General features: G+C 72.8%; 39 protein-coding genes, 1 tRNA gene and 1 pseudogene (1 of these 41 cut by a window edge). 12 read left to right on the top strand and 29 right to left on the bottom strand.

Annotation, left to right across the window (positions count from 1 at the left end):
- Window positions 1-155: 155 nt before the first annotated feature.
- From ABD234_RS18000 to ABD234_RS17990, 3 genes are all read right to left on the bottom strand, one after another.
- Window positions 156-704, bottom strand: a complete 549-nt coding sequence (locus ABD234_RS18000) for an NYN domain-containing protein (RefSeq protein ID WP_038371757.1) — start codon at window positions 702-704, stop codon at window positions 156-158.
- Between the two features lie 102 nt (window positions 705-806).
- Window positions 807-1,931 carry a Gfo/Idh/MocA family protein gene (locus tag ABD234_RS17995; protein ID WP_038371756.1) on the bottom strand — a complete coding sequence of 375 codons (1,125 nt, stop codon included), beginning with the start codon at window positions 1,929-1,931 and terminating at the stop codon, window positions 807-809.
- The gene (locus ABD234_RS17990; protein WP_344359222.1) at window positions 1,928-2,752 is read right to left on the bottom strand and encodes a sugar phosphate isomerase/epimerase family protein; all 825 of its coding nucleotides are present in this window, start codon (window positions 2,750-2,752) and stop codon (window positions 1,928-1,930) included. The genes ABD234_RS17995 and ABD234_RS17990 overlap by 4 nt, the downstream gene beginning before the upstream one ends.
- A gap of 141 nt (window positions 2,753-2,893) precedes the next feature.
- Between ABD234_RS17990 and ABD234_RS17985 the strand changes: the two genes are divergently transcribed.
- Window positions 2,894-3,499 carry a TetR/AcrR family transcriptional regulator gene (locus ABD234_RS17985; RefSeq protein ID WP_038371754.1) on the top strand — a complete coding sequence of 202 codons (606 nt, stop codon included), beginning with the start codon at window positions 2,894-2,896 and terminating at the stop codon, window positions 3,497-3,499.
- A 46-nt stretch (window positions 3,500-3,545) separates the two neighbouring features.
- Here ABD234_RS17985 and ABD234_RS17980 read toward each other — a convergent pair whose 3' ends face one another.
- Entirely contained in the window at window positions 3,546-4,442 is an 897-nt protein-coding gene (locus tag ABD234_RS17980; RefSeq protein ID WP_344359218.1) for a GNAT family N-acetyltransferase, read from the bottom strand.
- Window positions 4,443-4,526: 84 nt separating this feature from the next.
- Between ABD234_RS17980 and ABD234_RS17975 the strand changes: the two genes are divergently transcribed.
- On the top strand, window positions 4,527-5,990 hold the full coding sequence (locus ABD234_RS17975; protein WP_344359215.1) for a protein adenylyltransferase SelO: 1,464 nt from the start codon (window positions 4,527-4,529) through the stop codon (window positions 5,988-5,990).
- Between the two features lie 7 nt (window positions 5,991-5,997).
- On the opposite strand, the gene ABD234_RS17970 is transcribed toward ABD234_RS17975, so the two are convergent.
- Window positions 5,998-7,065, bottom strand: a complete 1,068-nt coding sequence (locus ABD234_RS17970) for a lactonase family protein (RefSeq protein ID WP_344359212.1) — start codon at window positions 7,063-7,065, stop codon at window positions 5,998-6,000.
- 322 nt (window positions 7,066-7,387) lie between these two features.
- On the opposite strand from ABD234_RS17970, the gene ABD234_RS17965 reads away from it, so the two are divergent.
- The 3 genes from ABD234_RS17965 (at window position 7,388) to ABD234_RS17955 (ending at window position 10,793) form a co-directional block, all read left to right on the top strand.
- Window positions 7,388-9,418: an HNH endonuclease gene (locus tag ABD234_RS17965; RefSeq protein WP_344359209.1), complete on the top strand. Its 2,031-nt coding sequence runs from the start codon at window positions 7,388-7,390 to the stop codon at window positions 9,416-9,418.
- A 63-nt stretch (window positions 9,419-9,481) separates the two neighbouring features.
- The gene (locus ABD234_RS17960) at window positions 9,482-9,889 is read left to right on the top strand and encodes a DUF6157 family protein (RefSeq protein ID WP_344359206.1); all 408 of its coding nucleotides are present in this window, start codon (window positions 9,482-9,484) and stop codon (window positions 9,887-9,889) included.
- A gap of 46 nt (window positions 9,890-9,935) precedes the next feature.
- Window positions 9,936-10,793, top strand: a complete 858-nt coding sequence (locus ABD234_RS17955) for a helix-turn-helix domain-containing protein (RefSeq protein WP_344359203.1) — start codon at window positions 9,936-9,938, stop codon at window positions 10,791-10,793.
- Here the strand turns inward: ABD234_RS17955 and ABD234_RS17950 are convergent.
- A complete protein-coding gene (locus ABD234_RS17950) occupies window positions 10,694-11,905 on the bottom strand; it encodes an MFS transporter (protein ID WP_344359200.1) in 1,212 nt (403 codons plus the stop codon). The genes ABD234_RS17955 and ABD234_RS17950 overlap by 100 nt on opposite strands.
- Before the next feature lie 93 nt (window positions 11,906-11,998).
- Window positions 11,999-12,979 (bottom strand): hypothetical protein, encoded by a 981-nt coding sequence (locus tag ABD234_RS17945; RefSeq protein ID WP_344359197.1) that lies wholly within the window; start codon window positions 12,977-12,979, stop codon window positions 11,999-12,001.
- 147 nt (window positions 12,980-13,126) lie between these two features.
- On the opposite strand from ABD234_RS17945, the gene ABD234_RS17940 reads away from it, so the two are divergent.
- The gene (locus tag ABD234_RS17940) at window positions 13,127-13,915 is read left to right on the top strand and encodes a YceI family protein (protein WP_344359194.1); all 789 of its coding nucleotides are present in this window, start codon (window positions 13,127-13,129) and stop codon (window positions 13,913-13,915) included.
- Between the two features lie 21 nt (window positions 13,916-13,936).
- A complete protein-coding gene (locus ABD234_RS17935; protein WP_038371749.1) occupies window positions 13,937-14,416 on the top strand; it encodes an SRPBCC family protein in 480 nt (159 codons plus the stop codon).
- A gap of 94 nt (window positions 14,417-14,510) precedes the next feature.
- Here ABD234_RS17935 and ABD234_RS17930 read toward each other — a convergent pair.
- The 13 genes from ABD234_RS17930 to ABD234_RS17870 all read right to left on the bottom strand — a co-directional run bounded on the left by ABD234_RS17930 (window position 14,511) and on the right by ABD234_RS17870 (window position 31,777).
- Window positions 14,511-14,598: transfer RNA gene (locus ABD234_RS17930), tRNA-Ser, on the bottom strand.
- Window positions 14,599-14,661: 63 nt separating this feature from the next.
- Window positions 14,662-16,224, bottom strand: coding sequence for a GMC family oxidoreductase (locus ABD234_RS17925; RefSeq protein ID WP_344359191.1), 1,563 nt, complete (start codon window positions 16,222-16,224; stop codon window positions 14,662-14,664).
- A gap of 14 nt (window positions 16,225-16,238) precedes the next feature.
- Window positions 16,239-17,735, bottom strand: coding sequence for an aldehyde dehydrogenase family protein (locus ABD234_RS17920; RefSeq protein WP_344359189.1), 1,497 nt, complete (start codon window positions 17,733-17,735; stop codon window positions 16,239-16,241).
- A gap of 39 nt (window positions 17,736-17,774) precedes the next feature.
- On the bottom strand, window positions 17,775-19,862 hold the full coding sequence (betT, locus tag ABD234_RS17915; protein WP_344359186.1) for a choline BCCT transporter BetT: 2,088 nt from the start codon (window positions 19,860-19,862) through the stop codon (window positions 17,775-17,777).
- A gap of 137 nt (window positions 19,863-19,999) precedes the next feature.
- Window positions 20,000-21,613, bottom strand: a complete 1,614-nt coding sequence (locus ABD234_RS17910) for a cation:proton antiporter domain-containing protein (RefSeq protein WP_344359183.1) — start codon at window positions 21,611-21,613, stop codon at window positions 20,000-20,002.
- Window positions 21,614-21,758: 145 nt separating this feature from the next.
- Complete coding sequence (gene nagE / locus ABD234_RS17905; RefSeq protein WP_344359180.1) at window positions 21,759-23,699, bottom strand: N-acetylglucosamine-specific PTS transporter subunit IIBC; 1,941 nt, start codon at window positions 23,697-23,699, stop codon at window positions 21,759-21,761.
- A gap of 165 nt (window positions 23,700-23,864) precedes the next feature.
- Window positions 23,865-24,791, bottom strand: a complete 927-nt coding sequence (locus ABD234_RS17900) for a TolB family protein (RefSeq protein WP_344359176.1) — start codon at window positions 24,789-24,791, stop codon at window positions 23,865-23,867.
- A 120-nt stretch (window positions 24,792-24,911) separates the two neighbouring features.
- The gene (locus ABD234_RS17895) at window positions 24,912-25,805 is read right to left on the bottom strand and encodes an ABC transporter ATP-binding protein (protein ID WP_344359173.1); all 894 of its coding nucleotides are present in this window, start codon (window positions 25,803-25,805) and stop codon (window positions 24,912-24,914) included.
- A complete protein-coding gene (locus ABD234_RS17890) occupies window positions 25,802-26,761 on the bottom strand; it encodes an ABC transporter ATP-binding protein (RefSeq protein ID WP_084148361.1) in 960 nt (319 codons plus the stop codon). Before ABD234_RS17890 ends, ABD234_RS17895 begins: the two co-directional genes overlap by 4 nt.
- Window positions 26,758-27,765: an ABC transporter permease gene (locus tag ABD234_RS17885; RefSeq protein ID WP_051486674.1), complete on the bottom strand. Its 1,008-nt coding sequence runs from the start codon at window positions 27,763-27,765 to the stop codon at window positions 26,758-26,760. The genes ABD234_RS17890 and ABD234_RS17885 overlap by 4 nt, the downstream gene beginning before the upstream one ends.
- A gap of 1 nt (window position 27,766) precedes the next feature.
- The gene (locus ABD234_RS17880) at window positions 27,767-28,777 is read right to left on the bottom strand and encodes an ABC transporter permease (RefSeq protein ID WP_038371742.1); all 1,011 of its coding nucleotides are present in this window, start codon (window positions 28,775-28,777) and stop codon (window positions 27,767-27,769) included.
- 9 nt (window positions 28,778-28,786) lie between these two features.
- A complete protein-coding gene (locus ABD234_RS17875; protein ID WP_344359168.1) occupies window positions 28,787-30,604 on the bottom strand; it encodes an ABC transporter substrate-binding protein in 1,818 nt (605 codons plus the stop codon).
- A gap of 138 nt (window positions 30,605-30,742) precedes the next feature.
- Window positions 30,743-31,777 (bottom strand): LacI family DNA-binding transcriptional regulator, encoded by a 1,035-nt coding sequence (locus tag ABD234_RS17870; RefSeq protein ID WP_344359165.1) that lies wholly within the window; start codon window positions 31,775-31,777, stop codon window positions 30,743-30,745.
- A 189-nt stretch (window positions 31,778-31,966) separates the two neighbouring features.
- On the opposite strand from ABD234_RS17870, the gene ABD234_RS17865 reads away from it, so the two are divergent.
- Complete coding sequence (locus tag ABD234_RS17865; protein ID WP_344359162.1) at window positions 31,967-34,135, top strand: S9 family peptidase; 2,169 nt, start codon at window positions 31,967-31,969, stop codon at window positions 34,133-34,135.
- Window positions 34,136-34,593: 458 nt separating this feature from the next.
- On the opposite strand, the gene ABD234_RS17860 is transcribed toward ABD234_RS17865, so the two are convergent.
- The 9 genes from ABD234_RS17860 to ABD234_RS17820 form a co-directional block, all read right to left on the bottom strand.
- A complete protein-coding gene (locus ABD234_RS17860) occupies window positions 34,594-35,757 on the bottom strand; it encodes a hydroxymethylglutaryl-CoA synthase (protein ID WP_344359159.1) in 1,164 nt (387 codons plus the stop codon).
- A complete protein-coding gene (locus tag ABD234_RS17855; RefSeq protein WP_038371734.1) occupies window positions 35,754-36,848 on the bottom strand; it encodes a hydroxymethylglutaryl-CoA reductase in 1,095 nt (364 codons plus the stop codon). The genes ABD234_RS17860 and ABD234_RS17855 overlap by 4 nt, the downstream gene beginning before the upstream one ends.
- Complete coding sequence (gene fni, locus ABD234_RS17850; protein WP_344359155.1) at window positions 36,845-37,957, bottom strand: type 2 isopentenyl-diphosphate Delta-isomerase; 1,113 nt, start codon at window positions 37,955-37,957, stop codon at window positions 36,845-36,847. Before fni ends, ABD234_RS17855 begins: the two co-directional genes overlap by 4 nt.
- Window positions 37,947-39,086: a phosphomevalonate kinase gene (locus ABD234_RS17845; RefSeq protein ID WP_038371732.1), complete on the bottom strand. Its 1,140-nt coding sequence runs from the start codon at window positions 39,084-39,086 to the stop codon at window positions 37,947-37,949. Before ABD234_RS17845 ends, fni begins: the two co-directional genes overlap by 11 nt.
- Window positions 39,083-40,078 carry a diphosphomevalonate decarboxylase gene (gene mvaD / locus ABD234_RS17840; RefSeq protein ID WP_344359150.1) on the bottom strand — a complete coding sequence of 332 codons (996 nt, stop codon included), beginning with the start codon at window positions 40,076-40,078 and terminating at the stop codon, window positions 39,083-39,085. The genes ABD234_RS17845 and mvaD overlap by 4 nt, the downstream gene beginning before the upstream one ends.
- A complete protein-coding gene (gene mvk / locus ABD234_RS17835) occupies window positions 40,075-41,220 on the bottom strand; it encodes a mevalonate kinase (RefSeq protein WP_344359147.1) in 1,146 nt (381 codons plus the stop codon). The genes mvaD and mvk overlap by 4 nt, the downstream gene beginning before the upstream one ends.
- A gap of 354 nt (window positions 41,221-41,574) precedes the next feature.
- Window positions 41,575-42,417 (bottom strand): MetQ/NlpA family ABC transporter substrate-binding protein, encoded by an 843-nt coding sequence (locus tag ABD234_RS17830; protein ID WP_344359144.1) that lies wholly within the window; start codon window positions 42,415-42,417, stop codon window positions 41,575-41,577.
- 55 nt (window positions 42,418-42,472) lie between these two features.
- Complete coding sequence (locus tag ABD234_RS17825; RefSeq protein WP_038371727.1) at window positions 42,473-43,165, bottom strand: methionine ABC transporter permease; 693 nt, start codon at window positions 43,163-43,165, stop codon at window positions 42,473-42,475.
- Complete coding sequence (locus tag ABD234_RS17820; protein WP_344359139.1) at window positions 43,162-44,187, bottom strand: methionine ABC transporter ATP-binding protein; 1,026 nt, start codon at window positions 44,185-44,187, stop codon at window positions 43,162-43,164. The genes ABD234_RS17825 and ABD234_RS17820 overlap by 4 nt, the downstream gene beginning before the upstream one ends.
- A 297-nt stretch (window positions 44,188-44,484) precedes the next feature.
- Here ABD234_RS17820 and ABD234_RS17815 point away from each other — a divergent pair, with 297 nt between their 5' ends.
- The 4 genes and pseudogenes from ABD234_RS17815 to ABD234_RS17800 form a co-directional block, all read left to right on the top strand.
- Complete coding sequence (locus ABD234_RS17815) at window positions 44,485-45,393, top strand: Rossmann-fold NAD(P)-binding domain-containing protein (RefSeq protein WP_344359136.1); 909 nt, start codon at window positions 44,485-44,487, stop codon at window positions 45,391-45,393.
- Window positions 45,394-45,655: 262 nt separating this feature from the next.
- Entirely contained in the window at window positions 45,656-46,771 is a 1,116-nt protein-coding gene (arsB, locus tag ABD234_RS17810; RefSeq protein WP_269519545.1) for an ACR3 family arsenite efflux transporter, read from the top strand.
- Complete coding sequence (locus ABD234_RS17805) at window positions 46,768-47,793, top strand: metalloregulator ArsR/SmtB family transcription factor (RefSeq protein ID WP_038371723.1); 1,026 nt, start codon at window positions 46,768-46,770, stop codon at window positions 47,791-47,793. Before arsB ends, ABD234_RS17805 begins: the two co-directional genes overlap by 4 nt.
- A 10-nt stretch (window positions 47,794-47,803) precedes the next feature.
- Window positions 47,804-48,046 (top strand): annotated as a pseudogene (locus tag ABD234_RS17800) (arsenate reductase ArsC) (its annotated part continues 168 nt past the right edge of the window); the annotation flags it as partial.

Here is a 48,046-nt window from a genome sequence, read left to right as displayed (position 1 = left end):
ACGCTCGGGCCCCGGGTCCCCGCGCGGTCCGCGGCACGTTCCGCGGCGGCGAGGCGCCGGAGCGCGCGGTCAGTCTACGGGGCAGGGCCGATGCCCGGATGCACGGTCCGTCCGATTCGTCCGGTGCGCTCGCGCGGCGGCCCCGCCCCCTGTGATCAGAGGAACTCGAGCGGATCGAACTCGTCGATGGGGATGATCCGCACGCGCGGCAGGCGGCTGGTGAACGCATCCACGTCGTACTCGAGATCGAGGATCTCGACGCCGGGGACCTGCCGCAGCCCCGAGGAGACGAACTCGCTGAAGCCGATCACCGCGACGCGGCGGTCCTCGTCCTCGGCGAGGGCCTGCATCTGCGGGACGAAGTCGCCGTCGTGGCTGACGAGGGCGACGTCGGCGGCGCGATCGCGCAGCGCCTCGGCGGTGCGCTGGATGGCGATGTCGACGACCTTGCCCTCGCCCTGCAGCGGGATGGGGCGGTAGCCGATGGCGAGCAGCGCCTGCACGAAGGAGACGGGCAGGTCCGCGCCCACGGCGAGGAAGAACAGGCCCGTGACGGGCTGCTGCCAGGACTGCTCCATCTGCGTGAGCAGCTTGTTCCAGCGGGGCCTCTCCTCGGGGTGGGGCCGGCGCCCGAGGACGGAGCCGCCCAGGGTCGCGTCGATGTTCTCGCCGTCGACGAGGAGATAGGTGGCGCGTTCGCTCATGGGGCGACCCTACCGCCCGGCCCCACCCCGCGCCGGGGACGACCGATGCCCCGCCCCACGGCGGTCGTGGGACGGGGCATCGGCTCGGGGTCCGTCAGGACGTCACAGGGTGCTCGCCAGCGGGTCGAAGTCGACCGGGACGGCGGGGACCTCGGAGACCGAGGACTCGACGCTCACGAACTCGCCGGTGGCCGCGGACTGCTCGGCCGAGAGCATCACGTCCAGGACGTGGTAGCCCAGCTCGCCGCTGGCCACGTGCGGGCGGCCCTCGGCGATGGCACGGACCATGTCCAGCAGGCCCAGGCCGCGGCCGGTGACCACGCCCTCCTGCGGCACCTCGATCCACTCCTGCGCGGGCGGGGCCTCCTGCAGCGCCTCGAAGGGACGCACGTAGGCGATCCGGCCCTCGAACATGTTCGGGTCCGGGACCACGAGCGAGCCCTCGGTGCCGTGGATCTCCACGATGCCCTGGCGGGCCAGCGGGGAGTCGAAGCTGAGCAGCGAGGTGCCCGTCTGCCCGGCCTCGAAGGAGGTCAGCACGGAGATGGTCGAGGGGACCTCGACCGGGAAGGTCTGCCCGGCGTTGGGGCCCACCTTGATGGCGCGCTCCTCGCGGGCCTTCAGCCCCAGGGCCGCGACCTTGTCCACGGAGCCGAACAGGCTCACCAGCGTGGTCAGGTAGTACGGGCCCATGTCGAACAGCGGGCCCGCGCCCTTGGCGAAGAGGAACCCGGGGTTCGGGTGGAAGACCTCGGGGCCCTGGTACTGCATCGACGTCTGCGCGAACAGCGGACGGCCGATGGTGCCCTTGGCGATCTCCCGCTTGGCGGTCTGCACGCCGGGGCCGAGCACGGTGTCGGGGGCGCAGCCCACCCGCAGCCCGGCCTGCTCGGCCTGGGCCAGCAGCGCCGAGGTGGACTCGCGGTCCAGGCCCAGGGGCTTCTCGGTCCACACGTGCTTGCCCGCGGCGATCGCGGAGGCGGAGACCTCCGCGTGCACCGCCGGGATGGTCAGGTTCACGACGACCTGCACGCCCGGGTGGTCCAGGACGTCCTGCGCGGTGCCCGCGGCGGGGACGCCGTGCTTGGCGGCCTGGGCCTTCGCCCGCTCGACGTCGAGGTCGCCGAGGATCAGCACCTCCACGTCGGGGAACGAGTTCAGGTTCTCGAGGTAGGTGTCGGAGATGACCCCGACGCCGATGAAGCCGACTCCGACGGGTGCGCTCACGCGACGTACCCGCCGTCCACCAGGAAGGTGTACGAGTCCTTGATGTCCTCGAAGACGTCGCCGGGGGCGTTGTCGTACTCGATGACGGCGTACTTGATGCCGGTCGCGGCCTTGAGCGCGGCGTCGGTGGGCACCTCGCCCTCGCCGGCGTGGCGCTGGTCCAGGTCGGAGGAGTCGAACTTCGGCGCATCGGGCGCGAAGGGGTTCGAGGCGGGGGCGACGCCGTCCTTGACGTGGATCGCCACGAGGCGGTCGCCGATCTCCTGGACGAGGCCCACGACGTCCTGGCCGCCCACGAGGGCCCAGAACAGGTCCAGCTCGATCTCGACGGAGGGGTCGATGAGCGAGAGGAAGCGCTGGTAGGCGGTCTGCCCGTCGAAGTTCGCGAGGAACTCCTGCGCGTGGTTGTGGTAGCCGACGGCGAGGCCGAACTCCTTCGCCTTCTCGGAGGCGGCGTTCAGGCGCTCGGCGACGTCCTTGACGCCGTCCTCGGTCAGCCACCGCTCGGTGGGGACCATCGGGTCGATGACGGTCTTCATGCCGATCTCGGCGGCCGCCTCGAAGACGACCTCGGGGGCCGGGGTGGGGATGGAGCCGTCCGGGGTCCAGAGCTCGTCGGAGAGCAGCGGGGCGTGCCCGGTGGGCGAGGCGAGGCCGCTCGCGTCCAGGGCCGCGCGGATCTCCTTCGGTCGGCGGACGAAGTCGAAGGCCTCGACGTTCTTCAGGCCGATGGCGGCCAGCTTGTCGAGGGAGCCGCTCATGTCGGCGGAGAACTCCGCGGCCAGCGTGTACAGCTGGACGGAGGCGAGAGGGAGTGCCACGGAAGACCTGCTTTCGTACGTCGTCGTCTGGGTGAGGCCCACATCACGGATGATGCGCACGAGAGTACGCTAGCACGTAAAACCGCCATCTGGAGGTTTCCGATGTGGTGTGATGACCGCATGACTGCCAAGGAGCCCGCGATGCCCTCAGACGCCCCCTCGGCCATAGGTCGCCCCGGCTCGTACTCCAAGGGCGTGGCCCGGCGCCAGGAGATCCTGGACCGCGCCATCGAGGTCTTCCAGGAGCGAGGGGCGGACGGCACCTCGCTGCGCCGCATCGCCGGTGCGATCGGAGTCTCCCACGCCGCGCTGCTGCACTACTTCGATTCGCGCGAGCAGCTGCTGGTCGCCGTCTACGAGCACGCCGAGAAGCGGCGCGACGAGACGGTGGTCGACCAGCCCGAGCCCGAGCGCGGCATCGACATCATGATCGAGGCCGCCAACGCGAACATCGAGGTCCCGGGGCTCGTCCAGCTGTACTCCACGCTCGTGGCCGCCTCCCTCGAGGCCGATGCCGGGCCCTCCCGCGAGTACTTCACGGCCCGCTTCGAGCGGGTGCGCGAGGACCTCGAGCAGCGGCTGCGCCGCGAGCAGGCCGAGGGCCGCATGCGCGCCGACGTCGACGTCCGCCACGTCGCCGCCCTCATCGTCGCCGCCTCCGACGGCCTCCAGATCCAGTGGCTGCTGGAGCCCTCCGTCGAGCTGCAGGCCAGCCTGGAGACCTTCGGGCGGCTGCTCGCCCCCTGATCGGCCCGCCCCTGTCCGGCCCGCCCGATGCCGGCGGCGGCACCGCTCAGGCGCGAGAGAGATCGTGCGTGTCCGCGCCCCGCGCGAACCCGGCCGATCGATAGGTCGCGACGGCCGCCGCGTTGGCGGCCGGGGTCGCCACGACCGCGCCCGAGGCGCCCATCTCGCGCAGCGCCTCGAGGCCGGCCCGGGTGATCAGCCGGCCCAGGCCGCGGCCGCGGTGCTCCGCATGCACCCCCATCGGCTCCACCAGACCCGGCAGCCCCGGCCCGGCGGACCACACGGTGACCGTTGCGACGGGCGCCCCGTCCCGGTCCCGGGCGAGCAGGCAGCGGGCGCGGCGGGCCGCCGGAGCGGCCGCCATGGCCTGCCATCGGCGAGGGTCCGGGACGGTGCGCATCCCGAACGCCGAGGCCAGCACCTCCCCGACCGCGCGGGTGTCCTCCGGGCCCGCGACGACCGTGCGCACCCCGCTGCGCTCCTGCTCCGCGGCCGCCGCGCCGCCGGCGGCCGGGTGCTGCGCGAGATCGCAGTGCAGCAGCGCCCAGGCCTCGTCGGTGCGCCACCCCCGCTCCCGCAGCGCCTCGGGCAGCGCCTCGCTCCCGCGGACCGCCAGGGAGGCCGGGCCCTCCGGCAGCACGTCGCGCGCGGGATCGGTCGCATCGGCCGCGATGCTCCGGGCGAGCTCGCGGTCCGATCCCGCGCCGGGAGCCAGCGCCACCCGGGCGAGGCCCGGTCCGTCGAGCAGGCCGATGCCCAGCACCTCCTCGCCGCGGCTCCACACCCGCAGCGCGGCGGCCGTGGCCTCCGCCCCGAGCCGCTGATGCCAGCCCAGGTCCCCGGGATGCAGCTCGTGCGCGGACCCGTGCGCCCACCATCGGCGCAGCGTGTCGTCCAGCGCGGGCAGGTCGCGGGCCTCGGGGGTGATGCGGCGGATGTCCATGGCCCGATCCCACCAGAGGTCCGCCGGCGGCGCATCGGAATATCCCGCGCCGCCGACCCCGGGGCGGGCGCGTACCGTGGAGGGGTGAGCACCCCCTCCGCGTCGCCGACGAGGACCGCGCCGCCGCTGCGCCAGAGCTATGCGGCCGCGGTCCCCGAGCTCTCCGTGCCCTGGCGCGCCGAGGCCATGCCCGATCCGCGGATGGTGCTGCTGGACGAGGACCTCGCCCGCGAGCTGGGCCTGGACCCGGAGCACCTGCGCAGCCCGGAGGGCCTGGCCCTGCTCACCGGCGCCACCGACCTGCCGACCACGGCGCAGGCCTACGGGGGCCACCAGTTCGGCTCCCCGAACCCGCACCTCGGCGACGGCCGCGCCCTGCTGCTGGGCGACCTCGTCGACACCCGCGGGCAGCAGCGGGACCTGCACCTCAAGGGGTCGGGGCGCACGCCCTTCTCCCGCGCCGGGGACGGGCGCGCCCCGCTGCGGCCGATGCTGCGCGAGATGGTGATCGGCGAAACCCTGCACGCCCTCGGCATCCCGACCACCCGCGCCCTCGCCGTGCTCACCACCGGCGAGAGGATCCAGCGCCACGACCCCGCGCCCGAGCAGGGCGCCCTGCTCGTCCGGGTGGCCGCGAGCCATCTGCGGGTGGGCACCGTGCAGTACGCCGCCTGGACGCAGGAGCCCGACGTCCTGGCCTCGCTGGTCCGCTACGCGATCGCGCGCCACCACCCTGCTGCGGCCGATGCCGAGGTGCCGGCCCTCGCCCTGCTCGAGGCCGTCGCCGAGGCGCAGGCCTCGCTCCTGGCGCAGTGGATGTGCGCCGGCTTCGTGCACGGGGTGATGAACACCGACAACATGACGCTGTCCGGGGAGTCGATCGACTTCGGCCCCTGCGCCTTCCTCGACGTGCACGACCCGCGCGCCGTGTTCAGCTCCATCGACCGCGGCGGCCGCTACGCCTACGGCAACCAGCCCGGCATCGCCCTGTGGAACCTCTCGCGCCTGGCCGAGGCGCTGCTGCCGCTCATCGACCCCGTCCCCGATGCCGCCGTCGACGCGGCGACCGCGGTGCTCGAGGGCTTCGAGGGCGCCTACCGCACCGCCTGGTCCCACCGGATGCGCGCGAAGCTGGGCCTGCGCGAGGACGCTCCCGAGGAGCAGGTGCTCGACCTGGGCGCAGACCTGCTGGACCTCCTCGCCGCGCGCGGCGAGGACCGCACGGAGTTCTTCCGCGCGCTCGCGGAGGGCGGCGGCGCCGCGGATCCGGCGCTGTCCGCATGGGAGGCGCGCCGCCTCGCGCTGGCCGGCACATCGGCCGCAGAACGGGCCGCGTCCACCGCGCGCATGCTCGCCGCGAATCCCGTGGTCATCCCCCGCAACCACGCCCTGGACGCGGCGCTGGACGCGGCGGAGGGCGGGGACCTGGCACCCGTCGAGCGGATCCTGGAGGCCGTCCGCGACCCCTTCGTGCGACGGCCCGGGCTCGAGGACCTCGAGACCGCCCCGGTCGGGTCCCCGGACTTCATCACCTACTGCGGCACCTGAGCGGCCCTCAGCCCGCGGTCGTCTTCGCGGTGGCGACGATGCAGGCGGGGCTCGGAACGGGGACGGCGTCGACGAGCTGGAGCCCGCCGTCGGCGGTGACGCGGAACCGGGTCACCGCGTCGGAGCGGTTGTTGGCCACCAGGAGCCACGCGTCCCCCGGCTGCTCCTCCACCAGCAGGCAGAACCATGGCCAGGCGCCGCCGCTGGGCACGATCTCCCGCCGATGCGGCACGCCCTGCGCGTCCACGTCGAAGATCGCGATCGAGTCGTGCCCGCGGTTGGTGGCATACAGGCGCGCCCCGTCCGCCGAGGCGCTCAGGTGCGCCGCCCAGGTCTCCCCGACGAACTCCCCCGGCACCGTGGAGGTCCTCGCGATCCGCGTGAGCGCGCCGTCCTCACCGACCCGCACCGTCTCGAGGGTGCTGTCGAGCTCGCAGAGGATGTGCAGGACCCCGCCCCCGGGGACGATGTGCCGCGGCCCCGAGCCCGGCGCGGTCCTATGCACCACCTGCACCGGCCCGAAGCCGCCTGCCGGATCGAGCGGGGCCGAGAGGATCTCGTCGGTGCCGAGGTCCGCCATCAGCACCGCATCCCCCGCAGCGGTGACGATGCCGCAGTGGGGGTGGCTGCGCTCCTGCCTCGGGTGCGGGCCGCTGCCGGATCCGGCGTGCTGCGCCAGCAGGCGCGGCACGCGCGGGGCAGGGTCGACAGAGCCGGAGGGGCCGACAGGGCCGCTGTCGAAGAGCGACCAGCCCCCGGGAGGGGCGGTGACGACCAGGCGTCGTCCCTCCGGGGCGACGGCGAGATAGCAGCCGCCCTGCGCGCCCTCCGCGATCTGCGCGAGGACCTCCTCCTGCTGCGGGTCCCAGCGCAGCAGCGCCGAGTCCTCCTCGGTGTTGCGCAGCAGCAGGAGCGTGCCGTCGAGCGGGTCGCGCTCGGCCCAGAACACGGCGTCCGGGGAGCCCGGGACCGGCTGCGCGGCCAGGCGCTCCCCCGCCTCGAGGGTCCAGAGGCCGGCCTGCAGGTCCTCCTGCCCCTCCCGGTTGCTCCAGGTCGTCACCGCGTATCGCGCCATGGCCCCGTCCGTCCCTCCTGCGCCTGCCGGCCTCGTCTCGTCTGCGTCCGATGCTAGCCCCCGCGGCGGTCTCCCGATCATCGCAAGGGGAAGATCTGGGCAATTGTCAATACCAGTGCCGAAAATGTGGATGAACGGGCGGTGGGGAGGAGCAGCGAGAATGGGGATAACCAGGGCGTCGGAGACCGTTCGAGCAGGCCACAGGGGAATTGGAGGCGATGCATCGCCACGGAAGTCGACCTCCGTAGAAATCTTCCAGAAATCGTCCACATCGGTGGACTGCGTGGCGACACAGGCGTAGACTCGACGTAGTTTCGAACGTATGCACGAAGTCCGCACAGGCGCGGAGAGCGGTCTGCGGGAGGGGGTGGGAGCGGTGCTCCAGGAGATGCCGTCGGAGGACCACGGCGCGCCGGATCCGGCGTCCGCCGGCTCTTCGGCCGCCCGGCCGCCGGCCCGCCCCACGGACGGGGCCGATGCGGCGCCGGGCAGGCCGGAGGTGCGGATCTCCCCGACGACGATCCCGCACGGAGAGTCCTGGCGCATCGAGGATCCGCGGTACGCGCACCGGAGGATGCAGTACCGCCGGGCGATGGCGGACGGCACCCCGCTCCCCGTCGCGGCCGTGCCGGACGAGCCCCTGGAGAGCGTCGCAGGCTTCGTCGCCGCGGCGCCCGCGAGCACGAAGCGGATCCGGGCCCGGAACCCCCGTACGCGGGAGTCCCTGCCGTCCCGGCTGCCGGAGGGGTGGGAGATGAGCGAGGCCGCCCAGGCCATCTGGGATGCCGGCGCCGCCGAGGGCCCCGTGCTCGCAGCCCGCAACCGGGCCCTCGCCGTGCTGTGGCAGCCGGAGGACGACGCCGACTCCGACGGCGACTGCCACGCCCTGGTGGCCGCGCAGGCGCTGCGCGTGCCCCTGCGCCGCGCCCAGTACATGATCCGGGACGCCCACCATGCGGTCACGACGTTCTCGGCCTGCCATGAGCTCCTGGAGCAGGGCGCCTTCCCGGCCTCGTGGTTCACCAGGATGCTGCGCGACACCCGTGACCTCTCCACCGTCTTCCGCGAGGGCATCGATGCGCTGGTCTCGTCCTGGGACCTGCGGATCGGTGCGGAGCGCTTCGAGATCCGGCTGCGGGAGATCATCCGCTGGGCGGAGGACCTCGAGGCGAAGCAGGCCCAGCAGGACCAGGACGCCCCCTCCGAGGTCGAGCGCTCCGTGGGCGTCATGGACCTGGGGCGGGGCATGTCCTGCCTCCAGGTCACCGGCCCCACCCCGGAGATCGCCTCCCTCGCGCGGCGCCTGGACGTCTCCGCCCGCGCGGTCCAGGCGGCCCAGCGCGCCGCGCTGAAGAACGGCGACGGCATCCCGTGGGACGTGGACGGGCTGGTCGAGCAGTCGGGCCACGCGCTCCGGGTCGGTGTGCTGCGCTACCTCCTGCTGACCAAGGCGTCCCTGCAGACCGACGGGATCGACGTCCCCCAGGACCGGTTCCGGCTGAACGTCACGGTGCCCGTGATGACGCTGCTGGGACGGTCCGAGGCGCCGGGCACGCTGGAGGGGACCACCCCGCTGCCCGCGGATCTGGCCCGCGCCCTCGCCGGGGGCGAGGGGACCTGGTACCGCGTGCTCACGGATCCCTGCACGGGCGCGTTCCTCCCGCTCGCCGCGACGACGTACCGTCCCACCGCCGCGATGCTCGAGCACCTCCGTCACCTCAATCCCACCTGCGCCGTCCCCGGGTGCCGGCGGGCCATCTCGATGGGTGCCCAGGCCGACCACATCGAGGAGTTCCTCGCCGGCGGCCCCACGAGCATCGAGAACCTGCACTGGCTGTGCGAGCACCACCACCAGGAGAAGACGGCCGGCCTCCTCGATCCCACCCGCCTGCACCCGGCGCGCCGGGCGGCGGACGGCACCTGGGAAGCGGGGCGGACCCGATGGCTCATCGGTTCCGGCGACGGCCACCATGTCATCACCGAGGAGCGCGATGACGTCGACCTCCTCGGCGCGATGTCGGTGCGCCGGCTCGCGGAGCACTACCGCGACCACCCCGACGGACCGTGCCGCCGCGACTGTCTCGACGGCGCCCGACATCGGCCCGATGATCCCCCCGATCCGCCGCCCGAGGGCGATGGCGATGGCGACGGCGATAGCCTGCCCGGAACGAGCCCGCCCGAGGGCGGACCGCGCGTGATCGAGCTGCCCTCCTGGTCGGAGCAGTGGCCGCGCCTGTGGGCGTGGATGCGCTCCGAGGACCGGCGGGAGACCGCCGTGGACCAGCCGCTGCCCCCGCCGCCGGAGCCCCCGGGCGGCGGGGACTGGGGACCCGCCGGGCCCCCGCCCTTCTGAGGCAGCGGGGCGGGTGTCGCGAACGTCCTATCCGCCCCGCGCCCGCGCCGCGAGGATGGGCCGATGAGCACGACCAACTACTACGACACGTTCATCCAGGTGGCCGAGGACTGCCCGGTCCAGCACGCCGCGACCCCGCCCGAGCGCCCCTCCCCGACGGTCGCGCGGCTCCAGTTCGAGCTCCTGCGCGCCGAGCCCTACGCGATGACCTCGGACGATCTGCTCTTCGTCGTCCACGCCCGGCGCAAGGACATCCCCGAGCAGGACCGCGACCAGGCGCGCACCGCCTTCTTCGCCCGCTCGCAGGCGTGCCTGCGCGCCTCGCCGCTCCCCCAGCGCTACGGCTGGGGCATCCACCATGACGCCGAGGGCAGGATCGCCCTGGTCGCGTCGGGCACCGAGGACTACCGCCGCTTCGCCGAGGACGAGGATCTGGCGCAGGTGCGGGCCATGCGCTCCTCGCGCCGCTGACCCCGCCCCGGGGAATCCCCGGCGACGCTCGGGCGTTGTGCGCGCCATGAGCCCCTCGCGCGATGATCAGGTCCCCCGGTGGCGCATCGAGGGCTCGGCCAGCATCGACGTTCCCGCCGGCGGCCCCGTGCTCCCGCGGCGCTCCTCGCTGTGGATCCTGGTACGGTCCGGGAGCATCGGCCTGGGCTGCGGCTGCGCGCAGCTGGAGCTGGAGGCCGGCGATGCCGCCTACCTGCACCGCGCGCGGCTGCACCGCATCACCGCGCTCACTGACGCCCGCGTCGACCTCGCCGATCTGCGGCGGGTCCAGGCCGGCGGCTCGGACCGCCCCCTGGTCGTGCGGGGCTTCGCCGACCGCCAGAGCGGGGTGGTCTCCCTGCTCTCGCAGTGCCCGGTGACCCCGCAGCTGCGCATCTCCCGCCCCGGCGTGGCCGATGCCTACGGCGACCTGCTCGGCTCGGCGATGCTCAGCGAATCGCCGGTGGCGGGCCTTCCCCGCCCCGACGCCGTGGTCCGCACGGTCGCGGCGCTGCTGGAGGACAGCCCGCATCGGCCGTGGACGCTCGCCGAGCTCGCGGCCGCCGCGCACGTGGGCACGACCGCGCTGGTGGATCGCTTCCGGCGGGAGACGGGCCTGGCGCCCATGCAGTACCTGCGGCGGGTGCGGATCGAACGGGCGATGGACGAGCTGCATCGCGGCGACCGGCCGGTCGCCGCGATCGCCCGGGACGCCGGCTACGGCTCCGCTGAGGCCTTCGTGCGGGCCTTCCGGGCGCTCACCGGCTCCACGCCGGGGCGCTGGCGTCAGTCCGCGCGGGGACGGACCCGGATGGAGGCGTACCCGATGACTGCGAGCCCCGCGAACACGGCGCCGAGGGCCATGGTGGCGGCCGGGCCGCGCTGATCCACGATCAGCCCGCCCACGATCGCGCCCAGCATGATGGCGATCTGGAACGCGGTGACCTGCAGCGCGATGGCGGACTCCACGCGACGCGGCTCGACGGCGGCGACCCACAGCTGGGAGACCACGGGCACCATGTTGAACCCGAGGCCCCAGGCGATCACGGCGACGGCGAGGACCGGCACCTGATCGGTCGTGGCCATGCCGATCAGGGCGAGCATGAGGATGGCGGGGCCCGCGGCGGCGGCCCAGCGGAGCCGGCGGGAGGCCCAGCCGCCGGCGAGGTTCCCCAGCAGACCGCCGAGGCCCCAGGCCAGCAGCAGCACCGCGACCACGGAGACGTCGACCGCCTCGATCGCGACGCGGATGTACGGGTAGGCGGTGAAGTTCGCGAAGGCGGCCAGCCCCACCACGAGCACGCCCGCGATCAGGCGGCGGTTGGTCAGGGTCGCCCGCATCATCGCGAAGCCGGCGCCGGGCGCCGCCGGGACGGGCGGCAGCAGCCGCCACAGGAGCACGCCCGCGGCGAACGTGACCACGGAGACCAGCACGAACACGGCCCGCCAGCCGATCAGGTCCCCGAGCACCGAGGAGACGGGCACGCCGATGATGGTGGCGGTGCTGGTGCCCAGAGCGACGGTGGTCGAGACCAGGGCGGGCCTCCCGGTGACGTGCACGCCCACCCCGAAGGCGAAGGACCAGAAGCCGGCGAGCGCCGCCCCCAGCAGCACGCGGGCGGCGAGCACGACGGCCAGGCTCGGGGCGACCGAGACGACGAGGTTGGAGACCACGGCGAGGGCCAGCAGGCCGAGCATGACGGTGCGGCGGTCCGCGCGCGGCAGCACGGCGGCGATGGTGGGGGCGGTGAGGGCGCCGGCCAGCGCCGTCGCGGCGACCGCCAGACCGGCCCGCCCCTCGCTCACGCCGAGATCGGCGGCCATGCCCGGCAGCACGCCGGCGGGGATGAACTCGGAGCCGACCAGGGAGGCCGTGCCGGCGGAGAGCGCGAGGGCCGTCACCACCGGGTGGTGGGCCCGGCCGGCGGGGCGCGGCGCGGAGGCGGGCGCGTCCTCGGGTCCGCTCGGGGCGAGGGTGCGGGGCGAGGAGCTTGTCATGGTGACAGCATCGCCCATGCGGGCAGCCGATGACTGATCGGACCGCCGCACGGATTGATCGTGCGACCGCCGGGGGCCGCCGGGGTCCCGGCGTCAGGGGGCGGTCGGGGGGCTGGTCCCGGTGCGGGAGGAGGCGGCGGTCGGAGGCAGCGGCGATGCGGGCTCCTCGGGGGGACGCAGCGTCTCCGGGGCGACGACCTCGTCCTGGCGGGCGGCGCGGCGGGCCCGGAAGCGCACGCTGGCCAGGACGATCGTGAACACGAGGAACAGCGCGCCGAGGGCGGGCCCGCCGCCGCCGCTGAGGAAGGTCCAGACCGTGGCGCCCGCCCGGTTCGAGAGCAGGCCGTCGATCGCGGGGTCCGGCAGCAGCACCACCGCGGACAGGGCCGGCACCGCCAGGCCCGGCAGGACCAGGGAGTAGGGCGACCAGCGGGTGACGAGGATCCCGAGCACGATCAGCACCGCCCCGACCAGGATGCAGACCGCCGCGACCACGTCCAGCCGGAAGTCGAAGGTCATCAGCGCCTGGTAGACACCCCTGCTGTATCCCCAGACCAGCGCGAGCGCCCCGAGCAGGAGCATCGCCGGCACCGCGATCATCCCCAGCAGGGCGGTGATCGCGGGCGCCGCGGGACGGCGGCGGGCGAGGGCGAGCGCCCCGCCCATCGCCGCGGTGATCGGCAGCAGGGCGACCGGCAGCCCGAATCCGATCGCGTCGAGCACGAGGGTCGGCAGGATCGGGCTCCGGCTCCAGAAGGCCTCCATGAGGGCCGGCACCGCGGCCGTCGCCACCGCCGGCAGCGCGTACACCGCCGTGACCAGCAGTCCGGCGGAGCTCCACACCCCCGTCAGCGTCAGGATCACCAGCAGCAGGATGCCGATGAGGATCAGGCCCAGCCCTCTCAGCACCATCGGCTCGGTCAGGTCCGGCACGCGGCCCAGCCGGTAGAAGGTCGTCTGGACGTACTGGTTCCAGGTGCGGCTGCCGTCGGCGAGCAGCGCCAGGGAGAGGGGCGCCAGCACCAGCCCGATCAGCGCCGTGAGTATCCGCGGAAGAATCCTCGAACCGTTCATGCCAGGAGCTCCTCGTGCTGTCCTGCGACGACGACGGGCCTCGATGCCCGCCGCGTCCGGGTCTCCTCTGCAGTCTAGGGCCGATGCTCAGCGGACGCACAGCTCGTCGAGGGCACCGGGACAGGTCCGCATCCCTACGATCAGCACATGAGCAGCCACGGCGACCATCGCCCGCCCCCGTCCTCCGATCCGTCCGGCCCGGTGCGGCGGCGCCGCCTCTCCTCCCGCGCGCTGACCGGGATCGTCGCCGCGGCGGCCGTGCTCGTCCTGGGGCTCGGCGGGTTCCTCATCGGCTCCCGCATCTACGCCGACCAGCGCAATGCCGCAGCCCCGGAGGCCTTCACCGCCACCGCGGAGGCCTCCGCTGCGAGCGACGGCGGCGGCGGCGGGAGCACCGGTGCGCCGGCGGCCGGCGAGGTCGGGGGGACCTGGACGGTCGCCGAGGGATCGCAGGCCGGCTACCGGGTCGCCGAGGTCCTCAACGGCCAGGACGTCACCGTCGTGGGCCGCACGTCGTCCGTCACCGGCAGCGCCGAGATCACCGGGACGTCCCTCTCCGAGACGCGGATCGTCGTGGACCTGGCCTCCGTGGAGACCGACGCGGCCCAGCGCGACGAGTACTTCCGCACCCGGGCGATCGACACCGCGGCCCACCCCGAGGCCGTCTTCACCCTCACCGCGCCGGTCGACGTCGCGGCCCTGGCCGAGACCGGCACCGCGACCGTCACCGTCCCGGGGACGCTCGAGATCAACGGGCAGACCCAGGACGTCCGGATCGCGCTGACCCTCGCCCGGTCGCAGGACGGTACCCTGACCGTCGTCGGCGCGGCCGATGCGACCTGGTCCGACTACGGCGTGGAGGCCCCGGACCTCGGCTTCGTGAGCGTCGAGGACGCCGGGCAGATCGAGTTCTCCCTGGTCCTCGCGGCGGCCTGAGCGCGCGGTACGGTGCTGGCCATGACCTATGCGCTCCACGGCTCGCTCCCCGTCCCCGCCACCCCGATGCAGACCTACGCCCTGCTCAGCGACGTGCCCCGCACCGGGGAATGGAGCATCCAGACCGAGGTCGTCGCCTGGGAGGGCGATGCCCGAGGCGTCGGGGCGACGTTCTCCGGCCGCAACCGCACCGCGCAGCGGGAGTGGACCACCGTCTCCCGCGTGATCGAGGACGTGCCCGGCGAGGCCTTCGCCTGGGCCGTCGGCCCGGGAGAGGCGATCTGGGGATACCGGATGGCGCCGCACGAGGAGGGCACCCTGCTGACGCTGCACACCGCCTTCACCGAGCGCACCGCGGAGTACTTCGTCGAGCGCTTCGGGGAGGACGCCGCCCGCGAGGAGGAGATCCGCCGCCGGGCCGCCGAGGAGGGCATCCCCGCCACCCTCGAGCGCATCGCCGGGATCCTCGCGCGGGAGCACGGGGACGCACCCGAGGAGTGACCCAGCCTCCGCCCCGCACCGGTCCCGACATGACGAAAGCCCCCGCCACACGGCGGGGGCCTTCGAAGACCGGGATGAATCCCCTGGTCAGGAGCGGTAGCGGCGGGATTTGAACCCGCGGTACGGGGTTACCGTACACATCATTTCGAGTGATGCACCTTCGGCCGCTCGGACACGCTACCGCCGGATATCCTACGTCTCCCCCGCGCCGCGACCAAACGGGCCGGCGCCCGCCGCGAGTCAGATCACGTTCCGGTGCGGATCATCTCGGCGCACTTCTCGCCGATCATCATCACGGTGATGTTGGGGTTGACCGTGACGATCTCCGGCATCACCGAGGCGTCGGCCACCCGCAGGCCGCGCACGCCCTTGACCCGCAGCTGCGGGTCCAGCGGGGCGGCCGGGTCGTCGGCCGCGCCCATCGGCACCGTGCCCACGGGATGGTAGACGGTGTTGTGGGTGCGGCGGATGTACTCGGCGAGCTGCTCGTCGGTGGTCGCCTCGGCTCCGGGCGCCAGCTCGCGTCCGGCCCACTCGGCCATCGCCGGCTGCGCCATGATCTCGCGGGCCTGGCGGATGCCGGCGATCATCACCCGCATGTCGTGGCCCTCCGGGTCGGTGAAGTAGCGCGGATCGACCTTGGGCTTGTCGCGGAAGTCGATCGAGCGCAGCCGCACCGTCCCGGTGGAGCGGGCGTGCGTGACGTTGGGGGTCAGGCAGATCATCTCGTCGGCGGTGGGATAGCCGGCGCGGTAGGTGTGCATGTCGAAGGGCACCGAGCCGTAGTGCATCATCAGGTCCGGCCGGTCCAGGCCCTCCTGCGTGGCGGCGAAGATGCCGATCTCCCACCACTGGGTGGACTCGCGGACCATCGGCCGCTTCGCCTCCCACTGGACGACGCCCTCCGGGTGGTCCTGCAGCGTCGAGCCGACGCCGGGAGAGTCCACCAGCACCTCGATGCCGACCTCCTCGAGGTGCTCGCGGGGGCCGATGCCGGAGAGCATGAGCAGCTGCGGGGTGTTGATCGCCCCGGCGGAGACGATCACCTCGCGCCGCGCCGCGATCCGGGTGCGGCGGCCGAAGGCGTTGTCGAGGACCTGCACGCCCGTGCAGGTCCCGGTTTCGTCGACGTCCAGCTTCGCGACCCACGCGTCGGTGAGGATCGTGAGGTTCTCCCGCTCGAGGATCGGATGCAGGTAGGACACCGAGGAGGAGGAGCGGGTGCCGTCGGCCCTGCGGTTGACCTGGAAGAAGTTCGCGCCGCGCACCACCGTCTCGCCGGTGTTGAACCGCGCGCGCGGGATGCCCGCCTGCTCGCAGGCGTCCAGCAGGGCGACGCCGCACGGATCGGTCGGCGGCACGTTCATGAGCCGCACCGGCCCGTCGTGGCCGTGCAGCGGGCCCTCGTCCTCGTTGTCCTCGAGCTTGGTGAACAGCGGGAAGGTGCTCTCGGCCTCCCAGCCCTCGGCGCCGTGCTCGTGCGCCCACTCGTCGAGGTCCTCGCGCGGGGCCCAGAAGGCGATGCACGAGTTGTGGGAGGAGCAGCCGCCGAGGACCTTCGCCCGGGCGTGGCGCATGAAGGAGTTCCCGTTCTCCTGCTCCTCGATCGGGTAGTCCCAGTCGAAGCCGGACTCGAGCAGCTCCATCCAGCGGTCCAGCTGCAGCACCACGTCGTGGTCGGTGTCGTGCGGGCCGGCCTCGAGCAGGCCGACGCTGACGTCGGGGTCCTCGCTCAGCCGGGCGGCGACCGCGGCGCCGGCGGAGCCGCCGCCGACGACGACGTAGTCGAAGGTGCGGGTCGTCTTCATGGGTGGGTGCTCCCTCACTTCTCGGTGCCGGCGGTGCTGCCGTGGTCCGCGAACCAGCCGGTCACGGCCGGCGCGAGGTTCTGGTAGATGTGCTTGACCTCCTGGTACTCGGCCAGGCCCGTCGGCCCCAGCTCGCGGCCGACGCCGGACTGCTTGAACCCGCCCCACTCCGCCTGCGGCAGGTAGGGGTGGAAGTCGTTGATCCAGATGGTCCCGTGGCGCAGGCGGCGCGCGACGCGCTGGGCGCGGCCGGCGTCCTGCGTCCACACGGCGCCGGCGAGGCCGTAGATCGTGTCGTTGGCGGTGGCGACGGCCTCGTCCTCGCTGCGGAAGGTCTCCACGGTGACCACCGGGCCGAAGGCCTCGTCCCGCACCACGCTCATGCCGCGGCGCACCTGGTCCAGCACGGTGGGGAGGTAGTAGAAGCCGGAGGCGAGATCGCCCTCGCCGAACCGGCCGCCGCAGCGCAGCCGCGCCCCCTCGGCGATGCCGGCCTGCACATAGGCGTGGACCTTGTCGCGGTGCTGGGCGGAGATCAGCGCGCCCGTCTCCGCGTCCTCGTCGAAGGGGCCGCCCAGGCGGATCCCCTCGGCGCGGCGCACCAGCTCGTCGACGAAGTCCTCGGCGATCGACTCCTCGAGGATCAGCCGGGCCCCGGCCGAGCACACCTGGCCGGAGTGGACGAAGGCGGCGTTCAGGGCGTTGTCCAGGGCGGCGTCGAGGTCGGCATCGGCGAAGACGACATCGGGGTTCTTGCCGCCCAGCTCGAGGGCGACCTTCTTGACGGTGGCGGCGGCGTTGGCTGCCAGCAGCCGGCCCGTCGCCAGGCCCCCGGTGAAGGAGACCATGTCGACGTCGGGGTCGGTGGACAGCGGCGTGCCGCAGGCGGCCCCGGCGCCGAGGACCAGGTTCGCGACGCCGGCGGGCAGCTCGAGCTCCTCGAGCACCTGCATCATGAGGATCGCGGTGTGCGGGGTGAGCTCGGCGGGCTTGAGCACGAAGGCGTTGCCGGCCGCGAGCGCCGGCGCGATCTTCCATGCGGCCTGCAGCAGCGGGTAGTTCCACGGGGTGATCAGGGTGCACACGCCCACGGGCTCGTGCTCGATGCGGCTGGCCACGCCCGCGTCCCCGGCGTCGACCACGCGGCCGGCGTCCTGGCCGGCGAGCTTGCCGAAGTAGTCGAAGCAGGCGGCGATGTCGTCCATGTCGATGCGGGACTCGACGATCCGCTTGCCGGTGTCCAGCGACTCGGCGCGGGCGAACTCCTCCTTCCGCTCCCGCAGCCGGGCTGCCGCGCGCAGCAGCAGGTCCCCGCGCTCGGCGGCGGGGACGGAGGACCAGACGCCGGAGTCCACGGCCCGGCGGGCGGCGCGGATCGCGGCGACGGAGTCGCGGTCGTCGGCCTCGTCGACGATGGCGACGACCTCGCCGTTCGCAGGACAGCGGATCTCGCGGGTGCCGCCGCCGATGGCGGACGTCCACTCGCCGTCGATGTACAGGGTGCGGAGCATGGTGCCTCCTCGAGGGGCGGTCGGGGGTCGCGGCGCCGCTCAGGGCGCGGCGTCGGTGCGGAAGTCGTCCTGCCAGTCGGTGACGACGGGATTCTCCTCGGTGATGGCCGCGCCGCGCCGCCCCTCGGAGATCCGCAGGAACTCCAGGTGCGACTCGTAGTGGCCGAGGACATCGGCGATGAGCTGCTCCGCGGTGTAGCCGAACACGTCGTACCCGTGGGAGCCGGTCGCGGTGAACACCTCGAGCCGGTAGTAGCGGCCGCGCTCGCTGACGGTGCGGTAGGCGAAGGCCGGCAGCTCCCGGCCGACGGGATAGATCTGGTAGGTGAAGTCCTGCTGGTCGGGGAACCGGGCCCGCAGCAGCAGCGAGTCGACCTCGCTGCCCTCGACCTCGCAGCGCTCGAGCTCGGCGTCCACCCCTGTGGTCTCCAGCTCCTGGGCGAGGGACTCGAGCGCGGGCCGGGCGACGGTGTCGAGGTAGCGGACGCTCTGGGCGCGCTGGGGGAAGCCCATCGACCGCTTCAGGCGCTGGCGCCAGCTGGTCTCCTGCGCGCCGAAGCGGCTGGGGACCGTCGCTCGGTACCCCTCGCGCTGGCGGGCCTCGATCCGCAGGGCGCGCAGCAGGGAGGCCATCACCAGGTACAGCAGCACCGAGACCGGCAGCCCGATGATGAGGGTGGCCGCCTGCAGCGTGGGCACGCCGCCCACCAGCAGCATCGCCAGGGTCAGCAGTCCGGTGGCGACCGCCCAGAACACGCGCAGCCACACCTGGCCGTCCTGCTTCGGATCCTCGATGATCGAGGTGAAGTTCGCGAGGACCAGTGCCCCGGAATCGGCCGATGTCACATAGAACAGGAATCCGGTGAGCAGCGCGACCGCGATCACCGCGGGCGCCGCAGGATACTGCTGGAGCAGATCGAAGAACGCCCGTTCGGGAAGATTCATGGCGGTCTCGGCGAATGCCACGTCACCGCGCATCGCGATCTCGAGGGTCGAATTCCCGAAGATCGACACGAAGATCGTGATGAAGGCGAAGGGGATGGCGAGCACGCCCGCCACGAACTGGCGGATCGTCCGCCCGCGCGAGATCCGCGCCAGGAACAGGCCCACGAACGGGGCCCACGCCACCCACCATGCCCAGAAGAACAGGGTCCACGTCTGCATCCAGGCATCGGGCTGCTCCCAGGCGAAGGTGTCCATGAGCATCCCGGAGAACCCGGTGGCGAAGTCGCCGACGTTCATGACCAGGCCGTCCAGCAGCCGGCGCGTCTCGCCCGTGACGAGGATCCACACCAGCAGCGCGATCGCGAGGAGCACGTTGAGCTCGGAGAGGCGGCGGATCCCCTTCTCGACGCCCGTGGCCGAGGAGATCGTCGCCAGCGCCACCGCGAGCACGATCAGGGAGATCCGGGCGGCCACGCCGTCCGGGGTCCCGAACAGCACGTGCATGCCGTAGCTGAGCTGGACCACGCCGATGCCCAGCGTGGTGGCGATCCCGAAGACGGTCCCGAGCACCGCGAGGATGTCCACGCTGTGCCCGGCCCAGCCGTCGACCTTCCTGCCGAACAGCGGCGCGAGCAGGGAGCGGATGCTCAGCGGCAGGTTCCAGCGGTAGGCGAAGAAGGCGAAGGCGCCGCCCATCAGCGCATACATCGCCCAGCCGACGGGGCCGTAGTGGAACAGCGTCCACACGATCGCCTGCCGTGCGGCGTGGACCGTGCCGCCCTCGCCGACGGGCGGGGCCAGGTACTGCGCGGCCGGCTCCGAGACGGCGAAGAACATCAGGTCGATGCCGATGCCCGCCGCGAAGAGCATCGCGGTCCAGGTGAACAGGCTGAACTGGGGGGTGGCGTGGTCCGGTCCCAGCCGGATGCGGCCGGCCGAGGACAGCGCCAGGTAGAGCACGAAGACGACCACCACCGCCGCGGTGAGCACGAAGTACCAGCCGAAGCTCGTGGAGATCCACGCCACGACCGTGGTGATGACCGCGCCGGCGCTGTCCCGGGCGATGATCGCCCACAGCGCGGTCGCGAGGATGACGGCCGCGGAGCCGATGAGGACGGGCCACCGGGGAGCGGGATCGTGCACGGTGCGGGATCCGGTCGTCGTCGCCTGCGTCTGCACCATGCTCACCCGTCTGCGTTTCGTATCGTCCGTGCGTCATCGATCTCGTCTGTTCGGCGCACGCCGGGGTGCAGCCGAGGCCGAGTGTAACAAATCGGCGATCCCGTCGTTCCGGAGGGTGATTTCCTCGTCGATTTCCTCTACGATTCTCCGTCGGCCTCCGCGTTCCCGGAGGAGGATTCCGTGGGCGGCAGCGCGAGGTCCGCCAGGGCGATCCCGGCGCCCGAGTACAGGTTCAGCACCGAGCCCACGCCCTCCCCCTCGAGGTGCTCGACCTGGTCCTGGTGCTGGGCCACGGCGGCGACCGTCCCGGCGAAGTCCGCCTCGCGCAGCTGCTGGAGGGCGAAGACGTTCGAGTCATGGATGGGCATGGCCAGGATGACCGTCTGCACGAAGCCGCCGGTGCGGATCCGATGCCAGAAGTCGAGGTCCGTCGCGTCCCCCTCGACGACGTGGTACCCCTGGGCGTGCAGGCGCTGGACCACGCCGTGGTCGTTGTCCACCCCCAGCACCCGGCGCTCCCCCGTCTCGAGCAGCCGCTCGTAGGTCGCCCGGCCCACCCGACCCATGCCGAAGACGACCACGTCCACCCCGGTGGTGTCGATCGGCCGGTCGGCCTCGCGCAGACGGGACGGATCGGCCTCGGGCAGGCGCTCGACCAGCCGGGCGATGATCCGTGCTGAGCGGGCGTTGAGCACCGAGGAGACCACCATGCCGAGGGCGACGGCGATCGCCACCACGGCCAGCCACCGCTGCCCGAGAAGGCCGCCGCCCACCCCCACCGCCGCGACGATGAGGGAGAACTCCGAGAAGTTGCCCAGCACCAGGCCGATCCGCAGCGAGGTCCGGTTGCGCAGCCCGAACAGGCGGCTGAGCAGGGCGAAGCTGATGATCGTGGTGGGCAGCAGCACCGCGCACAGCAGCACCGCCAGCACCAGGTCCTGCCAGCGCGGCACGACCTCGAGGCCGATGGTCAGGAAGAACCCGACCAGCAGCAGCTCCTTGATCCCGAACAGCGCCTTGGACAGGTCCAGCGCCCGCGGATGCGAGGCCAGCAGCATGCCGATCACCAGCGCGCCGAGGTCGCCCTCGATGCCGACCAGCTCGAACAGGGCGTAGCCGGGCCCGATCGCCGCGACCACGCCGAACAGGATCAGCAGCTCCCCCCAGCCGACCAGGTCGAGAACCTGCCGCAGCACCCAGGCGGCCGGGATCAGCAGCAGGACCACGGCGATCGCCCAGGGGCTCGGCGCGTGCCCCTCGCTGCCGGAGATGAAGGCGACCGCGGCGAGATCCTGGATGACGAGGATGGCGATCGCCGTCTGCCCGTACAGGGAGCCGTCGTCCGAGCGCTCCTCGAGCACCTTGACGCACAGCACCGTCGAGGAGAACGACAGGGCGAAGCCGACCAGCGCCAGGGTCCGCCAGCCGCCGTCGAGGTCCGCCAGGCCCAGCGCGCCGGCCAGCAGCAGCGTCACCGCCCCCAGGACCATGCTGACGGCCATGTCGGCGGCGGCCGTGCCGAAGGCCTCGGGGCGCAGGATGGTCCGGGCGTCGAACTTCAGGCCGATGGTGAACAGCAGCAGGGTGACGCCCAGGTGCGAGGCCTGCTCGAGCCCGGGGAACGGGGTGACGCCCAGGGCCCCCAGCAGGAACCCGGCCACCAGGAAGCCCACCAGCGGCGGCACCCGCAGCAGGTGCGCGACGATGCCCAGGACGGTGGCCGTCCCCAGCGTCGCCACGATCTCGACCATGGTCGGGGTCCTCACCTCGGATCACCAGGGCACGGGCTTCCCTGCCTGCTCCGATGCTAGCGCCGCGGGGTCCTCCCGGAGGGTCCGCGTGCGGAATCGGCCGTGCCCTGCCGCGAGGGCAGGGCACGGCCGATTCCGGACCCGCTCAGACCAGCTCGAGGTGGGATCCCTTGCGGTTCAGGGCGATCACCGGGGTGATGGTGGGGTGGCCCGCCGCGCGGATCGCGTCGAGATCCGCCGTGATCAGCGGGTCGCCGGCCTCGACCCGCTGCCCTGCGGCGACGTGGGTGGTGAAGCCCGCGCCCTTCATCTGCACCGTGTCGATGCCGACGTGGATCAGCACCTCCGTGCCGTCGTCCAGCTGCAGCGCCACGGCGTGCCCGGTGTCGAAGACGTGGGCGACGGTCCCCGCGGCCGGGGCGACGACTTCGCCCGAGGCGGGCTCGATCGCGAGGCCCGGGCCCATGATGCCGCCCGCGAAGGTCGCGTCCGGCACGTCCTCGAGGGCGACGATCCGCCCCGCGAGCGGCTGGCGCAGGCGGACGATCTCGGTGAGGAACCCGGCGCCCGGGGCGGCCTCGGCCGCCGCGGGGGCGTCATCGGCCTCGACGGGGGCCGAGGGGGCCTCCACCCGGCCGGCGATCAGATCGTCCATGGCGTCCTTCACGAACTGCACGTTCAGGCCGTAGATGACCTGCACGGAGGTCCCGCCGGGCTTCATGACGCCGGCGGCGCCGGCGCGCTTGAGCGCGGGCTCGTCGATCACGGAGACGTCGGCCAGCTCCATGCGGAGGCGGGTCGCGCAGTTCTCGAGGTCGACGATGTTCTTCGGGCCGCCGAGCGCGGCCAGGAAGGCGGCGCCGGTGCCCAGGAAGCCGCCCGCCGCGGCGGAGCCCTCCGCACCGTCCCCGCCCTCGGCGAGATCGGCCGCGTCCTCGCGGCCCGGGGTCTTCAGACGGAACTTCAGGATGATGAACCGGAAGGTCAGGAAGTACACGACGAACCAGAACACGCCCATCACCGGGATCGCCCACGGGTTCTGGGCCATCGGGTTCACCCAGCCCAGCACGAGGTCGATGAACCCGCCGGAGAAGCCGAAGCCCATGCGCACCGGCAGCATCGCGCTGACCGCCATGGAGATGCCCATGAACAGGGCGTGGACCACGTACAGGCCGGGGGCCAGGAACATGAAGGCGAACTCGAGGGGCTCGGTGACGCCGACGAAGAAGGAGGAGACCGCCCCGGAGAGCAGGATGCCGGCGGCGATCTTCTTCCGTGCGGTGAGCGCGGTGGTGTACATCGCCAGGGCCGCGCCGGGCAGGCCGAACATCATCACGGGGAAGAAGCCGGTCATGTACTGGCCGGTCACGCCGCGCGTGCCCTCGCCGGTCTGGAAGTTCACCAGGTCGTTGATGCCCGCGACGTCGAACCAGAACACCGAGTTCAGCGCGTGGTGCAGGCCCAGCGGGATCAGCATGCGGTTGAGGAAGCCGTAGATCCCGGCGCCGATCGGCCCCTGGGTCACGATGAACTCGCCGAACAGGACCAGGCCCGTGTACACCAGCGGCCAGATGACGAACAGCGCCAGCGCCACGACGAGCGACATGCCGGCGGTGACGATCGCGACCGAGCGGCGGCCGGAGAAGAACGACAGCGCGTCCGGCAGCTTGGTGTCCTTGAACTTGTCGTAGGCGTAGGCGCCGATCAGGCCGCAGATGATGCCGACGAAGACGTTCTCGACCTTGGTGAACGCCGGGTCGACGTCCGCGACCTCCGCGATCCCGCGGAACTTCGCGACGTTGTCCGGGCTCAGCAGCGTGGTCACCGTCAGCCAGGAGACGAGGCCGGCGAGCGCCGCGGTGCCGTCCGCCTTCGAGGCCATGCCGATGGCGACGCCGATCGCGAACAGGACGGGCATGTTGTCCAGCAGCGCGCCGCCGGCGGCGGAGAAGAACACCGCGACCACGTTGCTCTCGCCGCCGGAGGCGCTCGTGATCCAGTACCCGATGCCGGAGAGGATCGCGGCCACGGGCAGGACGGCGACGGGCAGCATCAGCGATCTGCCGAGTCGTTGGAAGAACTTCATCGATACCTCCGGGGGCGGGGACGCGCGGGGTCGGCGTCGTCGTCAGGTGGCGCGGGGTCGGCGACACGGGTGCTGACGAGAGATTACCGTCCGAATCGCCCGAAGTGTGAGCGAAGCTGGCACTTTTCGTGTGCGTTCAACCACGTTCGATCACGTAGCGCTCGCTCAGGAGAAGGGGTAGGCGACGAAGGCGAAGCGGGTGGAGTCCGGGGCCCAGCTGTTGACGTTGATCGTGCCCTGGCCTCCGGGCACCGGGTACTGGCGCACGGGACGGGACCAGTCCGGCAGCTCGACGAGCTTGACCACGACGGGCCGGTCCTCGGGATGGCCGAGGGTGCCCGCCGGGTAGGACAGGTAGCTCGCCCAGCGGCCGTCGGGCGAAGGATGCGGGAACCAGTCGACGGTACCGCTGGTGAGCAGGTGCTGCGGGCCGTCGCCGCGGGCCTCGTCGAAGGTCGGCGCATCGGCGTTGACGGGAGGGCGCGGGGCCTCGGGGGCGGCGTGCGGGGCGTCGGCGCGCACCCGCGTGATCTGCGCATGGCCGGGGGTGGAGGTGAAGGCCTCGCTGGAGCACAGGATCCAGGCGCCGTCGGGCGTCCACTCGGGCCCGTCGACGTGGCCGTGCCCGGTGGGGACCTCGGTGCGGGCGCCGGTGGCGAGGTCCTGGACGATCACGCGGCCGATCCAGCGCTCGTCCACGTCCAGGTAGGCGATGCGCCGCCCGTCCGGGGAGATGCCGTGCAGGAAGTGCCCGCCCTCCCCCTCGGTGACGGCCTCGACGGGCCCGCCGGTCAGGGCGCCCCGGTAGATCTGGCCGTCCTGCGCGGACATGAGGATGTGCTCCCCGTCCGGGTGCAGGACGTGGTCGTTGTTGATGTCCGGCAGGCCCTCGAAGGGGATCTCGGCGAGGTCGGCGGTGGCGAGGTCGAGGGCGAACAGGCGGCCCTCGCCGTTGAGCAGGAGCCGGCCGTCGGCGGTCCAGTTGGGGGCCTCGAGGAGGATCTCGTCGGTCTCGTGGACCACCGTGGGCTCGGCGGCGTCGGGGCCGCCGATCAGCACCGTGGTCCGCTGCCCGGGGCGCAGGGTCCGCATTCGTTCCTCCTGGGGGTGAGCGTCGATCGTGGCCGCGGGTGCCGCCTGGGACCACCGTAGGCCCCGCACGGCCGCGCCGTCCCGGCGGGAGGCCGGGACGGCGCGGATCGGTGCTTCCCCTCAGCGCTGCTTGAGGCTGCCGCGCAGGTCGGGGACGTCGGCGAGGAGCCGGCGGGTGTACTCGGCCTGCGGGGAGAAGATGACCTCCTCGGTGGTGCCGCGCTCGACGACCTTGCCGTGCTCCATCACCGCGACGCGGTCGGCGAGGTACGTCGCCTGCCCGATGTCGTGGGTGATGAACAGGACCGTCAGCCCGAGGTCGGCCTTGAGGTCGTGCAGCACGTTGAGCACGTTCACGCGCAGCGAGGCGTCCAGCATCGAGGTCGCCTCATCGGCCAGCAGCACCTTGGGCCGCATCATGAGGGCGCGGGCGACCATGACGCGCTGGCGCTGGCCTCCGGACATCTGGTGCGGGTACTTGTGCAGGGCGTCCTTCGGGGTGAGCCCGACGTAGCCCAGGCACTCCTCGATGAGGGCGTCGGCCTCCGCCTTGTCGACCGCGGCGAGCTTGAGGCTGCGCCGTAGCAGCGACCCCACGGTGAAGAACTGGTTGAAGGAGGCGAAGGGGTCCTGGAAGACGGCCTGCACCTCCGTCCAGTACCGGCGCAGCTCGGCACCCTTGATGTGGGTGACGTCCTGCCCGCGGAAGGTGATCGTGCCCGAGGTGACGGGCATGAGGCGCAGCAGCATGCGGGCCAGGGTCGACTTCCCGGACCCCGACTCGCCCACCACCGCGAGCACCTTGCCGGCCGCGAAGTCGAGGCTGACGTCGTCGACGGCATGCACCTTGTTCCCGGCGACGCTGAAGACCTTGTTGACGTTGCGGCAGCTGAGCACCGCCTCGTCGGTCGGGACGGAGTGGGTGACCACGCCGTCGGCGCTGGTCTGCGGGCCCGATGCGGACTCCGCCCGGTGCGTGTGCGGGGCCGGGTCGGGCGTGGCGTTCTCGTTCACGACGTCGCTCCCTTCGGGGTGTCGGACGGGGAGGTCCCGGAGGCGGCGGTCTCGGTCGCGGAGCGGACCAGCCCGGAGCCGCCCGTGAGCCACTCCTTGCCCTTGCGGCGGGTCTCGGCCGTGGGGTCGAGCACCGAGCCGAGCAGCTTCTCGGTGTACGGATGCTGCGGGTCCTCGACGAGCTGGGCCGTCGGCCCCATCTCGACGATCGCGCCGCGGTTCATGATCGCGAGCTTGTCGGAGATCTGCGAGAGCACCGGCAGGTCGTGGGTCACGAAGACGACGCCGGACATGATCCGCTGCTCGACCATCGCCAGCAGCATCTCCACGAGCATGCGCTGGCTGGACACGTCCAGGGCCGATGTGGGCTCGTCGGCGATCAGCAGGCGGGGGTTCAGCAGCGTGGAGATCACGGTGATCACGCGCTGCTTCATGCCGCCGGAGAGCTGGTGGGCGTACGAGTCGAGCACGCGCACCGGCATCTCGAGCATCTTCAGGCGGTCCCGGGCGAGGTCCAGGGCCTCGTCCTTGGCGACGTTCTTGTCGTGGGCGCGCATCACGTCCAGCACCAGGCTGCGGATCCGCAGCGTCGGGCTGATCGCGTTCATGGCGCCCTGCGGCAGCATCGAGACGGTCGTGCCGCGGTAGGGCCGATGCGCCTTGACGTCGGCCGCGTTCAGCGTCGCGAGGTCGATCTCCCGGCCGTCGATCCCGAGCCGGCCCGACAGGACGTACAGCGGGGGCACGGCGATCATCGCCAGGGCGTTGCCGAGGGTCGTCTTGCCGCAGCCGGACTCGCCGGCCAGGCCCAGGATCTCGCCCTCGTTCAGCTCGAACGAGACGCCGTCGACGGCGGTGAAGTCCTGCTCGCCGCCGCCGTAGACGCAGCGGACATCGCTGACCCGGGCGAGGACCCCGGTCTCTGCCCCGGACTGCGGGGCGGGCGTGGTGGTCATGCGCTCTCTCCTGCCCGGGTGCGTGAGGACCCGTCGACGGCCGATGCGGCCGCCTCCGCGAGGGCCCTGGCCTCGGCGGCGCGGCGCGCCGCCGCCTTCTTCATCTGCTTCTTCTTGCCGCGGCGCAGCCTCGGGTTGAACACCTCGTCCAGGCTGGCCTGCAGCAGCAGGAAGCCGAAGGAGACCAAGGTCAGCACGATCGTCGGCGGGAGGAAGGCCCACCAGGCGCCGGAGGCGACGGCCTGGAAGGCCAGCGCCCAGTGCAGCTGGGTGCCCAGCGAGTCGGTCCCCGAGGGGCCCAGGCCCAGCATCGACAGGGCCGCCTCGGCGAGGATCGCCCCGGAGACCTGCAGCACGAAGGCCATCACCGTGTACGACAGGATGTACGGCAGCACGTCCTTGACGAGGATCTCCGGCAGCCGGGCCCCGGAGAGCCGGGCGACGTCGATGTGCTCGCGGGTGGCGACCGAGGACGCCTGGGCGCGCACGGCGCGGGCGGTCCAGGGCCACGAGGTGATGCCGATGACGATCGCCAGCGACCAGATCGTGCTCTGCGGCAGCGAGATCGAGATGAGGATCAGCACGATGATCGAGGGGATCGCGAGCACCACGTTCGTGAAGCCCATGAGCAGCTCCTCGACCCAGCCGCCGACGAAGCCGGCGATCAGGCCGATGGCCACGCCGATCAGGGTGGCGACGATGCCTGCCACCAGGCCGATGGTCAGCGAGGTGCGGGTGCCGGCCATGAGCACGGCCACGACGTCATGGCCGAAGTTGTCCGTGCCCAGCAGCAGCCCGTTGCCGGGCGCGTCGTAGAGGGAGCCGACCTTCTCGCCGGACCCGGTGGGGTACACGAATCCGGCCAGGCCCAGCAGCATCACGATCGCGACGATGACCAGGGCGATCCAGAAGCGGGAGGAGAGGTTCATCCCGCGCAGCGGGTTCAGGCGCGTCAGCAGCGAGGCCTGCTTCGGCTCCGCGACGGCGGCGAGTTCCTGTGTCATATCACTTCTCCCCGGACTTCGCGGCGCGGATGCGCGGGTCGACGATGCCGTAGACGATCTCCACGCAGAAGTTCGCCAGCAGCACGGCGACCGTGATGATGAGCGTGATCGCCTGGATGACGGGGTAGTCGTTCGCGGCGATCGCGTTGAACAGGAGCGTCCCGACGCCCGGATAGCTGAAGACGAGCTCCGTGATCAGGGCGCCGCCGACGAGCGTGCCGATCGACAGAGCCAGGCCCGTGATCTGCGGGAGCATCGCGTTGCGGAAGATGTAGGTGGTGATCTTGTTGTCGCCGATGCCCATGGCCCGGGCGTAGTTGACGTAGTCCCCGCCCAGCTCGTAGATCGCCATGGAGCGCATGCCCACGGCCTGGCCGCCGATGAACACGATCACCAGCGACAGGAACGGCAGCCAGTAGTAGTCCAGGGCGTCCAGCAGGAAGCTCACGCTCAGCTCGGGCGTGCTGCCCAGCGAGTAGGCGCCGCCCACGGGGAAGACCCCGGCGACCACGGCGAGGCCGTACAGCAGCAGGATCGACAGGCAGTAATAGGGCATCGAGGACAGGAACAGCGAGGAGGTGAACACGCTGCGGTCCCAGTTGCCGCCGCGGAACGCGGCGATCGCGCCCACGAGGTTGCCCAGCACCCAGCCGATGAGGATCGCCGGCAGCTGCACGGCGATCGACCAAGGCAGGGCGTCGCCGATCAGCCCGTTGACCGAGGCCGGGTAGTACGCGAAGGAGGTCCCCAGGTCACCGGAGAACACCTTCCCCACGTACGTGAAGAACTGCTGCCAGAGGGGCTGGTCCAGTCCGAACTCCGCGACGAAGCTGTCGTAGATCTGCTTCTGCTGCTCGCTGGTGACGGAGCCGCCGCGGGCGAGGTTGGAGACGATGACGTCGACGGGGTTGCCGGGGACCAGTCGCGGCAGCAGGAAGTTCAGTCCCACTGCCGCGATCAGGGCCACCGCGTACCACACCGTCTTCGTGGCGATGTAGCGTCCGAGCTTCATGTGAGGGCCTCAGGCGCCGATCTGCTTGATCTTGAAGATCCACTCGTTACCGGCCCCGCGGAACATCGGCGGCGCGTAGTCGTTGTCCTCGGTCGGCCAGTTCGACCAGTTGCTCGCGTTGAACTCGAAGAACTCGTCCGGGCGGTACATGAGCGGGAAGACGGGGACCGCCGTGCGGTACAGGTCGTCCAGCGCCGTCATGGCGGCCTTCTTGGAGGCGTCGTCCGAGGCCGCGGCGGCCGCCGCGAGCAGGTCGTTGACCTCGGCGTTCTCCCAGCGGGTGAGGTTGCGGTAGGCCGTCTGGCCGGCGGGGACCATGTCCTCGTTGCTCATCACGTCGCTGAAGCGCTGCCAGGGCGTGGCGGGGTTGGTGCCCGCGACGTACCAGCAGCACATGTCGAAGTCGCCGTTCTGGATGGCGGTCTGGGCCTGGGCCTGCTGGGGGAAGTTCGTGGAGGCGTCCACGCCGATCGCCTGCAGGTTCTTGGCGACGATCTCGAGGGCGGCGTTCCAGTCGGTCCAGCCCTGCGGGGTGATGAGCTTCCAGGGGCCCAGCTTCACGCCGTCCTTGGCGTAGAAGCCGTCGGAGCCCTTCGCGTAGCCGGCGGCCTGCAGGAGCTCCTCCGCCTTGGCGGCGTCGTAGGTCCAGCCGTCGGCCTCCGCCTTGTCGCGGTCCAGCCACTGGTCCTCGGCGCCGTCGGGGACGATGAGCGAGGCCAGCACCTGCGAGGAGTAGCCGGACATGGCCGTCTCGGCGATGGAGGCGTAGTCCACCGCGTGGGCCAGGGCCTTGCGCACGGCCGGATCGTCCAGGCCGGGCTTGGTGGTGTTCATCATGAGCAGCGGCATCGAGCCGGGCACGAAGTAGGGCTCGTCCTGGAGGTAGGTGCCGACGGGCTTGTTCGACTCCCACATCTTGGAGATCTGGGGGACGAACTGCTGCATGACGTCCAGCTCGCCGTTCTGGAACTTGATGTTGCCGTCCTCGTTGGACTTGAAGATCGGGTGGACGATCTTGCTCATCGCGGGCAGGCCGCCGTAGAAGTCCTTGCCCCAGTAGTCGTCGTGACGGGCCAGGATGACCTGGGTCTGGTCCGCGGTCTCCAGGGTGAACGGACCGGTGCCCATGAGCTCCTGGGTCTCCCAGGTGGCGAGCTTGTTGCCGGTCTCCGCGGCGGCCTTCTCGAAGACGGCCTTGGGCACGATGAACTGCTGCGCGAGGTTGGTCAGCACCATGCCGACGTTCTTGCGCTCCTGGTTGATCGCGATGCTGATGGTGTTGCCCTCGGCGGTCATCTCGTCGACCTCGAGCCAGAACGCGGCGATGCCCAGCGAGGGGTCGATCTTGCCGAGCTCGAAGGTGTACAGCACGTCGTCCGTGGTGAAGGCGGAGCCGTCGTGCCAGGTGATGCCGTCCTGCAGCGTGAGGGTGATCGACTCGGAGCCGGAGACCTCATAGGAGGCGGCCAGCCCCGGCTTGAGCTCGCCGGAGACGATGTGGAAGCGCAGCAGCGTCTCGTAGACGTACTGGGCCACGTTGGCGGCGGCGGGCCAGGCGGGGGCGCCGGCGAAGGTGTTGAAGTTCGTGGGAGGGCTCCACTGGAAGCCGGCGATGAACAGGTGCTCGGCGGAGTCCCCGCTGCGGCCGCGGCCGGCCTGGCCGTTGTTCCCGACGCCGACGAGGTCGCTGCCCTCGCCCGCGTCGCCGCCGCCCCCGCCGCAGGCGGCGAGCGCCGCAGTGCCGCCGAGGGCTCCGGTGGCGGCGATGAAGCGCCGGCGCGAGGTGGTGCTGCGCTGGTCCGTCCGGCGCGATTCGAGCTCAGTCATGTCTGAACTGCCTCTCTAGTCTCTGGCTCCCTCATTGGAGCTGCGGGTCGGCACTGACCCGTGCTCGGGATCATACGCACGATCCGGAATGGGTCACGTTCACGCGATCATCACGATCCCGTCACGATATGAACCGGTTCACCTACCAGTGGTGGTTTCTTCGCTGGTCAGCGCCGTGCTGGCCCGCTCGCGGATCGTGCTGGGATCCGCGGCGGAGTCCTCCGGCGCGCCCCCGATGCCGCGCTCCAGCAGGTCCACGAGCTGCGCGCCGTGACGGGGCAGGTCCCGGCCCAGCGCCGTCACCGGCGGATCGGTGAGCGTGCACAGCAGCGAGTCCTCCATGGCGGCGACCGCCAGATCGCCGGGAACGTCCAGGCCCACCCGGGACAGCGCCACCATCAGCCGCACGGCGAGCAGATCGTTGTCCACGACCACCGCCGTGGGCCGCTGCGCGCGCGGGAGCGCCGCGATCTCGCGGGCCACCGCCTCGGCCGCACCCACCGAGTAGTCCGTCTCGCGGATCCGCGCGAGGCCGTCGGCCTCGCGGACGCAGGCCGTGAAGGACATGATCCGGTGCGCGACGTGGAGGAACTCCCCCGGCCCGGTGAGGAACGTCAGCCGCCGGTGCCCCCGCTCCAGCAGGTGCTCGACCAGCAGGCGCATCCGGCCGCGCTCGTCGGTGACCAGCGTGGAGATGCCGCGCCCCAGCGGCTCGGGGGCGGAGGCCGCCAGCGGCACGCCCAGCCGCGGCAGGGCGTCGATCCGCGGGTCGTCCACCCGCAGGTCCAGCAGGATCACCCCGTCCACCCGCTGCTCCCCCGCCCATCGGCCCAGCAGCGCCGTCTCGTGCTCGACGTCGTCCACCAGCTGCAGCAGCAGCGCCCGGTCCAGCTCGGCCAGCCGCCGCTCGATGCCGGCGAACAGCGACATGAAGAACGTCTCCGCCCCGAGCGTCTCCGCGCTGCGGGCCAGCGCCAGCCCGAACGCCCCGGTGCTCGAGCTGGACAGGGCGCGCGCCGCGTAATGGGGGCGCCATTCGAGGCGCCCGGCGATCTCCCGCACGCGCTGCCGGGTCCCCTCGGACACCCCGGGCTTGTCGTTGAGCGCGAGCGAGACCGCCGTCTTGGACACCCCGGCCTCCCGGGCGATGTCCATGATGGTGATGCGAGGCATGCGCTCTCCCCTCCGACGGCGCTCGGCCGCCTCCCCCGGCGCGCTCCGCTGCGCGCCATGGTGGGCTCACTGTAGACGCACCGTCCGGCCCCGCCGCCGGCCGATGACCGCCGCAGCCCGCCGCGACGGCCGCGCGCCTCGGCCCCCTGCCCGGCTCCCCGGATCGGCCGGGGCCGATAGTCTCGGGCCATGACCAGCGAGCATGCCGCACCCCAGCCCGAGCGCCGCCCCCAGGAGCGGACCTTCCACGGCGACACCGTCCAGGACCCCTACGAGTGGCTGCGCGACAAGGAGGACCCGGCCGTCATCGCGCACCTCGAGGCCGAGAACGCCTACGCCGACGCCCGCACCGCCCACCTCGCCGGACTGCGCGAGACCCTCGTCGGCGAGTTCGTCGGCCACACCCAGGAGACCGACCTGTCCGTCCCGGTGCGCCGCGGGGACTGGTGGTACATCACCCGCACCACCGAGGGCCAGGACTACCCCGCCTTCACCCGCATCCCCGATGCGGCCGACGTCCCCCGCGGGCCCGGCGGCGTCCCGCAGATCGCCCCGGGAGAGCTGCTGCCCGGAGAGCAGGTCATCCTCGACGCCCAGGCCGAGGCGCAGGGCCACGAGTTCTTCTCCCTCGGCGGGCTGCGCCCCTCCCCGCGCCACGACCTGCTCGCCTACGCGGTCGACGTCGCCGGGGACGAGCGCTTCGCCCTGATCGTCAAGGACCTCGCGACCGGCGAGATCCTCGACGACGCCGTCACCGGCATCGGCTACGGGCTGGCGTTCTCCACCGACCAGGAATGGCTGTTCTACGCCCGGGTCGACGACGCCTGGCGCCAGCACCAGATCTGGCGCCACCGCATCGGCTCCTCCGCGCAGGAGGACGTGCTGGTCATCGAGGAGAGCGACGAGCGCTTCACGATCGGCTTCGAGACCTCCCGCGACCGATCGACCCTCGTGATCCAGGCCGGGTCGACCACGACCAGCGAGGGCTGGCTGCTGGACCTCGCCGACCCGACCTCGGCGCCGGTGCCCGCCGGCGGGCGCCGCGCCGGCGTCGAGTACGCCCTCGAGCACGCGGGCGATCACCTGCTGGTGGTCCACAACGACGGGCACGAGGGCTTCGTGCTGGCCACCGCCCCGCTCGAGGACCCGGCCGCGTGGACCACGATCCTCGCCGCCGCCGAGGGCGAGCGGTTCGAGAGCGTCGACGCGTTCGCGGCGGCGGCCGTGCTCGAGCTGCGCTCCGGCGGCCTCGCGAGCGTCCGCGTCATCCCCCGCGCCGGCGCGGCGGCAGGCACGGCAGGAACGGCAGGCACGGCATCGGCCGAGCCCTGGGACGTGGCCGCGGCCTGGGACATCTCCCACGGCGGCGAGCTGGACTCGGTGTGGCTGGTCGAGAACCCGAACTGGGACCAGACGGCGGTGCGCTACCAGCTGACCAGCCTGCTCACCCCCGCGACCGTCGCCGAGGCCGGCTTCGCCACCGGCGAGCGGACCGTGCTGCGGGTGACGCCTGTGCCGCACTACGACCCGGAGCTCTACGTCGAGAAGCGCCTGTGGGCCACCGCCGAGGACGGCACGCGGATCCCGCTGTCGGTCGCCATGCGCCGCGAGGTCGAGGCCGACGGCACGAACCCCGGGTACCTGTACGGCTACGGCTCCTACGAGGTGTCCATCGACCCCTCGTTCGTGGCGACCCGGCTGTCCCTGCTGGACCGCGGCGTGGTCCTCGCGATCGCGCACGTGCGCGGCGGCGGCGAGATGGGCCGCGCCTGGTACGAGCAGGGGAAGCTGCAGGCCAAGCGCAGTACCTTCTCCGACTTCGTGGCCGCCGGCCGCCACCTGGTCGACGCCGGCTGGGTGGCGCCGGACCGGCTCTCGGCTGAGGGCCGCAGCGCCGGCGGTCTGCTCATGGGCGCCGCCGCGAACCTCGCCCCGGAGACCTTCCGGGCGATCATCGCCGGGGTGCCGTTCGTCGACGCGCTGACCACGATCCTGGACCCCTCGCTGCCGCTGACCGTGGGCGAATGGGAGGAGTGGGGCGACCCGCTGCACGACCCGGAGGTGTACGCCTACATGAAGTCGTACACGCCCTACGAGAACGTGCGGGCCGTGGAATACCCGGCGATCTTCGCCTCGACCTCCCTGAACGACACCCGCGTGTTCTTCGTCGAGCCCGCCAAGTGGATCGCCCGCCTGCGCGAGACGGTGACCTCGGACCAGTCCGAGCGGCCCATCGTGTTCCGCTGCGAGATGGTCGCCGGCCACGGCGGCCGCTCCGGCCGATACGCCAAGTGGGACCAGCGGGCCGATGAGCTCGCCTGGCTCCTGGACCAGATCGGCGCCACCGAGCTGATCTGAGGCCCCCGCCCGGCTGGCTCGCCCGCCCGCCCCGGCGCGGACCCGGAATTGTCACTCTGTATGCCATCGGAGACGCCGATCTGGCATACAGAGTGACAATTCCGGGAGGGACAGCGCCCCCGCGGATCTCCTCCGATCGGACGATGCGCCCCGCCGGCACCGGCTCCTACGCTCATCAGGAGCGCCGCGGGTCACGCCGGGCTCGCGCGCCCCGCCCCGATGTGCGCAGGAGGTGCGTCGCATGGACATCCTCGGCCTCACCCCGCCCCAGCTGCTGATGATCGCGGTCCTCGCCGTGAGCCTCGGCTTCGTGCTGGGCAAGATCCTCGACCGCGCCGGACGCTGAGCGCCGTGTCGGCGGCATCCCCGGCTCCGCCCCGGCTCCGCCGCGGGGCGGCGCGGGGCGTTCCCGCGGGAACGCCCCGCGGGGATGATCAGGGATGATCAGGCGGGGATGATCAGGCGGCGGAGCCGGTGCGCTCGTAGCGGCGCGCGCGGCCCCGGATCCCGGCGAAGCGGAAGGGTGCGCGGGTCACGCGGGGCGTGTCCACGTCCTCGCCGCTGGTCAGCACGGTGCGGTGCAGGTCCACGTACTGCGCGACGGTGACCGGCTCGCGGTTCTCGATGGCGGCGCGATCGGCCTCGGGGCGGCGCACCGACCGGTAGCTGTCCTGGACGATGCCGGTGAAGAACTCGCCGACGCTGCCGGAGCCGTAGCTGAACAGCCCCAGGCGCTTCCCGGCGAGGTCGTCCTCCGCGTCGAGCATCGAGGCCAGCGCCACGTACAGCGAGGCCGTGTAGGAGTTGCCGAGCTCGCGGTTGTACACCAGCCCGCTCTCCATCGCCTCGGCGGGCAGCTTCACGCCGACGTGCCGGGCCAGGGACATGTGCGCCTTGCGGGCCATCTTCGTGAACGGCTGGTGGTGCAGGAAGCGGTCGATCTGCTCGATGGGGACGCCGCCGCGCGCGGCGAAGTCGTCCCAGGCGGCGGTGAGCGAGGAGAGGTAGGCGCCCATCGACAGGGCGCCGTCGACCACGGCGGTGCTCGAGTCGTTGGGACGCCAGAAGTCGTCCACGTCGATGGTCGCCACGCCGGCGATCGGCTCGATCGCCAGCATCGCGGGATCGGCGGTGACCAGCAGGGCCACGGCGGCGGCGCCCTGGGTGGGCTCCCCCGGCGTCTCCAGGGCGTAGCGCGCCACGTCGGTGCTGATGACCAGCACCTTCGCGCCGGGCTCGCGGGCGACGATCCCCAGCGCCATCTGCAGCGCGGCGGTGCCGCCGTAGCAGGCCTGCTTCAGCTCGACCGAGCGCACCGTGGTGGGCAGGCCCAGCATGCCGTGCACGAAGGCGGCGACGGACTTGCTCTGGTCGACGCCGGACTCGGTGGCCACCAGCAGCGCGCGCAGTCCGTCCGTGCCGTGGCGCTCGACGATCCCGGCGGCGGCGGTCGCCGCCATCGTCACCACGTCCTCGTCGGGGGCGGGGACGCTCATGCGGGACTGGCCGATGCCGACCACGTACTTGTTCGGATCGACGCCGCGGGCCTCGGCGAGGTCCGCCATGTCCAGCACATGGTGGGTGGTGGCGAGCTCGAGGTCATGGATGCCGACGGTGCTCATGACTGTGCCTCCTCTCCGGGGGTGCCTGCGGGTCGTTGGGCGGCCGAGCCGCGGCCGCGCTCCATGGAGCGGTGCGCGCGCATCAGCTCGCCCTGGTTGGTCTGGGCGGCCAGCAGCGACAGCTCCCCGCACAGCACGGTGGCGGCGATGATCGCGGCGAGCCGGTTCGCGTTGGCGCCGGGCTCCCGCTCGGCGCGGCAGCCGAGGCGCTCGAGGGCCTCGTCCACGTGCGCGAGGTGCTTGCCGTTGCCGACGGTGCCGACGATGAGGTGGGGCAGGCTGCAGGAGAAGTACAGCCCCTCCTCGCGCTCCTCGGCGTAGGTGATGCCCTGGGATCCCTCGACGATGTTCGCGGCGTCCTGGCCGGTCGCGAGGTAGATCGCCAGCAGCATGTTGGCGTAGTGGGCGTTCGCGGAGCGCAGCGAGCCGGCGATGGTCCCGCCGACCAGGTTCTTGCGCACCACCAGGTCGACCATGCGCTTCGCGTCCGTGCGCAGCGTCTTCTCGAGGACGTCGTGCGGGATGAGGATGTCCGCGACGACGCGGCGGCCGCGGCCCAGGTCGCCGTTGACGGCGCTGGGCTTCTTGTCGGTGCAGTAGTTGCCGGAGATCGACCCGTACTCCAGGCCCAGGTCCCAGGACAGGATGAGGGCCTGCAGCGCCTCGGCGGCGTGGGTGACCATGTTGTGCCCGGAGGCGTCGCCCGTGGTCAGCGCGTAGCGCACGAACAGCAGGTTGCCGACGACCTCGGTGTGCACGTCGATCAGGCGGGCGAAGCGGCTGGTGCCGGCGACGGCCTCGCGCAGCTCCTCCTCGCGCTCGTGGAGGACCTGGTCGGCGGCGAAGGCGCCGGCGGCGTCGGGGGCGACGAACAGGCTGGAGCGGGCCATGCGGGCATCCAGCAGCGTGGCCCGGATGCCGCCCTCGATCATGCGCGAGACGCGCGCGCCCCGGCCGACGGACGGCCACAGCGGGGACTCGTAGGTCGCCAGCGGCACCTCGACCTCGTCGTCGATCGCGTTGCCGCTGATGCGCAGCGGACCGACCCAGCGGGAGGGGATCTCGACGGTCAGGGTGTCGCGGGGGCTCATGATTCCTCCTGGTCGCTGCCCGCGGGGCGGGAGCCGAGGGGACGGGCGTCGGTGCGGTGGGTGAGGGCGCCGAGGTCGATGCCGCGCAGCTGCGCGAACTCGCGCACCGCGCCGCGCACCAGGACGTCGGTGCCGGCGGCATCGGCCGCGCTGCGGGCCCCGAGCAGGGCCAGCAGCTCGCGGATCCGGGTGAGCCAGGCGCCGATGCCGGCGACCGCGCCCTCCTCCCCGCCGTCCAGGGCGAGGGTGAGGAACGGGCCGGCGACGCCGGCGGCGCGGGCGCCGAGGGCGTAGGCGCGCACGGCGTCCAGCGGGGTGCGCACCCCGCCGGAGGCCAGCAGCTGCGGGCCGTCCGCGGGGGCGTCCAGCAGGCAGCACGGGGCGGACTGGCCGAAGCCGGCCAGGTAGGAGACGTCGTCGGTGCGACGGGCGCTCTCGATGCGGGCGAAGTTCGTGCCGCCCGTGCCGGAGACGTCGGCGACCTGCACCCCGGCCTCGGCGAGGCGGCGCTGGGTGCGGCCGGACAGGCCGAAGCCGACCTCCTTGACGACGACGGGCACGCCGGCGCCGGCGACGACCTCCTCGAGGCCGCGCATCCAGGAGGAGAACTCGCGATCGCCCTCGGGCATGATCGTCTCCTGCACCGCGTTCAGGTGCAGCTGGAGGGCGTCGGCCTGCAGCAGGTCCACGGCGCGGCGGGCGTCATCGGCCCCGCGGCCGGCGCCGATGTTCGCCATCACGAAGCCGTCGGGGTTCTCCTCGCGGATCACCCGGAAGCTCGCGGCGGTGCTCGGATCGTCCAGGGCGATGCCGACGGAGCCGGAGGCCATCGGCACCCCGGTCTCGCGGGCGGCGATGGCCAGCGCACGGTTGACGCGCCCGGCCGTGCCGGTGCCGCCGGTCATGCCGTTGATGTACAGCGGGCTGGACCAGGTCCACGGGCCCACCTGCGCCTGCAGCGACACCTCGGCGACGTCCACGCCGTCCAGCGCGTGGTGGAGGAACTCGACGTCGTCGAAGTCGTTGCGGGCGATCGGCGCGGAGCGCTGCTCGCGAGCGAGGCGGATGTGGTCCTCCTTGCGGGAGGCGGCGAGGCTCTCAGATCCCATCGGGGTCTCCTTCGGCGGGGTGCACGGCCACGTCCAGGCGGCGGATCCCCTGCTCGCGCCAGGCGGACTCGATGCCGGCGGCGATCTCTCCGCCGGCGCCGGGGCGCACCAGCACGATCCCGCAGTCGCCGCCGCCGGCGCCGGAGGGCTTGCCGGCGGCATCGGCCGATTCGGCGATGTCGCACAGCGCCCGCAGCTTCTGGGTCTCGATGAGGGTCCCGGAGATGGCGCCCAGGCGCTGCAGGAGGCGGCGGGCCTCGCGGATCAGCGCGAGGACGCGGACCTCGTCGTGCGCGCCGAGGGCGTCGACCAGGGCGTCCAGGCAGGTGCGGCTGTCGGCGAGGAACCCGGCGTAGTCCCCGGCCTCCTCGGCGGCGCCGGCGGTCCCGCCGTGCTGCACGCGGTCGCTGCGGGTGACGCCGTGGACCAGGCGCTCGGTCGAGGCCGGCGAGCCCGTCCAGCCGACCATGAGGTCCAGGGACTCCGGCGGCGGCAGATGCCGCACGGAGAACAGCTCCCAGGTCTCGCTCGCGAGCGTCGCCTCGACGCCGTGGGCCCGCAGGTGCTCCAGCAGGGCGGCGCGGTCGGGGGCGGTGTAGCGGATCCAGCCGCCGAAGGTCGAGGCGGCCAGGTCCCCGCCGGAGGCACGGGGGCTGACCTGGATGGTCGCGAGCAGGGCGAGCTGGAAGCGCTCGGTGCGGGTCAGGCCCAGCCCGTAGAACTCGTCGATCGCGGCGATGGTCGCGACGACCACCGCGGCCGAGGACCCCAGGCCGAACTTGCGGCCGCTGGTGTCGTCCAGCTCGCTGGAGATGTGCAGGTCGAAGTAGCGCGGCGCGAAGCCGCGGGCGCGGCGCAGCTCCTCGAGGGTCGCGATCGCGCTGATCACGTAGTCGTAGGGGGTGTGCTCGAGGACGATCCCCGCATCCTCGGCGTCGCGGGTCCACACCACCGGCAGCTTGCCGTAGGCGCTGGAGTGCACCCGGCCGGAGTCGGCGCTCTCGGCCAGCTCCTCCAGGCGCACCGACAGGTACCGGTCCACGGCCACCAGCACGGCGGGATGGCCGGGCTCGACCACCGCGTACTCGCCGGCGATGTACAGCTTCCCGGGGGCGCGGGTCTCGATCATCGGGCCTCCCCCGTGCTCACCGGCGCGACGCGCTCGTCGACCAGGCGCGCCCCGGGGCCCGGGCGGACCACGCGCACCGCGCCGTGCCCGGCGAGGGCGTCGGCGACCGCGGCGGCATCGACCGGGCGGGTGATCGCGACGACGTTGGGCCCGGCATCGGCCGTGCCCCAGGCCTGCAGGCCGTCGGCCCGCAGCTGCTCGATCGCGTCGAAGACGCCCACGCTGGCCCCGCGCAGGTAGCGCACCGAGGGCACGGTGGACTGGATGACCGCGTGCATGCGCAGCGCGTTGGTCTCGGCGAGCTCGCCGATGCGCTCCACGTCGCCCTCGCGGCAGGCGGCCAGCATCTCCTCGAGGGTGCGGGCCGTGCTCTCGCGCCAGGCGGCGGCGAACGGCGAGGTCGCGGCGGTCAGGCGCATGGCCTCGCGGCTGGAGACCTTCTTGCCGCCGGCGTCGACGACGACTACGACCATGGCCAGCTCGGGCGCCTCGATCTGCTCGGCGAAGCTCGTCGCGTCGTCCTCGCCGGCGTGCCACACGGCCATCCGGTCGATGATCGAGCGGCAGGCGGAGCCGGAGCCGCGGCGGGCCAGGCGGCTCAGCGACCGGGTGTCCTGCGGCAGCTCGTACACGGCCGATGCCGCGGTCGCCAGGGCCGCGAAGCCGGAGGCCGAGCTGGCCAGCCCCGCCCCGGTGGGCACCTCGTTGCGGCTGCGGACGATGGCGCGGGCCTCGGAGCCGGCGCGCTCGCGCACCAGGTCCAGGAAGCGGGTCACGCGGCGCAGGGGCTCGCCCTGCGCGACGGCGCCGTTCAGCTCGAGGACGTCCGGTCCGTCATCCTCCCGCAGCTGCACCGTGGTCGTGGTGGGGAACTCGTCGAGCGTCATGGAGAGGCTGCCGGTGCTGGGCAGCATGATCTGCTCGTCGCGCTTGCCCCAGTACTTCACGAGCGCCATGTTGGGGTGCGCGCGCGCCGTCGCGTCGATGGTCATGCATCGCCTTTCCGAGGTGCGAGCGTCATGGTCCAGGTGCGGGGGGCCCCGGCCGCGTGGAGCGCGAGCGCGAGGTCGTCGGCCGCCTGGGGGGAGGCGGCGAGGGCGAGGACGCATCCGCCGCCGCCGCTGCCGGTGAGCTTGGCGCCGGGCGAGCCGGCCGCCAGGGCGCCCTCGACGAGATCGTCGAGGACCGGGGAGCTCACGCCGATCTCGCGCAGCAGCTCATGGGCGCGCGTCATGCCGGCGCCCAGGCCCGTCATGTCGCCGGAGCCGAGGGCGGCGGCCACGGGGTCGACCAGGGCGCTGAGCTCCTCGATGACCGCGTCGACGACCTGCGGGGCGGCCTCGCGGCGGGCCCGCACGGTGGCGACGGCGACCGCCGTCGAGGCCGAGACGCCGGAATCGGCGATGACGAAGGAGGTGGGCCGGGCCACGGGCACGGAGCCCTGCGGCCGGCGCTGCAGGAACCGCACCGGCTGGTCGGAGACGACGGTGCGCGCGTCCAGGCCGCTGGGGTTGCCGTGGGCGACGCGCTCGGAGGTCTGGATCAGCTCGTGGCGCACCTCGGCGGTCAGCTGCGCCCCGGCGGCATCGGCCACCGCCTCGACGACGGCGGCGGCGACCGCCGCGCTGGAGCCCATGCCGCGGCCGATGGGCACCTGGCTGCCGATGCGCAGGTGGATGCGGTCGGGGTCCAGCCCCACCGCGGTGGCGGCGGCGTGGACGGCGGCGGCGACCGGGGTGAGCTCCGCCGGGAGGGTCGCGAAGGTCCCTGAGTGCAGGCGGCTGGTCAGCCGGCTGGTCTCCCCCGCCGGCAGCAGCTCGACCTGGACGATCGCCTCGACGCTGGGGACCGGCAGCGCGATCGCGGCGGCGCCGTAGACCACGGCGTGCTCGCCGATGAGGATCGCCTTGCCGTGCGAGCGGCCCACCCCGTCGACGGGTCCGTCGGTGAGGGCGGAGCCGTGATGGAGGCCGGTGGCCGAGGCGGCGAGGTCCTGGGCGTCGGGGTCCGCGGGCGAGCCGAGCGCGGTCCGCGTGCCTCCGCCGCGGCGCGGCGTCGCCAGGACGCGCGTCGCCTCGGAGCCGCCGCCGCGCCGGGGGGCGCGGTCCGGGGCGTCGTCTGGCGAGTAGGGCACCGTATGAACCGTCCTCAGTCTCGAGCGGGAAGGGAGGGCGACGGCCGGCCTGTCGCCGCCTGCCACAGTATCCGAGCAGGGGCGTGACGGGAGTCGCTTCCGCCGGTCAGCGTGCGCATCCGCACGCTATCTGCACATCACCTGCGCGCGGGCGGCACGTCCTCGACGCTACGCCGATCCGGGATTCCCCGGCGGGACCGAGGTCCCGTTCCTGGGCGTTCGCCGTACGCGCGTGACGCAGCCGACGCGAGCCGCGTGACGGCGCTCGCACCCCCGGCAGAGATCGACGGGAGCTCCCCTCCCGGGGAAGCTCCCGTCGATCTGCGGGGCGCGGGCCGCCTCGGCGGTGGCGGCTCAGAAGGCCGGGATCACCGAGCCGTCCGTGTAGGTGTCGGTGATGAACGTCTTGACGTCCTCGGAGTGCAGCAGCTCGTCGAGCTTGACCAGCGCAGGGTTCTCCGCATCGGCCGCGCGCACCACGAGCATGTTCGAGTAGGGGCTGTCCTCGCTCTTCTCGAGGATCAGCGCCTCCTCGGAGGGCTTGAGGCCCGCCGCGAGGGCGTAGTTGCCGTTGACGACGCCGGCGGCGAAGTCGGCCAGGGAGCGCGGGATCTGCGCGGCCTCGATCTCGGTGAACTTCAGGTTCTTCGGGTTGTCCTGGATGTCGTTCGTGGTGGCGACGGTCAGCTCCACGCCCTCGGTGAGGGTGATGATGTCGTAGCTCGCCAGCAGGGCCAGGCCGCGGCCGCGGTTGGCCGGGTCGTTGGCGATGGCGATCTCGCCGCCCTCGGGCAGCTCGTCGATGCTGGTCAGGGTCTCGGAGTAGAGGCCCAGCGGCTCGATGTGGATGCCCTCGAAGCCGTGCAGCTCGAAGCCCTTCTCGTCCATCTGGGACTTCAGGAAGTTCGGGGTCTGGAAGTAGTTGGCGTCGTCGTCGCCGTCCACCAGGGCCTGGTTCGGGATCTGGTAGTCGGTGTACGGGGTGATCGTCAGCGACAGGCCCGCCGCCTCGGCGAGGTTGTCCTGGACGAACTGGAGGATCTCGGCGTGCGGCTTCGGGGAGGCGCCGACGCGGATCTCGGTGACGCCGTTCTCCTCGGTGGGGCCCTCGGCGGTGCCGCCGCAGGCGGCGAGGGTGGTCAGGGCGGCGAGGCCGGCGCCGGAGGCGAACAGGGTCCGTCGGTTCAGCGTGGTCATGGGGTCTCCTTGCGGGTGATGGGGCAGGGGGAACAGCAGGGGATGCGCTGGGGGTTCAGCTGCGCGCGCGGTGGTCGACGACGCGGGCGATCTGCGAGCCGAGGGCCTGCACGCCGATGACGATGGCGATCAGCAGCACGACCGTCGCCACCATCACCACGTTGTCGTAGCTCTGGTAGCCCATGCGGTTGGCCAGGTCGCCCAGGCCCTTGCCGCCGACCACGCCCGCCATGGCGGTGTAGCCGATGGTCGCGATCGTGGTGGTGGTGATCGAGCCGACGATGCCGGGCAGCGCCTCCGGCAGCAGCACCTGGCGGATCAGCTGGGCGCGGCTGGCGCCCATCATCTGCACCGCCTCGATCTTCCCGGCGGGGATCTCGCGCAGGTTGATCTCGATCAGCCGCGCCAGGAACGGGACGGCCGCGACGGTCAGCGCGAAGATCGCCGCGTTCGGGCCGGTCACCCGGCCCACGATCACCCGGGTCACGGGCATCAGCGCGATGATGAGGATGATGAAGGGGAACGAGCGCCCCACGTTCACGACGAAGCCGACCACGCGGTTGACCCAGCGGACCCAGGGGGTGCGCGAGCGCTCCGTCTCGAACAGCAGCAGCCCCAGCGGCACGCCCACGAGCACGGTGAACGCCATCGTCGCGAAGGTCATGTACAGGGTGATCAGGGCGTTCGACCACAGGCTCGTGTTGGAGCCCCAGGTGGTGAACACCGGGTTGCTCAGCCATTCGCTCATGCGACGACCTCCCTCGCGACGACGCCGCGGTCCTCGAGCTCGCCCAGCAGCTGCGCGAGCTGCTCGCGGCCGATGCCGGAGGCGGCCTCGGCCCCGATCGGGCGCAGCGCCAGCTGCACCCGGCCGACCTGCCGGCCGCCGATGGTCTCGATGGTGCCGGCGACGATGGTCGCCTCGGCGGCGTGCTGCTCGGCCAGCCGCACCAGGTCCTCGCTGGTGCGCAGGGTCTCGGAGTCGCCGTAGTCGCAGTTGATCACGGTCGCGTCGATGCCGGTGGGCACCGGCGGCAGCGGGATCAGCTCCGCGGAGAGCGGGCCGTGCGGGTCCGCGGCGACCTCGAGCAGGCTGCCGGTCTGGGTGATGCGGCCGTTCTCGAGCAGGGTGACGTCGTCGCAGATCTCGCGGACGACGCTCATCTCGTGGGTGATGATGACGACGGTGATGCCCAGGCGCTCGCGCAGGTCGCGGATCAGCCGGAGGATCTGCCGGGTGGTGCTGGGGTCGAGCGCGCTGGTGGGCTCGTCGCACAGCAGCACCTTGGGCTCGGCGGCCAGGCCGCGGGCGATGCCCACGCGCTGGACCTGTCCGCCGGAGAGCTGCGCGGGATGGTTCCGCTCCCGCCCCTGGAGGCCGACGAGCTCCACCAGCTCCGCGACGCGCTGCTCGCGCTGGGCGCGGGAGGCGCCCGCGATCTCGAGGGGATGGCCGATGTTCTGCGCGGCCGTGCGCGAGTCCAGGAGGTTCGCGTGCTGGAACACCATGCCGATGTTCCGACGCGCCGCGCGCAGCGCCGCGCCCTCGAGGGAGGCGATGTCGGTGCCGCCGACCTCGACCCGGCCCCGGGTGGGCTTCTCGAGCCCGGTGAGGCAGCGGATCAGGGTGGACTTCCCGGCGCCGGAGCGGCCCACGATGCCGTGGATGCGCCCCGGCTCGACATGGAGGTCGATGCCGTCGAGCGCGACGACGGGATCTCCCCCGTCGGGTGCGGGGAAGACCTTGGTGAGGCCGTCCAGAGTGATCACAGGGGAAGTCAAGCAGAGGCGGAGGGATATGCCGAGCCTTCGTGACACATCACCACATCTTGTGACCCTCCCCGGTGCGGGATCTCACCGCTGCCCGGTGCGGGGCCTCACCGCTGCTCCGGGGCTCCGGAACGACCCCGAGCCGGGTCCCGCACCGTCCCCCACGATCCACGGGACCAATACGGGGACACAGGCCGATATGAGGCCCATGTCCCCGTATTGGTCCCGCGGATGGCCGCACCCACCCCGCACCCGCCCGGAGCCCGGCGCGCACCCGGGCGTCGCTACGATCGATGCGTGAACGCCCCCGACCCCGTACCGCCGGCCGAGCCTCCGGCCGCACCCCCACGGCCGCGCTCGGCGTCGCCCCGGCTGCCGGGCACGGCGGGCTCCCCGGCACCCGTCCGCCGGGTGCTGCTGGTGGGGTGCGGGAAGCTCGGCACGCGGCTGGGTCGGCGGCTGCTCGAGGGCGGGGACGAGGTGCTGGCCCTGCGCCGCGCGCCCGATGACCTGCCCGAGGGCTTCGTGCCGATCGCCGCCGACCTCTCCGAGCCGCTGCCGGAGCCGTTGCCCGCGGTCGACGCCATGGTCATCACGCTGCCGCCGGGCGATGCCGAGCTCGGGTACCGCGCGCCGCTGCGGCATCTGGCCGATGTCCTCCCTCGCGTCCCGACACGCACGGTGTTCGTCTCCTCGACGCGGGTGCTCGAGGGCCTCGGCGGTGCGGAGCCGCTCACCGAGGCCGCCGTGCCGCAGCCGACCAGCGTGCGCGGGCTCGCCCTGCGGGACGGGGAGGAGCGCGCCCGGGACCTGTTCGGCGCCCTCGTGGTGCGGCCAGCCGGGATCTACGGCCCCGGCCGGGACCACCTGGTGCGCGGCGTCCGCGCCGGTCGCGCCGTCGACCATTCCCGCCGCACCAACCGCATCCACGAGACCGACCTGGTGCGCACCCTCGCGCTGCTGCTGGACCTCGAGGATCCGCCGCCGCTGCTGCACGCCGTGGACGATTCCCCCGCCCTGCTGGGCGAGGTCCTCGCGCACATCGCCGATCGACTGGAACTGCCGCTGCCTGCCTCTCTGGAGCCGCGGCGCGGCGGCGGCACCGTGCTGTCCGGCCGGCTGCTGGCCGAGCTGCTGGGCCCGCTCGAGGTCCCCGACTTCCGCGCCGGGTACGACGCGATCATCGCCGCCGACCAGCACCGCTGACCCCCGCCGCGAGCACGAACGGCTGCCTGAGGTACTCGAGCCGGGCAATCGCCTGGCTCGAGGACGTGGGACCGCCGTCCGTGCACGCGCCGCGCCCGCCTCGCCCCCGGCACCGCACGGTTCCGCCGCACAGTTCCGCCGCACAGTTCCGCCGGGCAGTCCCGCCCGGCCCGCCACCCACCGCGCCGGCCCGCGGAGACCTGGGCCACGCACCCGCCGGACGCCCCTTGCCCCCTGCTTCGATCGCCGTCAATATAGAGACATGTCGATGCACGCCCCGCCGCGGGCCACCCCGAAGCGCCTGTCCACCCTCGACCGCTGGCTCCCGCTGTGGATCGGCCTGGCGATGGTCGCCGGCCTCGTGCTCGGCCGCTTCGTGCCGGGGCTCTCCGGCGTCCTGTCCCGGCTCGAGGTCGGCGGGATCTCGCTGCCCATCGGCCTGGGCCTGCTGGTGATGATGTACCCGGTGCTGGCGAAGGTGCGCTACGACAAGGTCGGCGCCGTGGCCCGGGACCGGCGGCTGCTGGTGTCCTCGCTGCTGCTGAACTGGATCCTGGGCCCGCTGCTCATGTTCGCGCTCGCCTGGATCTTCCTGGCAGACCTGCCGGAGTACCGCACCGGCCTGATCATCGTGGGCCTGGCCCGCTGCATCGCCATGGTCGTGATCTGGAACGATCTGGCCTGCGGGGACCGCGAGGCCACCGCCGTGCTGGTCGCCGTGAACTCCGTCTTCCAGGTCCTCGCCTTCGCCGGCCTGGGCTGGTTCTACCTCACCGTCCTGCCGGCCTGGCTGGGCCTGGACACCCAGGGCCTCGAGGTCTCGATGGCGCAGATCGCCCTGAACGTGCTGGTCTTCCTCGGGGTGCCGCTGATCGCGGGCTTCGCCTCCCGATGGATCGGCGAGCGCCGTCGCGGCCGCGACTGGTACGAGGAGCGCTTCCTGCCGCGCATCGGCCCGTGGGCCCTGTACGGGCTGCTGTTCACCATCGCCCTGCTGTTCGCCCTGCAGGGCGAGGCCATCGCCGCCCGCCCCGGCGACGTCGCCCGGATCGCGCTGCCGCTGCTGGTCTACTTCGCCCTGATGTGGTTCGCCGGCATGGGGCTGGGTCGCATGCTGGGGCTGGGCTACGCCCGCTCGACCACCCTCGCGTTCACCGCCGCCGGCAACAACTTCGAGCTGGCGATCGCCGTCGCGATCGGCACCTTCGGCGCCGCCTCCGGGCAGGCCCTCGCCGGGGTCGTCGGCCCGCTGATCGAGGTCCCGGTGCTGGTGGGGCTGGTCTACGTCTCCCTGCGCCTGGCCCGCACCTGGTTCGGCACCGACCCCTTCGCCGATCCCGCCCCCACCCTCACCGCCGAGGAATCGAGGACCTCATGACCCTCATCGAACCGCTCCCTGCCGCCGACGCGCCCTGCGCGCCCGCGGCGACCCACGCCATCGGCCCCGAGGCGGCGAGCTCCGTCGCCGCCGCCCTCAAGGCCCTCGCCGATCCGCTGCGCCTGCGGATGCTCTCCGCCATCGCGACCGATCCGCGCGGCGAGTCCTGCGTGTGCGACCTCGCCGAGCTCGCCGAGGTCTCCCAGCCCACCGTCTCCCACCATCTGAGGACCCTGCGCGAGGCGGGCCTGCTCACCTCCGAGCGCCGCGGCACCTGGGTCTGGTACCGCATCCCCGCGCCGCGCCGCAGCGCGGTGGCCGCGCTGCTGGACGCCTTCGCCCCCGCCGCCGTCGAAGGGCTCGACCCGGCGACCGGCTCTCCTGCCGAGCCCGTCGCCCCCGTCCCGGACGATCTCGACGACCGGATCACGCACCTCGCTGAGGAGCTCGCCGCCGAGATGCCCGAGCTCGAGGACCATCTGGTCCTGGCGATCGTGCGGGAGTCGTTCACGGCGCTGGCCCGCACGGCGCGGATCACCGCCCATCTGGTCCCGCTCACCGAGCGCTTCGCCCGCCAGCGCCTGGCGGACATCGCCCGCGAGCGCGGCGCCGGAGCGCCCCAGGTGCTGTTCGTGTGCGTCGCCAACGCGGGGCGCTCGCAGCTCGCCGCCGCGCTGGTGAACCAGCTCTCCGAGGGCCGGGTGGTGGCCCGCTCGGCCGGCTCCGCCCCGGCCACCGACGTCCACCCGCACGTGCGCTCGCTGCTGGTGGAGATCGAGGGCGAGGGCGCCACCGCAGAGCGCTTCCCCAAGCCGCTGACCGACGACGCCGTCCGTGCGGCCGACGTCGTGATCACCATGGGCTGCGGCGACGTGTGCCCCGTGATCCCCGGCGTGCGCTACGAGGACTGGAACGTGGGCGACCCGGCCCTCGCCTCCGCCGAGGGCGCCCGCGCGATCCGCGACGACATCGCCGGGCGCGTCCGCGCCCTGCTCGACACCCTCTCCCCCGCCGATTCCTGAGGAGCTCCCCATGACCGCCGCCCCGACCGCCCGTCCCGCCGTCCTGTTGGTCTGCGTCCACAACGCCGGGAGGTCGCAGATGGCCGCCGGCTTCCTCCGCCACCTCGGCGAGGGCCGCATCGAGGTCCGCTCCGCCGGGTCGATGCCGGCCGAGCAGATCAACCCCGTCGCCGTGGAGGCGATGCTCGAGGAGGGCATCGACATCCGCGCCGAGCAGCCCAAGGTCCTCACCCCGGAGTCCGTCCAGGCCTCC

Origin of the sequence: Brachybacterium phenoliresistens (genome assembly GCF_039530785.1) — a bacterium.
Lineage (GTDB): Bacteria > Actinomycetota > Actinomycetes > Actinomycetales > Dermabacteraceae > Brachybacterium > Brachybacterium phenoliresistens.
The sequence above is the reverse complement of the archived record's forward strand: the minus strand, read 5'-3'. Positions and strand labels throughout refer to the sequence as shown.

Coding starts and splice junctions, on each gene's coding strand:
- ABD234_RS17920 (WP_344359189.1), bottom strand. CDS start 17,735: ATGCTCCGCACCCTGTACATCGACGGCGAGTGGACGTCCGCCATCGGC.
- ABD234_RS17825 (WP_038371727.1), bottom strand. CDS start 43,165: ATGAGCGAATGGCTGAGCAACCCGGTGTTCACCACCTGGGGCTCCAAC.
- ABD234_RS17845 (WP_038371732.1), bottom strand. CDS start 39,086: ATGATCGAGACCCGCGCCCCCGGGAAGCTGTACATCGCCGGCGAGTAC.
- ABD234_RS17945 (WP_344359197.1), bottom strand. CDS start 12,979: ATGAACGGTTCGAGGATTCTTCCGCGGATACTCACGGCGCTGATCGGG.
- ABD234_RS17830 (WP_344359144.1), bottom strand. CDS start 42,417: ATGACCACGCTGAACCGACGGACCCTGTTCGCCTCCGGCGCCGGCCTC.
- arsB (WP_269519545.1), top strand. CDS start 45,656: ATGTCGATGCACGCCCCGCCGCGGGCCACCCCGAAGCGCCTGTCCACC.
- ABD234_RS17880 (WP_038371742.1), bottom strand. CDS start 28,777: ATGAAGCTCGGACGCTACATCGCCACGAAGACGGTGTGGTACGCGGTG.
- ABD234_RS17925 (WP_344359191.1), bottom strand. CDS start 16,224: ATGAAGACGACCCGCACCTTCGACTACGTCGTCGTCGGCGGCGGCTCC.
- ABD234_RS17910 (WP_344359183.1), bottom strand. CDS start 21,613: ATGGTCGAGATCGTGGCGACGCTGGGGACGGCCACCGTCCTGGGCATC.
- nagE (WP_344359180.1), bottom strand. CDS start 23,699: ATGAAGTTCTTCCAACGACTCGGCAGATCGCTGATGCTGCCCGTCGCC.
- ABD234_RS17805 (WP_038371723.1), top strand. CDS start 46,768: ATGACCCTCATCGAACCGCTCCCTGCCGCCGACGCGCCCTGCGCGCCC.
- ABD234_RS17865 (WP_344359162.1), top strand. CDS start 31,967: ATGACCAGCGAGCATGCCGCACCCCAGCCCGAGCGCCGCCCCCAGGAG.
- ABD234_RS17950 (WP_344359200.1), bottom strand. CDS start 11,905: ATGACAAGCTCCTCGCCCCGCACCCTCGCCCCGAGCGGACCCGAGGAC.
- ABD234_RS17955 (WP_344359203.1), top strand. CDS start 9,936: ATGAGCCCCTCGCGCGATGATCAGGTCCCCCGGTGGCGCATCGAGGGC.
- ABD234_RS17875 (WP_344359168.1), bottom strand. CDS start 30,604: ATGACTGAGCTCGAATCGCGCCGGACGGACCAGCGCAGCACCACCTCG.
- ABD234_RS17960 (WP_344359206.1), top strand. CDS start 9,482: ATGAGCACGACCAACTACTACGACACGTTCATCCAGGTGGCCGAGGAC.
- fni (WP_344359155.1), bottom strand. CDS start 37,957: ATGGGATCTGAGAGCCTCGCCGCCTCCCGCAAGGAGGACCACATCCGC.
- betT (WP_344359186.1), bottom strand. CDS start 19,862: ATGGTGCAGACGCAGGCGACGACGACCGGATCCCGCACCGTGCACGAT.
- ABD234_RS17965 (WP_344359209.1), top strand. CDS start 7,388: ATGCACGAAGTCCGCACAGGCGCGGAGAGCGGTCTGCGGGAGGGGGTG.
- ABD234_RS18000 (WP_038371757.1), bottom strand. CDS start 704: ATGAGCGAACGCGCCACCTATCTCCTCGTCGACGGCGAGAACATCGAC.
- ABD234_RS17890 (WP_084148361.1), bottom strand. CDS start 26,761: ATGACCACCACGCCCGCCCCGCAGTCCGGGGCAGAGACCGGGGTCCTC.
- ABD234_RS17935 (WP_038371749.1), top strand. CDS start 13,937: ATGACCTATGCGCTCCACGGCTCGCTCCCCGTCCCCGCCACCCCGATG.
- ABD234_RS17855 (WP_038371734.1), bottom strand. CDS start 36,848: ATGAGCCCCCGCGACACCCTGACCGTCGAGATCCCCTCCCGCTGGGTC.
- ABD234_RS17860 (WP_344359159.1), bottom strand. CDS start 35,757: ATGAGCACCGTCGGCATCCATGACCTCGAGCTCGCCACCACCCACCAT.
- ABD234_RS17870 (WP_344359165.1), bottom strand. CDS start 31,777: ATGCCTCGCATCACCATCATGGACATCGCCCGGGAGGCCGGGGTGTCC.
- ABD234_RS17940 (WP_344359194.1), top strand. CDS start 13,127: ATGAGCAGCCACGGCGACCATCGCCCGCCCCCGTCCTCCGATCCGTCC.
- ABD234_RS17885 (WP_051486674.1), bottom strand. CDS start 27,765: ATGACACAGGAACTCGCCGCCGTCGCGGAGCCGAAGCAGGCCTCGCTG.
- ABD234_RS17985 (WP_038371754.1), top strand. CDS start 2,894: ATGCCCTCAGACGCCCCCTCGGCCATAGGTCGCCCCGGCTCGTACTCC.
- ABD234_RS17980 (WP_344359218.1), bottom strand. CDS start 4,442: ATGGACATCCGCCGCATCACCCCCGAGGCCCGCGACCTGCCCGCGCTG.
- ABD234_RS17970 (WP_344359212.1), bottom strand. CDS start 7,065: ATGGCGCGATACGCGGTGACGACCTGGAGCAACCGGGAGGGGCAGGAG.
- mvaD (WP_344359150.1), bottom strand. CDS start 40,078: ATGACCATCGACGCGACGGCGCGCGCGCACCCCAACATGGCGCTCGTG.
- ABD234_RS17900 (WP_344359176.1), bottom strand. CDS start 24,791: ATGCGGACCCTGCGCCCCGGGCAGCGGACCACGGTGCTGATCGGCGGC.